The organism is Virgibacillus siamensis, from assembly GCF_900162695.1.
GTDB classification, from domain to species: domain Bacteria; phylum Bacillota; class Bacilli; order Bacillales; family Amphibacillaceae; genus Lentibacillus; species Lentibacillus siamensis_A.
On record NZ_FUIH01000007.1, the window covers coordinates 2,935,032 to 2,992,702 of the forward strand.

Annotated in this window: 57 protein-coding genes and 1 riboswitch (2 of these 58 cut by a window edge); of the genes, 19 read left to right on the forward strand and 38 right to left on the reverse strand. The window is 42.4% G+C overall.

Features of this window, described 5'->3' with window-relative positions:
- Window positions 1-124, reverse strand: the start of a protein-coding gene (locus B1K71_RS17895) for an aminopeptidase (protein WP_077329420.1). The gene continues 1,121 nt to the left of window position 1, outside the view; 124 of the gene's 1,245 nt are visible here — the first part of the coding sequence; its start codon is at window positions 122-124; its stop codon lies beyond the left edge, outside the window.
- A gap of 204 nt (window positions 125-328) precedes the next feature.
- Here B1K71_RS17895 and B1K71_RS17900 point away from each other — a divergent pair, with 204 nt between their 5' ends.
- A complete protein-coding gene (locus B1K71_RS17900) occupies window positions 329-658 on the forward strand; it encodes a winged helix-turn-helix transcriptional regulator (RefSeq protein ID WP_139343396.1) in 330 nt (109 codons plus the stop codon).
- A gap of 88 nt (window positions 659-746) precedes the next feature.
- On the opposite strand, the gene hutI is transcribed toward B1K71_RS17900, so the two are convergent.
- From hutI to megL, 7 genes are all read right to left on the reverse strand, one after another.
- On the reverse strand, window positions 747-2,000 hold the full coding sequence (gene hutI / locus B1K71_RS17905; RefSeq protein WP_077329422.1) for an imidazolonepropionase: 1,254 nt from the start codon (window positions 1,998-2,000) through the stop codon (window positions 747-749).
- A 262-nt stretch (window positions 2,001-2,262) separates the two neighbouring features.
- On the reverse strand, window positions 2,263-3,909 hold the full coding sequence (hutU, locus tag B1K71_RS17910) for a urocanate hydratase (protein ID WP_077329423.1): 1,647 nt from the start codon (window positions 3,907-3,909) through the stop codon (window positions 2,263-2,265).
- Window positions 3,902-5,422, reverse strand: coding sequence for a histidine ammonia-lyase (gene hutH / locus B1K71_RS17915; RefSeq protein ID WP_077329424.1), 1,521 nt, complete (start codon window positions 5,420-5,422; stop codon window positions 3,902-3,904). The genes hutU and hutH overlap by 8 nt, the downstream gene beginning before the upstream one ends.
- Window positions 5,423-5,771: 349 nt before the next feature.
- Window positions 5,772-7,193 carry an alanine/glycine:cation symporter family protein gene (locus B1K71_RS17920; protein ID WP_077329425.1) on the reverse strand — a complete coding sequence of 474 codons (1,422 nt, stop codon included), beginning with the start codon at window positions 7,191-7,193 and terminating at the stop codon, window positions 5,772-5,774.
- Window positions 7,194-7,342: 149 nt separating this feature from the next.
- Window positions 7,343-7,864, reverse strand: a complete 522-nt coding sequence (locus B1K71_RS17925) for an acyl-CoA thioesterase (RefSeq protein WP_077329426.1) — start codon at window positions 7,862-7,864, stop codon at window positions 7,343-7,345.
- 27 nt (window positions 7,865-7,891) lie between these two features.
- On the reverse strand, window positions 7,892-9,334 hold the full coding sequence (cls, locus tag B1K71_RS17930) for a cardiolipin synthase (protein WP_077329427.1): 1,443 nt from the start codon (window positions 9,332-9,334) through the stop codon (window positions 7,892-7,894).
- 339 nt (window positions 9,335-9,673) lie between these two features.
- Entirely contained in the window at window positions 9,674-10,858 is a 1,185-nt protein-coding gene (gene megL, locus B1K71_RS17935; protein ID WP_077329428.1) for a methionine gamma-lyase, read from the reverse strand.
- A gap of 218 nt (window positions 10,859-11,076) precedes the next feature.
- On the opposite strand from megL, the gene rarD reads away from it, so the two are divergent.
- From rarD to B1K71_RS17960, 6 genes are all read left to right on the forward strand, one after another.
- Window positions 11,077-11,979 carry an EamA family transporter RarD gene (rarD, locus tag B1K71_RS17940; RefSeq protein ID WP_077329429.1) on the forward strand — a complete coding sequence of 301 codons (903 nt, stop codon included), beginning with the start codon at window positions 11,077-11,079 and terminating at the stop codon, window positions 11,977-11,979.
- A gap of 80 nt (window positions 11,980-12,059) precedes the next feature.
- A riboswitch (SAM riboswitch) is annotated at window positions 12,060-12,173 on the forward strand.
- An 89-nt stretch (window positions 12,174-12,262) separates the two neighbouring features.
- Complete coding sequence (locus B1K71_RS17945) at window positions 12,263-13,975, forward strand: PLP-dependent aspartate aminotransferase family protein (RefSeq protein ID WP_077329430.1); 1,713 nt, start codon at window positions 12,263-12,265, stop codon at window positions 13,973-13,975.
- Between the two features lie 28 nt (window positions 13,976-14,003).
- Entirely contained in the window at window positions 14,004-14,168 is a 165-nt protein-coding gene (locus B1K71_RS20030; protein WP_175631961.1) for a hypothetical protein, read from the forward strand.
- A 25-nt stretch (window positions 14,169-14,193) separates the two neighbouring features.
- Complete coding sequence (locus B1K71_RS17950) at window positions 14,194-15,180, forward strand: homoserine dehydrogenase (protein WP_077329431.1); 987 nt, start codon at window positions 14,194-14,196, stop codon at window positions 15,178-15,180.
- Between the two features lie 212 nt (window positions 15,181-15,392).
- Window positions 15,393-16,304, forward strand: a complete 912-nt coding sequence (locus tag B1K71_RS17955; protein ID WP_077329432.1) for an SGNH/GDSL hydrolase family protein — start codon at window positions 15,393-15,395, stop codon at window positions 16,302-16,304.
- Window positions 16,305-16,314: 10 nt separating this feature from the next.
- Entirely contained in the window at window positions 16,315-16,941 is a 627-nt protein-coding gene (locus tag B1K71_RS17960; protein WP_077329433.1) for a YpmS family protein, read from the forward strand.
- Between the two features lie 71 nt (window positions 16,942-17,012).
- Here B1K71_RS17960 and B1K71_RS17965 read toward each other — a convergent pair whose 3' ends face one another.
- Both B1K71_RS17965 and B1K71_RS17970 read right to left on the reverse strand, forming a co-directional pair.
- On the reverse strand, window positions 17,013-17,996 hold the full coding sequence (locus B1K71_RS17965; RefSeq protein WP_077329434.1) for a helix-turn-helix transcriptional regulator: 984 nt from the start codon (window positions 17,994-17,996) through the stop codon (window positions 17,013-17,015).
- A gap of 54 nt (window positions 17,997-18,050) precedes the next feature.
- Window positions 18,051-18,683, reverse strand: coding sequence for a hypothetical protein (locus tag B1K71_RS17970; RefSeq protein ID WP_077329436.1), 633 nt, complete (start codon window positions 18,681-18,683; stop codon window positions 18,051-18,053).
- A gap of 245 nt (window positions 18,684-18,928) precedes the next feature.
- Between B1K71_RS17970 and B1K71_RS17975 the strand changes: the two genes are divergently transcribed.
- Complete coding sequence (locus B1K71_RS17975) at window positions 18,929-20,551, forward strand: ABC-F family ATP-binding cassette domain-containing protein (RefSeq protein ID WP_077329437.1); 1,623 nt, start codon at window positions 18,929-18,931, stop codon at window positions 20,549-20,551.
- Between the two features lie 61 nt (window positions 20,552-20,612).
- Here B1K71_RS17975 and B1K71_RS17980 read toward each other — a convergent pair whose 3' ends face one another.
- The 5 genes from B1K71_RS17980 to B1K71_RS18000 form a co-directional block, all read right to left on the reverse strand.
- Window positions 20,613-21,632: an ABC transporter ATP-binding protein gene (locus tag B1K71_RS17980; protein ID WP_077329438.1), complete on the reverse strand. Its 1,020-nt coding sequence runs from the start codon at window positions 21,630-21,632 to the stop codon at window positions 20,613-20,615.
- 93 nt (window positions 21,633-21,725) lie between these two features.
- Window positions 21,726-22,745 (reverse strand): ABC transporter ATP-binding protein, encoded by a 1,020-nt coding sequence (locus tag B1K71_RS17985; protein WP_077330366.1) that lies wholly within the window; start codon window positions 22,743-22,745, stop codon window positions 21,726-21,728.
- Between the two features lie 13 nt (window positions 22,746-22,758).
- Window positions 22,759-23,778, reverse strand: a complete 1,020-nt coding sequence (gene opp3C / locus B1K71_RS17990; protein WP_077329439.1) for an oligopeptide ABC transporter permease — start codon at window positions 23,776-23,778, stop codon at window positions 22,759-22,761.
- Window positions 23,778-24,707 (reverse strand): ABC transporter permease, encoded by a 930-nt coding sequence (locus B1K71_RS17995; protein ID WP_139343358.1) that lies wholly within the window; start codon window positions 24,705-24,707, stop codon window positions 23,778-23,780. Before B1K71_RS17995 ends, opp3C begins: the two co-directional genes overlap by 1 nt.
- 308 nt (window positions 24,708-25,015) lie before the next feature.
- Entirely contained in the window at window positions 25,016-26,734 is a 1,719-nt protein-coding gene (locus B1K71_RS18000; RefSeq protein WP_077329440.1) for a peptide ABC transporter substrate-binding protein, read from the reverse strand.
- Window positions 26,735-27,039: 305 nt separating this feature from the next.
- Between B1K71_RS18000 and B1K71_RS18005 the strand changes: the two genes are divergently transcribed.
- Window positions 27,040-27,411, forward strand: a complete 372-nt coding sequence (locus tag B1K71_RS18005) for a DUF3899 domain-containing protein (protein WP_077329441.1) — start codon at window positions 27,040-27,042, stop codon at window positions 27,409-27,411.
- Between the two features lie 119 nt (window positions 27,412-27,530).
- Here the strand turns inward: B1K71_RS18005 and B1K71_RS18010 are convergent, their stop codons facing one another.
- The gene (locus tag B1K71_RS18010) at window positions 27,531-28,535 is read right to left on the reverse strand and encodes an ABC transporter permease (RefSeq protein ID WP_077329442.1); all 1,005 of its coding nucleotides are present in this window, start codon (window positions 28,533-28,535) and stop codon (window positions 27,531-27,533) included.
- Window positions 28,535-29,398: an ABC transporter permease subunit gene (locus B1K71_RS18015; protein ID WP_077329443.1), complete on the reverse strand. Its 864-nt coding sequence runs from the start codon at window positions 29,396-29,398 to the stop codon at window positions 28,535-28,537. The genes B1K71_RS18010 and B1K71_RS18015 overlap by 1 nt, the downstream gene beginning before the upstream one ends.
- A 172-nt stretch (window positions 29,399-29,570) precedes the next feature.
- Here B1K71_RS18015 and B1K71_RS18020 point away from each other — a divergent pair, with 172 nt between their 5' ends.
- Window positions 29,571-30,074 carry a hypothetical protein gene (locus tag B1K71_RS18020; RefSeq protein ID WP_077329444.1) on the forward strand — a complete coding sequence of 168 codons (504 nt, stop codon included), beginning with the start codon at window positions 29,571-29,573 and terminating at the stop codon, window positions 30,072-30,074.
- 74 nt (window positions 30,075-30,148) lie between these two features.
- Here B1K71_RS18020 and B1K71_RS18025 read toward each other — a convergent pair whose 3' ends face one another.
- A complete protein-coding gene (locus B1K71_RS18025) occupies window positions 30,149-31,081 on the reverse strand; it encodes an NAD-dependent epimerase/dehydratase family protein (protein ID WP_077329445.1) in 933 nt (310 codons plus the stop codon).
- 42 nt (window positions 31,082-31,123) lie between these two features.
- The gene (locus tag B1K71_RS18030; protein WP_077329446.1) at window positions 31,124-32,314 is read right to left on the reverse strand and encodes a glycine C-acetyltransferase; all 1,191 of its coding nucleotides are present in this window, start codon (window positions 32,312-32,314) and stop codon (window positions 31,124-31,126) included.
- 208 nt (window positions 32,315-32,522) lie between these two features.
- Between B1K71_RS18030 and B1K71_RS20035 the strand changes: the two genes are divergently transcribed.
- Window positions 32,523-32,663, forward strand: coding sequence for a hypothetical protein (locus tag B1K71_RS20035; protein ID WP_175631962.1), 141 nt, complete (start codon window positions 32,523-32,525; stop codon window positions 32,661-32,663).
- Window positions 32,664-32,734: 71 nt separating this feature from the next.
- On the opposite strand, the gene B1K71_RS18035 is transcribed toward B1K71_RS20035, so the two are convergent.
- The 3 genes from B1K71_RS18035 to B1K71_RS18045 all read right to left on the reverse strand — a co-directional run bounded on the left by B1K71_RS18035 (window position 32,735) and on the right by B1K71_RS18045 (window position 36,235).
- Window positions 32,735-33,535, reverse strand: coding sequence for a LysM peptidoglycan-binding and 3D domain-containing protein (locus B1K71_RS18035; RefSeq protein ID WP_077329447.1), 801 nt, complete (start codon window positions 33,533-33,535; stop codon window positions 32,735-32,737).
- A gap of 202 nt (window positions 33,536-33,737) precedes the next feature.
- Window positions 33,738-35,252 (reverse strand): MFS transporter, encoded by a 1,515-nt coding sequence (locus tag B1K71_RS18040; RefSeq protein WP_077329448.1) that lies wholly within the window; start codon window positions 35,250-35,252, stop codon window positions 33,738-33,740.
- A gap of 68 nt (window positions 35,253-35,320) precedes the next feature.
- On the reverse strand, window positions 35,321-36,235 hold the full coding sequence (locus B1K71_RS18045; RefSeq protein WP_077329449.1) for a DUF1002 domain-containing protein: 915 nt from the start codon (window positions 36,233-36,235) through the stop codon (window positions 35,321-35,323).
- A 233-nt stretch (window positions 36,236-36,468) separates the two neighbouring features.
- Between B1K71_RS18045 and B1K71_RS18050 the strand changes: the two genes are divergently transcribed.
- Entirely contained in the window at window positions 36,469-37,680 is a 1,212-nt protein-coding gene (locus tag B1K71_RS18050) for an MFS transporter (protein WP_077329450.1), read from the forward strand.
- 88 nt (window positions 37,681-37,768) lie between these two features.
- Complete coding sequence (locus tag B1K71_RS18055) at window positions 37,769-38,014, forward strand: YuzB family protein (protein WP_077329451.1); 246 nt, start codon at window positions 37,769-37,771, stop codon at window positions 38,012-38,014.
- Window positions 38,015-38,111: 97 nt separating this feature from the next.
- Here B1K71_RS18055 and B1K71_RS18060 read toward each other — a convergent pair whose 3' ends face one another.
- The 3 genes from B1K71_RS18060 to B1K71_RS18070 are packed head-to-tail and all read right to left on the reverse strand — an operon-like array spanning window position 38,112 to window position 40,314.
- Window positions 38,112-39,281 carry an iron-containing alcohol dehydrogenase gene (locus B1K71_RS18060; protein ID WP_077329452.1) on the reverse strand — a complete coding sequence of 390 codons (1,170 nt, stop codon included), beginning with the start codon at window positions 39,279-39,281 and terminating at the stop codon, window positions 38,112-38,114.
- A 21-nt stretch (window positions 39,282-39,302) separates the two neighbouring features.
- Window positions 39,303-39,680 carry a RidA family protein gene (locus B1K71_RS18065; RefSeq protein ID WP_077329453.1) on the reverse strand — a complete coding sequence of 126 codons (378 nt, stop codon included), beginning with the start codon at window positions 39,678-39,680 and terminating at the stop codon, window positions 39,303-39,305.
- 13 nt (window positions 39,681-39,693) lie between these two features.
- Entirely contained in the window at window positions 39,694-40,314 is a 621-nt protein-coding gene (locus B1K71_RS18070) for a lysozyme family protein (protein WP_077329454.1), read from the reverse strand.
- Window positions 40,315-40,495: 181 nt separating this feature from the next.
- On the opposite strand from B1K71_RS18070, the gene B1K71_RS18075 reads away from it, so the two are divergent.
- Window positions 40,496-42,115 (forward strand): long-chain fatty acid--CoA ligase, encoded by a 1,620-nt coding sequence (locus B1K71_RS18075; protein ID WP_077329455.1) that lies wholly within the window; start codon window positions 40,496-40,498, stop codon window positions 42,113-42,115.
- A 205-nt stretch (window positions 42,116-42,320) separates the two neighbouring features.
- On the opposite strand, the gene B1K71_RS18080 is transcribed toward B1K71_RS18075, so the two are convergent.
- Window positions 42,321-43,379 (reverse strand): NAD(P)H-dependent flavin oxidoreductase, encoded by a 1,059-nt coding sequence (locus B1K71_RS18080; protein WP_077329457.1) that lies wholly within the window; start codon window positions 43,377-43,379, stop codon window positions 42,321-42,323.
- A gap of 172 nt (window positions 43,380-43,551) precedes the next feature.
- On the opposite strand from B1K71_RS18080, the gene B1K71_RS18085 reads away from it, so the two are divergent.
- Window positions 43,552-44,355 (forward strand): serine hydrolase, encoded by an 804-nt coding sequence (locus B1K71_RS18085; RefSeq protein WP_175631963.1) that lies wholly within the window; start codon window positions 43,552-43,554, stop codon window positions 44,353-44,355.
- A 16-nt stretch (window positions 44,356-44,371) separates the two neighbouring features.
- Window positions 44,372-45,661 carry a hypothetical protein gene (locus B1K71_RS18090; protein ID WP_077329460.1) on the forward strand — a complete coding sequence of 430 codons (1,290 nt, stop codon included), beginning with the start codon at window positions 44,372-44,374 and terminating at the stop codon, window positions 45,659-45,661.
- A 79-nt stretch (window positions 45,662-45,740) separates the two neighbouring features.
- Here the strand turns inward: B1K71_RS18090 and B1K71_RS20040 are convergent, their stop codons facing one another.
- The 6 genes from B1K71_RS20040 to B1K71_RS18115 form a co-directional block, all read right to left on the reverse strand.
- Window positions 45,741-45,890 (reverse strand): hypothetical protein, encoded by a 150-nt coding sequence (locus B1K71_RS20040; protein WP_175631964.1) that lies wholly within the window; start codon window positions 45,888-45,890, stop codon window positions 45,741-45,743.
- A gap of 91 nt (window positions 45,891-45,981) precedes the next feature.
- Window positions 45,982-49,143 carry a DEAD/DEAH box helicase gene (locus tag B1K71_RS18095; protein WP_077329462.1) on the reverse strand — a complete coding sequence of 1,054 codons (3,162 nt, stop codon included), beginning with the start codon at window positions 49,141-49,143 and terminating at the stop codon, window positions 45,982-45,984.
- Between the two features lie 239 nt (window positions 49,144-49,382).
- Window positions 49,383-49,517 carry a YvrJ family protein gene (locus B1K71_RS18100; protein ID WP_077329464.1) on the reverse strand — a complete coding sequence of 45 codons (135 nt, stop codon included), beginning with the start codon at window positions 49,515-49,517 and terminating at the stop codon, window positions 49,383-49,385.
- A gap of 171 nt (window positions 49,518-49,688) precedes the next feature.
- On the reverse strand, window positions 49,689-49,904 hold the full coding sequence (locus tag B1K71_RS18105) for a DUF2922 domain-containing protein (protein ID WP_077329466.1): 216 nt from the start codon (window positions 49,902-49,904) through the stop codon (window positions 49,689-49,691).
- 33 nt (window positions 49,905-49,937) lie between these two features.
- Window positions 49,938-50,162, reverse strand: coding sequence for a DUF1659 domain-containing protein (locus tag B1K71_RS18110; protein WP_077329468.1), 225 nt, complete (start codon window positions 50,160-50,162; stop codon window positions 49,938-49,940).
- 267 nt (window positions 50,163-50,429) lie between these two features.
- The gene (locus tag B1K71_RS18115) at window positions 50,430-51,146 is read right to left on the reverse strand and encodes a sulfite exporter TauE/SafE family protein (RefSeq protein WP_077329470.1); all 717 of its coding nucleotides are present in this window, start codon (window positions 51,144-51,146) and stop codon (window positions 50,430-50,432) included.
- A gap of 140 nt (window positions 51,147-51,286) precedes the next feature.
- On the opposite strand from B1K71_RS18115, the gene B1K71_RS18120 reads away from it, so the two are divergent.
- Window positions 51,287-51,484 (forward strand): PspC domain-containing protein, encoded by a 198-nt coding sequence (locus B1K71_RS18120; protein ID WP_077329471.1) that lies wholly within the window; start codon window positions 51,287-51,289, stop codon window positions 51,482-51,484.
- A 50-nt stretch (window positions 51,485-51,534) separates the two neighbouring features.
- On the opposite strand, the gene B1K71_RS18125 is transcribed toward B1K71_RS18120, so the two are convergent.
- The gene (locus B1K71_RS18125; protein ID WP_077329473.1) at window positions 51,535-52,770 is read right to left on the reverse strand and encodes an ABC transporter permease; all 1,236 of its coding nucleotides are present in this window, start codon (window positions 52,768-52,770) and stop codon (window positions 51,535-51,537) included.
- Entirely contained in the window at window positions 52,763-53,689 is a 927-nt protein-coding gene (locus tag B1K71_RS18130; protein WP_077329475.1) for an ABC transporter ATP-binding protein, read from the reverse strand. The genes B1K71_RS18125 and B1K71_RS18130 overlap by 8 nt, the downstream gene beginning before the upstream one ends.
- 231 nt (window positions 53,690-53,920) lie before the next feature.
- Between B1K71_RS18130 and B1K71_RS18135 the strand changes: the two genes are divergently transcribed.
- Together B1K71_RS18135 and B1K71_RS18140 are read left to right on the forward strand one after the other, a co-directional pair.
- Window positions 53,921-54,142 (forward strand): hypothetical protein, encoded by a 222-nt coding sequence (locus B1K71_RS18135; protein WP_077329477.1) that lies wholly within the window; start codon window positions 53,921-53,923, stop codon window positions 54,140-54,142.
- A gap of 305 nt (window positions 54,143-54,447) precedes the next feature.
- Window positions 54,448-55,005: a superoxide dismutase family protein gene (locus B1K71_RS18140; RefSeq protein ID WP_077329478.1), complete on the forward strand. Its 558-nt coding sequence runs from the start codon at window positions 54,448-54,450 to the stop codon at window positions 55,003-55,005.
- Window positions 55,006-55,120: 115 nt separating this feature from the next.
- Here the strand turns inward: B1K71_RS18140 and B1K71_RS18145 are convergent, their stop codons facing one another.
- The 4 genes from B1K71_RS18145 to B1K71_RS18160 form a co-directional block, all read right to left on the reverse strand.
- Window positions 55,121-55,564: a GNAT family N-acetyltransferase gene (locus B1K71_RS18145; protein WP_077329480.1), complete on the reverse strand. Its 444-nt coding sequence runs from the start codon at window positions 55,562-55,564 to the stop codon at window positions 55,121-55,123.
- A 19-nt stretch (window positions 55,565-55,583) separates the two neighbouring features.
- Window positions 55,584-56,003, reverse strand: coding sequence for a DUF1801 domain-containing protein (locus B1K71_RS18150; RefSeq protein WP_077329482.1), 420 nt, complete (start codon window positions 56,001-56,003; stop codon window positions 55,584-55,586).
- Window positions 55,996-57,096: an ethanolamine utilization protein EutH gene (eutH, locus tag B1K71_RS18155; RefSeq protein WP_077329484.1), complete on the reverse strand. Its 1,101-nt coding sequence runs from the start codon at window positions 57,094-57,096 to the stop codon at window positions 55,996-55,998. Before eutH ends, B1K71_RS18150 begins: the two co-directional genes overlap by 8 nt.
- Before the next feature lie 125 nt (window positions 57,097-57,221).
- Window positions 57,222-57,671: the 3' portion of a DinB family protein gene (locus tag B1K71_RS18160; protein ID WP_077329486.1), read on the reverse strand. 45 nt of this gene lie beyond the right edge of the window; 450 of the gene's 495 nt are visible here — the last part of the coding sequence; its start codon lies off the right edge, out of view; the stop codon is at window positions 57,222-57,224.

Genomic DNA, 57,671 nt, shown 5'->3' on the forward strand with positions numbered 1-57,671 from the left:
CTGTCTTTGTAAATTCCGCCCCTTCAATTGGCGCATTAATCATAAGCGCCTGGTTTTTCTGTAAATTGACCCCTGTTTTTAAAGCTAATTCTGCATACTTTTCCTTCACTTTTTGATTTACCATACTCTTACCTCCAAAAAAATTAAAAGTTGATGACAAATACATATCAATATTATTTCATATGATTGAGAAAATACCAAACAATAAGTCGGGTATAAAACGTCTATTTCAAGCCGAAAATAATTTACGCATGCAGCATATTGTGTTATGATAATAATAGGTTACTTTTTGTAAGTTAATTATACTGTCAGAGGGGTGAGAAAGATGATGGAAAATTTATGTCCGCGTTTTGAAAATGCAATGGAAATTATCAGCAAACGCTGGGTTGGCCTTATTTTGTTTGAACTGTTGAATGGTGCAAGGCGTTTTTCCGAAATGGAAGCTGATTTGCCCATCAGCGGAAGACTTCTCTCTGATCGATTAAAAATGCTTGAAAAAGAAAACATTGTTGAACGTACCATATACTCCGAGTTCCCTGTTCGAATTGAATATTCGCTAACGGAAAAAGGCAAGTCGCTAAGACCGGTTATTGAAGAAATTCAAAATTGGGCTGATCATTGGGTATCTCCTAAAGACGTAGAAAAAAGCAAGGCATAAGAAGGACCCTAAGTGATTCTGGGCCCTTTTTTTATGTCTTTCGATCATCCGCCCTATACCTTACCAAGTAGCTTGACAGGGTGGAATGTCATCGGATTTCCCCTCTTTCATACAATACATTCCCATTTTTTATTACCGTATTCACATGATTGACCCCATAATGATACGGAATATACATATAATTCGGGGCATCCCAGATGACGATATCTGCCGTGCGGTCCGCGGCAATGGTTCCTGCTTGCCCGCCGCGTCCAATCGCATGTGCGGCATTAACAGTTACCGCATGCCAAATCTCTGCTGGTGAAAGTTTTAACTTAAGCGCAGCAATGGACATAATCAATTGCAGATTTTCCGTCACCGAACTGCCTGGATTAAAATCCGTTGATATGGAAATTGCCGCTCCTGCGTCAATCATTTTACGGGCTGGTCCATACGAATCTTTTCCAAGATAAAAACTCGTTCCGGGCAAAATCACCCCGATTGTATCAGATGCTGCCAGCTGCCGGATTCCTTCATCTGATGCAACAGCCAAGTGGTCACCACTGATTGCCCCTGCTTCAACAGCCAGTTCTGTTCCGCCCAATGGATCAATTTCATCTGCATGAATTTTGACCCCGAAGCCTTTTTCTTTCGCCTTCAGCAAGTAACGGCGGGACTGTTCCACCGAAAAGACACCGGTTTCGGTAAAAATATCAACAAATTCAGCCAAGTCCTGTTCTTTAATGTCATCAAACAAATCAGCCATTATATCTAAAAATGCTTCCGGGTCTGCTTTGTATTCCGGCGGGATCGCATGGGCACCAAGAAATGTTGAAACGAGATCAAGCGGGTGCTTCTCCCCTGCTTCTTTGGCGACTTTCAGCTGTTTCAGTTCGGTTTCTTTATCAAGGCCATAGCCGCTTTTTGCTTCCACCGTCGTAATGCCGTGGCGCGCCATCCGGTCAAGATGGAACAACGCTTTTTCCAGCAGGTCGTCATAGGACGCTTCCCTGGTTGCATTCACAGTGGACAAAATGCCCCCGCCCTCCTTAAGAATATCCAAATATGGCACGCCCTGCTGCTTCAGTGCCATTTCATGTTCACGGGATCCGCCGAACACAAGATGAGTGTGCGGTTCCACCAACCCCGGTGTAACGAGTTTACCACCTGCGTTTATGGTTTTTTTCGCTTGGATTGAAGCCGCCTCATCATCCGGTCCAATCCAGTCAATTTTTCCATTGTTCACCGCTACCGCCACATTCTCCAATGGCTGTAAGTCGTTCATGTCACTGCCTTTAACAGGTCCCTGTTTATCCATCGTCAAAAGCTGTCCGATATTTTTAATCAGTAAATCTGCCTGCATGTTTAGTAGCTCCTTTTTTGGTTCTTCTCGTTGTTACCTCATATAAATTATGCTAATGTGCCGTCGCTCCGGAAATACACTTCGCTTTCCGCGGGCTCGCGATGAGCCTCCTTGTGAGAAAACCACTCACTGCGGGGTCTCATCGTCTTCGCTTTCCGGCAGGAGTCTCCGTGTATTTCCTGCGCTGGTGGTGAGACCCTACAGTGCGACGAGCATTACTTCTCCGAGTATGCTTCGAGTTGCAAAGACATATTTCCAACAACTACTTTTTAGTCGGTATGGTAATGTTATTTTCTGCTGCGAATTGTTCGGCTTTTTCATAGCCTGCATCCGCATGCCGGACAATGCCCATTCCAGGATCAGTCGTCAAGACACGCTCCAGCCGTTCATGCGCAAGGTCGGTACCGTCTGCCACTGCTACCATTCCCGCGTGCAAAGAATACCCCATGCCGACACCGCCGCCATGGTGGAAGGAAATCCATGAGCCGCCTGCTGCTGTATTTACCAATGCATTAAGTACAGCCCAGTCCGCTACTGCATCACTGCCATCCTTCATGCCTTCTGTTTCACGGTTTGGCGACGCAACGGATCCGCAGTCAAGATGATCGCGTCCGATAACGATTGGTGCTTTCAGTTCACCTTTTCGTACCAAGTCATTGATTGCAAGTCCCATTTTCACACGTTCCCCATAGCCGAGCCAGCAAATCCGTGACGGCAGCCCTTGAAAAGCAACCTGATCCTGAGCCATATCAATCCAGCGAATCAGTTCTTTATTTTCCGGAAAAAGTTCTTTAATCAGCTGATCGGTCCGGTAGATATCTTCCGGATCACCTGAAAGTGCAGCCCAGCGAAATGGTCCTTTTCCCTCACAAAATAATGGGCGGATATATGCCGGTACAAATCCCGGAAAATCAAACGCATTCGCCACACCTTCATCTTTGGCCACTTGACGGATGTTGTTGCCGTAATCAAACACAATCGAACCATTTTGCTGATACGCAAGCATTGCTTCCACGTGTTTCGCCATACTCTGTGATGACAGCTCCGTATACCGCTGCGGGTTTTCTTTTCTAAGTGCTGCTGCTTCATCCAAGCTGTAACCGACAGGCACATAGCCGTTAAGCGGATCGTGTGCCGATGTTTGATCAGTTACAATATCAATCTGAATATCTTTTTCCATTAATTCATGGTGGACTTCTGCTGCATTCCCGAGCAGCCCGATTGATCGTGCTTCACCTTTTTGCTTGGCTTCATTGGCCATACGCACAGCTTCATCTAGATTATCTGTCATAACGTCACAATATTTTGTGTGGATTCGCTTGTCAATCCGCTCCCGATCAACTTCCACTGCAATTACAACACCTTGATTCATTGTCACAGCAAGCGGCTGTGCACCCCCCATGCCGCCAAGCCCGGCAGTCAGCGTGATTGTATGTTTCAGTGTTCCGTTAAAATGTTTTTTGGCAAGCGCAGCGAACGTTTCATACGTTCCTTGCAAAATCCCCTGTGTTCCGATATAAATCCAGCTGCCCGCCGTCATTTGCCCGTACATGATTAGACCTTTCTGATCGAGCTCATGGAAGTGATCCCAGTTCGCCCATTTCGGTACAAGTACAGAATTGGATAACAACACGCGTGGTGCATGTTTATGTGTTTTAAAAACACCGACAGGCTTCCCTGACTGCACAAGCATTGTTTCATCATTTTCCAGGCTGCGGAGTGTTTTTACAATCGCGTCGAATGCCTCCCAATTCCGTGCAGCCTTGCCGATACCGCCATATACAACGAGTTCATCCGGATTTTCCGCTACTTCCGGATCCAGATTGTTATACAGCATCCGCAGTGCTGCTTCCTGCTCCCAGCCTTTACATTCCAGTTCAGTTCCCTTTTTTGCCATTACCTTATTCATGTAAAACTCCCCCTTTTCGATATACATTGCTCTCCTCTGAATCTTTCAGCCAGTTTGCCAGTTTTTCAATATCATTGGAAAATATCCGGTCTTTGGTGATTTCCGGTACTATTTTTCGGGCATTTTCATAAAATTCACGTGTTGCAGAGGCCATTTGCTCAACTCCGCGAAACGCTGCCGCCTGCATCGCACAAATCAGTTCAATCGCAACGACATTCCTCGTATTCTGCAGCATCTGCAGCGCATGCCTTGCTGCTATTGTTCCCATGCTGACATGGTCTTCCTGATTAGCTGATGACGGAATCGAATCGACGCTGGCCGGATGTGCCAATGTTTTATTTTCAGAAACAAGTGATGCCGCACTGTACTGCATAATCATCGCACCGGATTCCAGCCCTGGATTGGGACTAAGAAATGGCGGCAGGTCGTTCAGCTGCGGATTGACGAGCCGCTCAATCCGGCGTTCCGCGACATTGGCCACTTCCGCAATTCCAAGTTTCAAAAAGTCCATTGCAAATGCAATCGGCTCACCATGGAAATTCCCGCCGGATATCACTTTGTTTTCCTCGGAAAAAATAAGCGGATTATCTGTGACGGCATTGATTTCCGTTTCCAGTTTTTCTTTGGCATAATGAACGGTTTGCCAGGCTGCCCCCAATACCTGTGGAATGCATCGCAGCGAATAGGCATCCTGCACACGCAGTTCCCCTTGCCGCGTTGTCAGCCCGCTGTCACGTAATGTTTCGCGGAATCGCTCTGCAACATCCATCTGCTCCTGATGACCGCGAACCCGGTGCAAATCTGCATCAAAGGCATCAATAATGCCGTGCAGCCCTTCAAGTGTCATCGCCGCAACCTGCTCGCTTTGGTAGAGCATTTTTTCCATTTCCAAATAGGTAATAACACCAACTGCTGTCATCGCCTGTGTTCCGTTAATCAGTGCCAGCCCTTCTTTTGCCTTTAACGTAATCGGCGATAATCCTGCACTGTTCAGCGCCTCCTCTGTGGTTGTCCGCTCACTGTTGTAAAAAACTTCACCTTCCCCAAGCAGTGCCAGCGCCAGATGTGATAACGGCGCCAGATCTCCGCTTGCTCCAAGTGACCCTTGCTGCGGAATAACCGGGTGGATTCCTTCATTTAAAAAGTCCAGAAACTGCTCAATCAGCTCCGGTCTTACCCCGGAATATCCTTGGATAAGCGCATTGGCCCGCAGCAATAGCATCGCTCTGCTGATTTTTTCCGAAAATGGTTCCCCCACACCACACGCATGGGAATGAATTAAATTCAGCTGCAACGCATCCAAATCGTCATCCCCAATGACAACATCGCTGAACTTCCCAAAACCCGTATTAATGCCATACATGGTCTGTTTTTCCACCAGCATCTGTTCAACCGTCTGCCTGCTTGTCATGATTTTTTCCCGTGATGACCCTGCCAGGGAAACCAATTCGTGGTCAAAAACAACACGGCGAACCTCTTCCATTGTTAATGTCTCTCCTGTTAAAATAACCATGCTCCACCTCCATACTATTGCTTTACTATAATAAAGCGGACAAAGTAAAAGGAGGCTATGGTTGTTAAACCATGCCTCCTGAATGTCCATTAATTGTGGCAATATGCTTTTTATTTCGATGTATGCACATACCAGCACCTCAATAATATAAATTTTCTTACTTTACAGTGTAAGCGTTTTCCGTGCTGAATGCAAGAGTGGGATTTAAATTGGGGGATTTTTCGGAATTATAATTGTGAACTTTATCATTTCAGCTGTCAACTATAGCGAAAACGCCTGCCGCTTTATCATTTCGGTGCAGTCCGCAAAAAAACTGCCTGCTCCCAGCCGGAAACAGGCAGTCACCGTTTTATTCTTTTTCAGAGACCTGATCACGGCCCCAATATTCAATGCCGGTTTGATCATCCAGGACATCCCGGTAAAAAACCGGATCTTTCCCTTCCTTCCGCTGTTTCCGGTAATCCTTCAGTACCCGGTTAGCGACTTTGGACAGTCGGAAGATCGCATACAGGTTAATGAGCGCCATGATACCCATCGTTAAGTCGGCAAGTGCCCATACAAGGTCAAACGTGGCAACTGCACCAAACACAACCATCGCCAGAACTGCAAGACGATAGATGAAGAGACCAATTTTACTGTCTTTAATGTAGCCGATATTATTTTCACCATAATAATAATTACCTAAAATAGAGCTGTAGGCGAAGAAGAAGATTGCCACAGCAATAAAGATGGCTGCTGCACCACCCAAATGCTCTTCAAATGCATTCTGGGTCAATTGAATCCCATCTGCTTCGCTGCCTTCAAAACCGCCTGCCGCGATGATGATAAATGCAGTCGCGCTACAAATCAGAATCGTATCAAAAAATACACCAAGAGACTGGATCAGCCCCTGTTTGGCCGGGTGGGACACTTCTGCGGTAGCCGCTGCGTTTGGCGCACTACCCATACCAGCTTCATTGGAGAACAATCCGCGTTTGGTTCCCATCAGAATGGCTGCTCCAAATCCGCCGCCTGCCACTTCACGGAAACCGAATGCATTGCTGAAAATATACCCAATCATATCTGGTATTTGCGCAATATTCATAACCAGTACAAAAATTGCAAGTATGATATACAAAATTGCCATGACCGGAACAATGACCTGTGACACATTCGCAATGCTTTTCAGTCCACCGAAAATAACGATTGCAGTCAAGACGACAAGCACAATCGCCATTATATTTTTGCCTATATCAAATTCGCCATTAAACGCCAAACTGATTGTATTGGATTGAACTGAGTTAAACACAAGACCATATGTAAATGTAATGGTAACGGCAAACACAATCCCAAGCCAGCGCATATTCAGTCCTTTTTCAATATAATATGCCGGTCCGCCCCGATACTGGTTCTCCTCTGGAACCTTATAAACCTGTGCAAGCGTGCTTTCCACAAAAGCTGTTGCAGAACCGAGCAGCGCAATGACCCACATCCAGAACACCGCTCCTGGTCCACCAACCGCTACAGCTGATGCAACACCGGCAAGGTTACCTGTTCCAACACGTGAGGCCGCACTGATGGCGAAAGCCTGAAATGCGGACGTTCCTTTTTTACCGGAAGCGCTCACGGTCCGCTTATCGAACAAGACACGGAACATTTCCGGGAACATTTGAAATTGCACAAATTTGGTTTTGAAGGAAAACCATAGCCCAAGGCCGATTAGCACAGCAATCAACACATAGGTCCACATGACCTCATTTGCTGCCCCGACAACTTTTTCTAAAATATCCATCGTTTTCGTTCTCCTTTCAAACTGGTCAAACATCTTTATAGAGTGCTTCTAGAAAGACATACCCTGAATTTCAGCCATAAAAACAAAAGAAGCCGACAATGGCCTCTTTTATCATTATACCTAATTATTCAGCTTTTCGGCAATGGTAATTATACCCCTCTGTTCCATGGAAAATCCGTGCCGAATGTTGCGGCAAGTTCTTTAGACTCCTGTCTTCTCTCATTACGCAGTTTTGCGCGCTTTGGTGCTGATTCATGCAGTTTTTTTTCATCGTCTGTCACCGGGTAAACCGGTGGAACTTCAGATGGACGCCCATCACTGTCAACTGCCACAAACGTCGTAAAAGCCGTCGTACATACCTTCCTTTTCCCTGACCGGATATTTTCAGTTACCGCCTTCACAAAAACTTCCATTGATGTATTATGTGTCCATGTCACGAATGCCTCGACACATACAGCATCTCCCTCTTTTACAGGCGCCAAAAAGTCAACCGAATCTGTTGATGCTGTAACGACTGGTTTTCGGGCGTGGCGGCCGGCGGCAATGGCTGCCACATCATCAATGTGTGCCATCAATTTTCCACCGAATAATGTTCCGTGTGCATTTGTGTCCGGCGGAAGAACATGTGATGTCTTTACTGCTAGTGATTGATTACAAGGTTTACCTTCCATAATGAAATCCTCCTTCGATGTTGTATATTACAAAATTGGTGAGATTAATCTGGATATGGACTCTTTAAAGCGAATCCCAATGGACCTTTTCTGGTATAATTTTTTGGTCATGACCGTCGAAAGCTGCATATCCTGTTTGTATGCTTCGACCAGCCGGGATGCGAGTCCCTTGTCATATAAAAAAGCATTAACTTCAAAATTCAGGCGAAAACTGCGCACATCAATATTTGCTGTCCCGACAGAGGCAATTTTACCATCCACCACGATCGTCTTGGCATGCAGGAAGCCATTTTGATAAATATACACTTCAGCACCTGCGTTAAGCAAATCCCCTATATAGGACAATGTTGCCCAATAAACGAATGGATGATCCGGCTTGTTCGGGATCATGAGCCGCACATGCACCCCTGACAGTGCTGCAATCCGAAGTGCATCCTTTAAGCTTTCATCCGGGATAAAATACGGTGTCTGGATATAAATATACTCCTTGGCCGACATAATCATTTTTATATACCCGTTTTTAATCTGCTCCCAATCTGAATCCGGTCCGCTCGAAACAATCTGAATACCAACGTCTCCGCTGACCTGCCCTTTGTAGAACCTGTCCGCATATCCGATGTGATTCCGGGATGCCTGATTCCAGTCAAGAACAAACCGGGTCTGCATATTATTAACGGCATCTCCGCTGATGCGCAAATGTGTATCGCGCCAATAGCCGAATTTACGGTTTTTCCCGAGATACTCATCACCAATATTGAAACCGCCGATATAGCCGATCTTTCCATCAATAATGGCCAGTTTCCGATGGTTCCGGTAATTGATTTTAAAGTTTACTTTGGGAATCTTCGGTGGAAAAAAGGACTCAACCTTTGCCCCTGATTTTCGCAGCCGGTTGATAAACTTTCTGCTGATTCCCCGTGAACCCATATCATCATAAAGCACCCGCACTTCTACACCCTGATTCGCCTTTTTAATCAGGACATTGGCTATTTTCTGGCCGAGTTCATCATGGCGCAATATGTAATAGAGCAAGTGAATATGGTCCTTCGCGTTTTCAAGATCCTGCAGCAGAGCATCGAATTTCTTTTTCCCGTCCGTAAAAATTTCCACACTGTTATCCTGCGTAAAAATCGCATCATCATTACGTAAATGCAGGTAAAAAAGATCCTTGAATTCGATTAGCTCTTTATGCTTAAAGAAGAAGCGGTTCTCCTCTATCGCCCTGAGCTGATGCTGGACTGCTTTCTTCACCCCTAGCTTACTCTTTGTGTCCCATGTAAAAATACGCTGGGAGCTGATTTTTTTTCCAAAAATTAAATATAAAAAGAATCCTGCAATCGGAATAAAAAGCAATACCATCAGCCAAGCCCATGTTGAACTGGGATCTTTTCGCTCCAAAAAGATAATTGTCATTGCGAGCACAAAGTTCGAAATGAGTATTAACCCTAATAAAATCGATGTAATGCTCATACGCAGTTCTCCTCTCGCCCCGCAGTCACAGTAACCATAATATAGCATAAATTATGGATTTACGTTAGTGCCCTATTCTTTCTATTCCCGGACAGCGCATTTATCATTCCAACAATTTTAACGTTTTGACTGATAACCTTGCAAAAGTGGCTGATAAACAAGACAATGTGACTGATAAACTAAGCAAGGTGACCGATAAAAGCCCCAATCTGACTGATAACATTTTACGGCCGGTGTTCGATCACACATCCCGCCAAAAAATATTAATCCGGGTCCAAGCCAATCCCCTTTTTTTCCAAAAAGAAAACACGTCCGCTTGTACAGACGTGTATAGCACCTTTATAGCTGGTTGAGTGCTTGTTCTAAATCAGTCCAGATATCTTCCCAGTTTTCCAAGCCGACGGAAAGGCGAATCAATTGATCGGTGATGCCCATATTAAGACGTGCATCTTCCGGCACTACCGCATGTGTCATTGTTGCCGGATGCTGGATCAATGTCTCCGTATCACCCAGACTTACCGCCAGTTTTAAAAATGTAAGATGGTTTAGAAACTGCTGTGCATCTTTTTTTGTTCCTTTTACTTCAAAGGAAATTAATCCGCCGCCGCGTTTCATCTGTTTTTTACAGATGGCGTTGTCCGGATTGCTTTCATCACCTGGATAATAAATATGATCGACGTTCGGATGGTTACGCAGTTTGTCAAAAATTTTCTCTGCATTGTCACAGTGACGATCAAGGCGGAGCGGCAATGTTTTTAACCCGCGGAGCAGCAGCCAGGCATCCATTGGTGCCATTATGCCGCCAATATCTTTTTGTGTGGTCATCGCCACCTCATCGAGGAAATCTTTTTTACCGACAGCAAGGCCTGCCACAACATCCCCGTGCCCGCCGATATATTTCGTTGCACTGTGCAGCACAACATCACAGCCCAATTCCAGCGGGCGCTGCAAATACGGTGATGAAAATGTATTGTCAACAACAACAGGGATTTCGTGCTCCTTGGCAACTTCTGCCACCATCTGCAGATCAATCAGCTTCATCGTTGGATTAATTGGCGTTTCCACGTAAATACATGCTGTTTCCGGTTTAATAAGTGAACGAATTTCATCCTTTGTGCGCATATCGGAAAAATCATGCGTAATATTGTACTTGTCCTGCATCATGGATAAAAGACCATACGTACATCCGTACAGCCCGGATGAACAAAGCACATGATCATTCGCCTTCGTTAACGCAATCAGAATCGCAGAAACCGCGGCCATCCCCGATCCAAAAGCAAGGCCTCGTTCTCCGTTTTCCAGCGCCGCAATCCGCTCCTCCAGTACACTTACGGTTGGATTGCCAAGACGGGAGTACACATAACCGCCTTCTTCCCCGGCAAAACGGCGCTCCCCCTGTTCAGCAGAATCGAATGTATATGTCGACGTTTGAAAAAGCGGTGTCGCCAGGCTTCCAAGCATTTCCTTTGAATCATACCCTTCATGGATTACAGTCGTCTCAAAATGTTTATTTTCATGTGTCATGCAAAGTCCCCCCACTATTAAAATCTACTAAACCCATATACTACTATCATATTCGATTCAGCAACATTTCGAAAGCGTTTACCCTGATTTTTTCAAGTCGCCCCAATTGCTTTTACCGAAAAAAGAAACTAAACTTAGCTTATTTAGAAATTCGACAAGCGTCTGGCACCACTCGAAATTTGTCGAATACGGAAAATTTTTGACAGGGGGGTTGTGAGATGGATCAGGAAAATAAATTGGGGATTATATATGCTGCGGTTGCTTACACGCTTTGGGGGTTTCTGCCGATTTACTGGAAACTGGTCCAGGATGTTCCCGCTGACGAAATATTGGCACACCGCATTTTATGGTCATTTATTTTTATGGTTATCATCGTACTGGCATCGGGAAAGCTTAAGCCATTTTTGAAGGAATGCAGCATCATTTTCCATGATAAAAAGAAGCTTATTGGTATTTCAGCAGCTTCGGTCATTATCAGCATCAACTGGCTGACGTTTATCTGGGCAGTGAACAGTGACCATGTTGTCCAGGCAAGCCTCGGTTATTACATAAACCCGCTGGTCAGTATTTTGCTTGGTATGCTTGTACTGAAAGAGTCGCTTAGCAGGCGGCAATTAATCTCATTCATTCTTGCAGCAATCGGGGTCATCAATCTAACGATCAGTTTCGGTGTTTTCCCATGGGTCTCACTTGTACTGGCCTTCAGTTTTGGCCTGTACGGACTGTTGAAAAAAATGGTCGATGTCAGCGCCATGTTCGGGTTGACAATCGAAACGATGCTCGTAACACCAATTGCACTGCTGTATTTAATATTCATTCCGGACAGTACGCTGTCACCGGCGACAATGTTTTCCGGAAGCGGTGCCCTGTTGTTCGGTGCGGGTGTCGCCACTGCCATCCCGCTTCTGCTGTTTGCTGCCGGTGCTAAACGGATCCCGCTTTCCATGGTCGGGTTTTTGCAATACATCGCACCAACGCTAATGCTAATTCTTGGCGTCTTCCTGTATCATGAAACATTTACACAGGCACATCTGATTTCATTTGTATTTATCTGGGTGGCGCTGATCATTTACATGGCATCATCCCGGCATAAAAAAACGGTTCGCCAGAAAGAATTATAAAATTTTTTTAAAAATATGTTGACGTACCGAACGAATCATGTATATAATGTTCATTAAATTAATTGAATTTACAATTTCATCTCTTATCAAGAGCGGCGGAGGGAATAGGCCCTGTGAAGCCCGGCAACCTAAAAGCATGCGTGCTTAGTAAGGTGCTAAATCCTACAGGTCAATTACGATCTGGAAGATAAGAGGAGGTCCGTTACATACACGCCCTCTTCTTAGGAAGAGGGCTTTTTATTTACCCTCTTTCTCCAGATAAAATTCAAAGGAGGAATTATTCATGTCAAATTATCAACTTTTCAACCAGGAAACAAATCTGCTTCACGGTGGACAGGAGCCTGATCCGACAACAGGATCCCGTGCAGTTCCAATCTATCAAACTACTTCCTATGTATTTCGCGATACAGAGCACGCACAAAATCTGTTTGGTCTGCAGGAACCCGGTAATATCTATAGCAGGATTATGAACCCGACCGTTGATGCATTCGAGCAGCGGATTGCATTACTGGAAGACGGGTCAGCCGCAGTTGCCACTTCATCCGGTATGGCTGCGATTACCCTTTCCATTTTAAATATCGCCGGCAGCGGTGATGAAATCATTGCCGACAGCAATTTATACGGCGGAACGTATAATTTATTCGCCAATACACTGCCACGATACGGGATTGACGTAAAATTTGTCGATGGAACAGATTTGGATCAGATCCGCAATGCAATAACACCGAAAACAAAAGCCATCTTCGGTGAAATAATTACGAATCCAAGTCTGAACGTTCTGGAGGTCGAAAAAATTGCAGAAATTGCGCATGCCAATGATATTCCACTGATTATTGACAACACGTTTGCTACACCATATGTTACAAAACCACTGGCATGGGGTGCAGATATTGTAGTCCACTCGGCAACAAAATGGATTGGCGGTCATGGTACAGCTATCGGCGGCGTCGCAATTGACGGTGGCAGGTTTGACTGGACTAAAGGAAAATTCCCTGGTTTCACAGAACCGGATGAAAGTTATAATGGCATAAAATTCGCTGATCTTGGACCGGTTGCTTTTGCCACCAAACTGCGTGTACAACTGCTTCGCGATATCGGCGCATGTATCAGTCCGCAGAATGCATTCCTTTTATTGCAAGGACTTGAAACACTGCACCTGAGAGTTGAACGTCATAATCAAAATGCCGAGGAAGTTGCGGCATTCCTGCAAAACCACCCAGCTGTTGAATGGGTAAATTACCCGGGATTGAAAGATCATCCATCCCATCAGGCTGCACAGAAATATTTGCAAAATGGGTATGGATCCGTTATTACATTTGGCATTAAAGGCGGACGCGATGCCGGAAGAAAAGCAATTGACGGTACGACAATCTGGTCACACGTTGCCAATGTCGGTGATGCTAAATCACTGATCATTCATCCGGCATCAACAACGCACCAGCAACTGGGAGCAGAAGATCTGAAGCAAAGCGGTGTTACAGAAGAATTGATTCGCCTGTCAATCGGCCTTGAATCAACAAAAGATATTTTGGCAGATCTCGACCAGGCCATTTCAAATGCCGCCGGTGTTGAAAAGGCCATTCAGCCAACAGAAGCGGATGCAGTCAAATGGCTCCTGTCATCTCCATTTAACCGGGAAAACGGACTTCGTAAAAAAGTTATTGCCGTTTATGGCGCAAGTTCATTTGATAAGCTTGATCAATTAGGCTTCCAAGTGGTAACTGTCGGTGAGCAAGGTGACTATCCGACATTAGTGGATATTCCATTTGAAGTGGATGCTGCAGCAACCAATGATCAGGCACTGCCACCTGAGTCAATTGAACAATTTATTAATAAAGAAGGTAAAATTCTCTGGGTGGAAAACCCGAACGGAAGTGACGCGACATTGGAAAATGCAAGAGCTGCAGGTATCACGGTTATATCCGGAAAAGATGCCTATCAGGAAGCTCTTAAACTGCGCGGCGGCAAAACGGAGGACGTTTTTGCAAATGCATAAGCAGCGTTAGCGAACAGGATGTCTATTCATGGTTGGTCGTTTTCGGCTAAAGGTCGATATTTCTTCCTGTATGGTTGATACTGCGGCCCGTTCGGTTGATTTCCCATCCGGAATGGTTTATATACACGCATTACGGTTGATATGCTGCTGCAGCGGTTGGATTTTTTCAAAGGCTGCGGCATATCACCGTTGATCTTAGACGAAGGGAGACTTGATTGATGAAACCGATTCATGTGGCGTTAATCGGACTGGGAACTGTCGGATGCGGGGTCTACCAAACCCTCCACATCCATAAAAAGCGGCTGGAAATGCAGCTCGGTGCACCGATACACCTGTCAACGGTTGTAATCGAAAATCCGGAAAAACATCAAAAGATCGGAGCAAAGACCCCCATTTCAACGGATATTTCCGATATTCTATATAACCCGGAAATTGATGTTGTATTTGAGGCAATCAACGGAAAAGAGCCTGCTTTTACCTATCTCAAGCAATGCATTGAAGCAGGAAAACATGTGATTACGGCCAATAAAGAAATGTTTGCCGCACATGGTAATGAGCTGAAAGCACTCGCTAAACTTCACGATGTACAGATTGGATATGATGCAACGACAGCAGGTGGAATTCCAATCATCCAGTCAATTCGTCAACTGTTCAAAGCCAACCAGATTAAGGAGGTACAGGCAATTTTGAACGGAACGACGAACTATATTCTGACTGAAATGCGGGAAAATGGGCTCCCCTTCTCCACTGCATTGAAGCAGGCACAAAAGTGGGGATATGCAGAGGCAGATCCAACGAATGACATCGAAGGATATGATGCCTTTTTCAAACTGATGATTCTCAGTGATCTTATTTTTAATAAGCAGCCTGATCCGGAGCACATTAAACGAACCGGTATTACCGATGTAACGGCCGAAGCTATTCAGCAGGCAAAACATGAAGGTAAACGGATCAAACATATCGCATCAATCAAGTACGACCAGACCGGAAATCTAACCGCCGAAGTTGAACTTGCAGCTGTCCCGGAAAGACACCCGCTGTACGCTGTCGAAGGTGTGGATAATGCGATTCACCTGAAAGCCGACATCGTTGGTGATATTACCCTAACTGGTCCCGGTGCCGGTGCATTCCCAACCGCCAGCGCAATGCTGGAGGATTTTTGCATGATTGTAAGTCAAAAGCCGGCCCCCCTTCCTATTAGTTAATCTGAAAATCGTCTTCCCAAGGGAGACGATTTTTTCATTCCGTTTACAAAAAATCACCCCCTCCCTCACAAATGCGTTTACACTTTTGCCTATCCTGCATAAAATGTTAATAAATCGAAACATGATTTTGCTATACTTGCCTGTATAATCGGGTACATATATAGTATTGTAATGAATACATACAGGAAGAATCCAGCATAGGTGTGAGTGATTTGAAAAAAAGATACATTTTCACTATATTGGTTATACTGCTTATAGGCTTCGGATTTTTAATAGTTATGAATCTGCCCGATCAGGACTTAAACAATAAAGTGGATCATCCACTGCAAAATCAGGAGAAACTGGAAAAAAAATCAGATCAGAAAAAAACCCCGGATAAGAAGGAAGAAAAAAAGAACCAGTCAGGAGAAAAAGATGAAAATCCGGTTACCCGGTCTGTAAAAATCATTCTGAGTGAAGCACTCGAACGTACAGTTGACTTATTTACCAACAAAGAATCACATATTGTAGCAATCGGTGATTCGTTGACGCAAGGAGTTGGGGATAATGTTGTTGACGGCGGTTATGTGGGGATTCTGGAAGGCATCATGAACGAAGAAGATTCAGAGCAAGTCACATTTGATAACTATGGTGTCCGCGGTAATACAACAAGTCAAATGTATTCCCGGATGAACAATCCCGGTGTGAAGCAATCTCTGAAAGATGCCGATGTCATATTAATTACAATTGGTGCCAACGATATAATGGAAGTTGTTAAGCATAATATTACCGATTTGACCCTCAAAGACTTTCAACAAGAACGAATTGCGTATAAGGAAAGACTTAAAAATATTTTTGATACGATGCGGAAATACAATCCTGATGCAGAAATCTACCTGATCGGCTTTTACAACCCATTTGAAAAATTCTTCCCGAAACTGGAGGAACTTGGTGTCATTGTGGAAAACTGGAATTCGACAAGCAAAAACATAACGCAGCAGTATGATGACATAACATTCATTCCTACAGTTGACTTATTCGCCGATAAGAATGCTGATTTTTTCTACAAGGATCATTTCCACCCGAGTCACCAGGGCTATCAATTAATCGCCAAACGGGTCCTGGAATATATAACAGATAAGTGAGGTGGACAGAATGGCGGAACGGAGAAAGCGGAAAAACAATTGGAAACGACTATTTTTTATGCTCTTCGGCCTGAACCTGATTATTTTTATTGCTATCATCGCATTAATTTTCTGGCCGGTATCTGAAACAGAAAATCCGAATCAGGAAAACGAAATCACTCAGCAGAGTTCAGAATTTATTGTACGAACCACCAAGCAGAATTTGAATAAACTGGTCAATGCGTACATTGATAAATTACTGGAAGGATCAAATCATCATTATAAGGTGACATTGAAAGATGATGTTCATCTACAGGGAGAGCTGCCTGTCTTTTCCACATCAGTCCCCCTCTCCATGCACCTGGAGCCATTTGTCCAGGAAAATGGTGATGTTATTCTAAAACAGAAATCCATCTCAATCGGACTGCTGCAGCTTCCAAACCAAAAAATCATGGAGTATATGAAAAAATATTTACCTGTGCCGAAATGGGTTGCAATCAATCCGGAAGATGAAGAAATCTATGTGGCAGTCACTGATATGAAAATCAAAAGTAACTTCCAGGTTGGAGTCGAACATATCGATTTAGGAGCTAACAATCTAGCATTCAAAATAAAAATTCCGTACCAGACATTGGGGATTGAACCGAAAGAAGAATAAAACGAAAACCGCCCGCCTGGCATTGACAGACGGGCATTACCTTTTTACAGACTACTTTAGACTGCTTTTACTTATTCCATATAAACATCATACATTTGCTGAACTTTTTCCCGCATTCGGTCAACAAGATGATCCGGAGACAATACTTTTGCTTTATGTCCCCATGTCAGTATCCAATTGACCAGACCATCAGACAGTTTCACTTTGGAGGAAAGCACAAAATGGTCGTCATCCAGTTCCCTGATATCTGCATCTTGTCCAAACCTGTCCAGAACAACGTTTACAAGGTCATTATGGAAACGGATCTTCATCCACATTTCTTCACCTGCGAACATATGAAAGCTTTGATCAACATATTCCTGCAGGTTAAAATTCTTTTTCCTGAATGACTGATCGCTCATCTCAATATCCCGAATCCGGTCAAGCCGGTAATGGCGCAGTTCACCGGTCTCCTGGAACAAACCAATCAAATAATAATAGTCGTTCTGCCAGATTAATGCATACGGCTCGACATGGTACCACTCCGCATTGCGATGAAATTCAAACTGCTTCTTTACATTGAATTTGCCGTATTTATATGTAAGAACTTTACTTTCCGAAATTGCCCTGTGCACACAGTCAATATTCAATTTCACCAATTCGTAATCCATGTTTGCCGACTGACTGAACAAAATTGGTTCCGGCAATGTCTTGGCAATATGCCTGCTTGTCAGTTTTTTAACCTTTTGAATCAGCTTTTCCTTCTCATTTGTCGTAATGAATTTGGCCGACAAAATTGCATCAATGATCAATCTAAGCTGATACGTCTCGAACAGCCTGGTCTGATGGCTGAAGTATATCTTTCCATATCTTCCTGTGTTGCGGACGATTTCAAAATCTGTTTCATCCAATATCTCCAGATCGCGTTTAATGGTTCGATTATCGAAAAATGCATCACCAGTATAAGCTTTAAGTTTTGCACTTAATTCCTCAATGCCAAGTTCATGCAGATCATCCGTTTCATCAAATAAGATATCCCGTAATTTTAATAATCGATAATTGCTCCCCCGCTCCATTTAAATCCTCCTCCATAAAAAAGAACCTGTACGTTTAAATTTGTAAGGTTCTTCTCATCTGATGACAAAATTTTTTACTTTTTGGGACAAACCGAAGATGAATGACTGTTTTGGTACTGTATTTTCCACCGTCAGTAATTGTACGTTTCGTTCTTCCTGTATAACGGAATGGTAGGTTCCAAGTGTTCCCGTATACACAAGCTGCATTCCCCGGTGGCTGCGGATATCTGCCGGTGTTGTAAAACAAATCGGTTTTTTAAATTTCAGTGCCTCCACATCATTCAGCACCGTCGCCACAAATTGTGAACAGAATAATGCATTGCTGCGGTTAATTTCAATTTGCAATAGTACACCAATCAATCCAATGAAATTATATTTATAATTGCCTTTCTTCAGTTCAATCTCGGCAATCCGCTCTTTTATCAGTTTAACATCTTTTTCCGTAACGTTAAATGCGTATATGGCACATGCAGCATTCCGTAAGAAATTACTTCGTATATCCTCTTTTACAAACCCGCCGATAAATGGATTGTGCGGATTCTTTCTCCCGAAGCTGTACACCTGCTGCAATTCAGGGTCAAAGGCAAGTGAAACGTGATTCAATGATTGTTTTGTAACGTAATTGATCACCTTTGACAAATATGTCCCTGTGTCTGTAAAGAGAAAGTATATCGTTCTTTCTTCCATTGACTCCCCCTCCGTCAAAAGCCATTCCAAATTGTCATGGCAGCCTTTTAACGATATATCCCGTTACTTTATTGTTACATATTTTTCCTGAAAAATATAGTCCTTTTTACCGATTCGACAAAATCCGGGCGGCGCCTGTCATCTGTCGAATTTTCTGCGGGTGCTTTTAAACGTCATGATTGACGAAATGCTGCAAATCCCGTAATCTAACGGTGATGACTATTTAATGGAGGTTCACGTTACCCATGATTACTGTTAATAATGTAAGTTTACGTTATGGAGATAAAAAGTTATTTGAAGATGTTAATCTGAAGTTCACTCCAGGGAACTGTTATGGATTGATTGGTGCAAATGGTGCAGGCAAATCAACATTTTTAAAAATACTTTCCGGAGAAGTCGAAGCCCAATCCGGGAATGTTTCCTTGTCCACCGGTGAGCGAATGGCAGTCCTGAAACAGGATCACTTCGCCTATGAGGAATATGAGGTACTGGAAACTGTTCTGATGGGACATGAACGGTTATATGAAGTGAAGCAGGAAAAAGACGCAATCTACATGAAGGCTGACTTTTCCGAGGAAGATGGCATGCGTGCTGCGGAACTGGAAGGCGAATTCGCGGAAATGAACGGCTGGGAAGCAGAATCAGATGCAGCTGTCCTTTTGAAAGGACTTGGCATTGATGAGTCCCTGCATTCCAAGAAAATGGCTGAAATTACCGGTGATCAAAAGGTAAAAGTTCTTTTGGCACAAGCGCTGTTCGGCAATCCGGACATTCTGCTGCTGGACGAACCGACAAACGGCTTGGACATCCATGCCATTCAGTGGCTGGAAGAATTTCTGATAAACTTTGAAAACACGGTTATTGTCGTCTCACACGATCGCCATTTCTTGAACAAAGTGTGCACACACATTGCAGATGTGGATTACGGTAAAATCCAAATCTATATCGGCAATTATGACTTCTGGTATGAATCCAGTCAGCTGGCAACAAAAATGGCCCAGGAAGCGAACAAGAAAAAAGAAGAGAAAATCAAAGAACTGCAAGCTTTTATTGCCAGGTTCAGCGCAAATGCATCAAAGTCCAAACAGGCAACATCACGTAAGAAACTATTGGACAGCATTACACTGGATGACATTAAACCATCTTCACGGCGCTATCCATACATTTCCTTTACACCGGATCGTGAAATCGGAAATGATCTGCTGCGTGTTGAAGGATTAACGAAAACAATTGGCGGGGAAAAAGTTTTGGATAATGTCAGTTTTACGATGAATAAAGACGATAAAATTGCCTTCATCGGAAAAAACGAAATTGCCAAGACAACACTTTTCAAAATTATTATGGGAGAAATGGAACCTGATGCAGGAACCTATAAATGGGGTGTTACAACATCACAGTCCTATTTCCCTAAAGATAATGCCGCATATTTTGAAGGCAGCGAACCTACTTTGGTTGAGTGGCTGCGTCAATATTCGCCGGAAGATGAAACCGAGACATTCTTGCGCGGATTCCTTGGGCGCATGCTTTTCTCCGGTGAAGAGGCACTAAAAAAGCCAAGTGTCCTTTCCGGTGGGGAAAAAGTTCGCTGTATGCTGAGCAAAATGATGCTTTCAGGTTCGAATGTACTGATTTTGGATGAACCGACAAACCATCTGGATTTGGAGTCCATTACAGCATTAAATAATGGACTGGTTAAATTTAAAGGATCCATCCTCTTCACATCACATGACCATCAATTCATTCAAAGTATCGCAAACCGCCTGATTGAATTGACCCCGAACGGCGTGATTGATAAGGAAATGAGTTATGACGAATATATTGCCGATAATGATTTACAAAAGAAAGTAGAAGCAATGTACGCGGTCTAAACATTCCATTTCCATAGAGAAGCCCCCAGCTGATTACCAGCTGGGGGCTTCTTTTACAGTCTTAATTCTGTGTCTGCAATTGTCTTTCTTTATATTCTTCATTGTACTTATCATTATAAAGATGACATGCAACAAAATGATCCTTCTTATATTCCTGCCACTCCGGCTCCACTTTGGAACAAATATCCATCGCATGCGGACACCGTGTCCGGAATCGGCAACCGCTTGGAGGTGCAATCGGACTCGGCACATCCCCCTCGATTACAATTCGTTCACGGGAACGTTCCACTTGCGGATCAGGCAGCGGAATCGCTGAGAGCAATGCCTGTGTATACGGGTGAAGCGGTTCATCGTAAATATCATCACTGCTTGCCACTTCCGCCATATTACCAAGGTACATAACACCGACACGATCACTAATATGTTTAACCATCGACAAATCGTGGGCAATAAATAAATAAGTCAGTCCGCGTTCCTTCTGCAGCTTTTGCATCAAGTTTACAACCTGTGCCTGGATGGATACGTCAAGTGCAGAAATTGGCTCATCCGCGATAATGAAATCCGGATCCACCGCCAATGCGCGGGCAACCCCGATACGCTGACGCTGTCCACCACTAAATTCATGTGGATAACGGTTTGCGTGTTCCTGGTTTAACCCAACTGTTTCCAGCAGTTCATAAACCCTTTTTTGGCGTTCCTGTTTATTTTTTGCCAGATTATGAATATCAATACCTTCTGCAATAATTTCCATAACCGTCATACGCGGGTTTAGCGATGCATACGGATCCTGGAAAATCATCTGCATTTTACGGTTAAAAGCTTTTAAGTCTTTTTTGGATTTTTTTCCGTGAACATTGACACCTTCAAAGTTCACTTCACCTTCTGTTGCATTATACAATCTTAGAATCGTCCGTCCCGCGGTTGATTTACCACAGCCGGATTCGCCAACAAGTCCAAATGTTTCACCTTTATATATATCAAAACTTATGCCATCGACAGCCTTCAAAATTTCTTTTCTGCCGACTTTAAAGTGTTTTTTCAAATTTTTAATTTCCAGCAGTTTTTCATTTGAATGTGACAATTTTCAACCCCCTCATATTTTTGGACGTAATCCAAATTATTTATTTGATTATACGGTTTTGTCAGTCAAATAGTTCAATATGAAAGTTGCAATCTACTTAACGCTTGCAGCTTTAACAGCTTCCGGCGGTTCTACATCCGGTGCGCGTTCATCAAGCAGCCAGCATGCAGCCGTCTGTGTTTCACTTACTTTTGTATGTTCCGGCATATGCTCGGTACATACCTTCATCGCATGCGGGCAACGTGCTGCAAACGGACAGCCTTTTGGCGGATCTGACAAGTCCGGTGGTGTACCGGCAATTGTCATCAGATCATCCCGTTTCTCATGCAGACGTGGCATGGACGATAACAATCCCCATGAATACGGATGTTTAGGATTATAAAACAATTCATCAACTGTTCCAACTTCAACTACCTTGCCGCCATACATAACGGCAACACGCTGTGCCATGTTGGCTACAACGCCAAGATCGTGTGTAATCAGAATAATCGACGTATCCCCTTCAGCCTGTAAATTCTTCATCAAATCAAGAATCTGTGCCTGAATCGTAACATCAAGTGCTGTTGTCGGTTCATCGGCAATCAGAACTTTAGGGTTACAGGCAAGGGCAATCGCAATGACCACCCGCTGTCGCATACCGCCGGAAAATTGGTGCGGATATTGTTTCACACGTGTTTCCGGGTTCGGAATACCTACCAGATTCAACAATTCAATCGCACGTTGTTTCGCTTCAGGTTTACTCATATTCTGGTGTTTAATTAAACCTTCCATAATCTGCTTTCCGACAGTCATTGTCGGGTTCAGCGATGTCATTGGATCCTGAAAGATCATGGAAATCTCTTTACCTCGTATATTTTGCATCTGTTTATCTGTTAATTTAGTAAGGTCTTTCCCATCAAATAGAATTTCTCCGGATTTAATCCGTCCTGGCGGGCTTGGATTCAATTGCATAATTGTTTTAGAGGTAACCGATTTACCCGAACCGGACTCACCCACAATCGCAAGTGCCTCACCTTTCTTTAATTTCAAATCTACCCCCCGGACAGCCTGTACCTCTCCGGAAAATGTATCAAAGGATACATGCAAATCATTTATCTCTAATATATTTTCCAACACTGTCTGCCTCCTATCTTCTCATTTTTGGATCGAGTGCGTCGCGCAGACCATCGCCAAATACATTAAATGCAAGCAATAGTAAACTGATTAGCACACCAGGGAACAATGCCTGGTATGGATGGAACTGTATTTGGTGAAACCCTTCATTAATTAATGATCCGAGTGATGCATTTGGTGCTGGCACACCAAGTCCAATAAAGCTTAGAAATGCTTCCGAAAATATCGCATTTGGAATACTGAACATCATCGTAATTATTATCATCCCGACAGTATTCGGAATTATATGCTTACGGATAATCCGACCATGCTTCGCACCCAGTGCCCGTGCAGCCAGTGTAAATTCCTGCGTCTTTAATTGAAGGGTTTGCCCCCTTACGATCCTGGCTTGACTAATCCAGCCCGTAAACATTATTGCAAAAATAATCGGAACAATGCCCGGTTCTAACACAACAATAAGCAAAATCATTAGCACTAGTTGTGGTATCCCAATCAGAATTTCAATAATTCTTTCCATAAATTCGTCGACTCTGCCGCCGAAATAACCTGAAATACCACCATAGATGACACCGATTATAATGTCACCGACACCGGCAACAAGTCCAATCAGCAAGGATACTTTTGTCCCTTCCCAAACACGAATCCATAAATCACGACCGAGTTTATCGGCACCAAACCAATAATTTTCTTCAACACTACGTGCTTCGTACATATCTATATCATCCTGATTAATGCCATCAAATGGCAGCCAGGACACACCTGAAAGCCAGGAGACTTTCGGAGGCAGATTCGAGCGGAGCAAATTTTGATCGTCAATCGTTTCCGCCGGACTAAAATACGGTCCAATAAATGCCATAGCAACAATTGCAAGGATAACTAATAACCCCGCCATCGGCGCTTTTTGTTTTCGAAGACGTCGAAAAGCATCCTGCGAAAAGCTAACACTCTCGGTGGCGATTTCCTCTTCTTTACCCGCTTCAATTTCAGCCGGTTCAAACATATCTTGGGTGATTTCATCTTTTGATAATGCCATTATGAATCGCCTCCTGCCAGTCGAATTCTAGGATCAATAATTCCATATACCAAATCAGTTAAAAAGATTGCGATAACGAAAAACAGCGCAAATAGGATTGTTGTCCCCATAATAACCGGGTAATCGTTTGTAAATATAGCATTTACAAATGCATCACCAATTCCCGGAATTGCGAAAATTTGTTCAATAACAAGTGATCCGGTCACAATGCTGGCAGTCGCTGGTCCAACAATCGTAACAATTGGAATCAACGCGTTACGGATGGAATGTTTTGTAATTACCGTCGACCTTTTTAGGCCTTTTGCCTTAGCCGTAACGATATAGTCAGACCCCATAACTTCTACCAATTCTGTCCTCATGTAGCGGGCAATAATCGCAACAAAACCTACCGCCAGTGAAATGACAGGCAGAACATGGTTCTGCCAACTCGTCCAATATGCGAGTGGAAGAATGTTTAACTTTAATGCAAAAACATACTGCAGCAGCATTGCAAATATAAAGGATGGTACGGAGATCCCCAAAACTGCAAACAGTGTGGTTCCATAGTCAAGGGCACCACCTTTTCTAAGCGCAGCAATTGCACCCAAAATAATACCGAACAATGTACCTACTATAACTGCTTCCAGTCCAAGCTGAGCCGAAACCGGTAATTTATTTCCAATAATTGTCCCCACAGAACGTCCATCATATTGGAAAGATATTCCAAATTGCCCTGTCAGCACATTTCCTAAATAACGCACGTATTGTACAGGCATCGGGTCATTCAGCCCATATTGTTCGTTTAATGCTTCAATTTGGGCTTCTGTTAATTTCGCGGCATTCTGGTATGGAGTACCGGGCAATAATTTAACAATCCCAAATGTTAGAGTTATGATGACTAGCATCGTAAGGCACATATATGCCACACGTTTTAAGATATATCCTACCAAATTCTCACACCTCCATAGTTTGTAGTTATATTTTCTAATTATTAGGACCAAAAGTCAATATAAAATTCTGCCATTTTTAAATATGAGCATTTTACTGCAAAAGAAAAACTTCGGCGCAAATCACCTTCACAAAAGGATTTTGAATAGGTATTCAATCTATTAAATTGTGTGATATTTTTCATGTTTATTTTTTAAGCGCTTTCATATTTTTGCGTTGTTCAAAATTTTCAGAGCAGAAAAAATAGAGGTGCGCACCTTGAAATACGCACCTCCCTTTCAATCCTTCGTAAAGCCGATTGACTTAACGTTTAATGTTTGTAAACTTTAGCCTCTCTAAAGTAGTATTCAATACCGAAACTTTGAGGTACTATACCTTCCACATAAGGCTTAATTACAATCGCTGCACCCGCCTGATACGTTGGGATAGTGTAAGCTTTTTCAATCAGAAGTTTTTCTGCTTCTTTCAGTGCTGCCCAACGTTCTTCCGGTTTTTGTTGTTTAGCAAGTTCGCGTGCCTTTTCAACCAGCTTATCATACTTTGGTCTTTCAAGGCCTACACCATCTGTATTCGGGTTACCTGAATACCAGTAGCCTAAGAATGTCATTGGATCCTTGTAGTCAGGGCACCAACCGGAACCTGCACCAATTTCCTGCTTATCATTTTGAGTATACTCAAGGTATGCGTTCCAAGGCAATTTCTTGATGGTAACTTTCAAACCTTTCAGCTGTTCAAGCTGGTTCGCCATGTATTCACCCATTTGTGCGGATGTATCACCATCTGTAGTTGCATATTCAACTTCAAGTGTGTCTATTCCCAGTTCTTTCTTCGCTTCTTTCCAAAGTCCTTTTGCTTCCTCTACTCCGCCAGGGAGATAATCTTCTACACCTTCACGGAAGTCTTTTCCATCCGGCCCAGTTGCAAGACCTTTAGGTACGATGTATTGAGCTGGAATAGAACCATTGTTCAGCAATACATTTGTTAAACCTTTTCGGTCAATAACCATGGACATGGCCTTACGAAGTTTTTCATTTTTAAATTCAGGTACATTATTCGCATTCAAAGTCCAGTAGAATACACAGTTTTTAGGTACCTGCTGGAAATCAGGTTTATCTTTCCAGGCATTTACCTGCTCTGCAGACAGTCCATCCATTTGAATTTCATCTGATTTGTAAAGACTCAACTGAGTATTCTTTTCCTTTACCACTTTAAATGTTGCTTTTGTAATATTAACTTCATCTGCTGCATAGTAATCTTTATATTTTTCCAGTGTCCAACCAACACCGTGATCCCATTTTGTAAGTTTATATGGTCCAACGGTTAGCAAGTTTTCAGGTTCTTTCGCAAACTTGTCACCTTGCTTTTTAACGAAGTCTTCATTTAACGGACCAAACTTATTAAATGACAATAAACTTGTAAAGAACGGGATTGGTGATTCCAATTGTACCTGCAATGTATGTTTATCAACTGCTTTAACGCCCAGCTTTTCTACCTTGCCGTAAATATCACTATCCTCATTCATGATCTTGTCGGCGTTTTTAACATTTGCAACGCCCATAATGTAAGCATATTCAGATTTTGTGTCAGGATCAATCAACCGTTGCCAAGCATATACAAAGTCACTTGCAGTCAATGGATCTCCGTTAGACCATTTAAGGTTTTCACGTAATTTAAACGTGTATGTTAAACCGTCTTTACTAACCTCAGGCATATCTTTCGCCATTTCAGGCACCATTTCTTTATTCTTAAATGTTATTAGACCTGGGTGAGTCCTTTGAATAACCTCCGCAGAAGTTGTATCAGTTGCGACAGAAATATCAACTGATGGTAAATCAGACCCACGGACAAAATGCAATACTTGTTCTCCCGCCAATTCTTTGCTTGCGGATGACTTTTCACCATCATCGCCGCCGGAAGAACTGTCAGATCCACTCTCGCCGGAATCACCGCCGCTACATGCTGCAAGCACCATACCGAGCGCTAACAACAAAGCAGCAACAAATGACCACTTAAATTTCCCCTTGCTCATAAATTTGACCCTCCTCAAAATATTATGTGTCTCGCAGACAATCCTCTTCTAATATTCATCTTTGTTTGAAAATTGTCTACATAAGCATTATACAAGTATTCACACTTTTTTGCATTAGTTTTTTTTGATAATTTTAAAAAATGCCTATCAGGTTACGTTTCCGCAACAAAAAATAGGTCTTTTTACCCATGTATTTTATAGTGACTTCAGCAAGCTTTTTAATACTTTCTATCAGAACCAATGGAAAATTGTAGTGATTTTTTTTAACCGATTTGATAAGATATTAGAAGAATTGAGGTGATTTTTTGGGTAATAAACTTTTTACAGGCACTTTTATAACGGGGGTTGTTTTAAGCCTTGCACTCTCCTATTTTATATACAAATCCTTTACATTACTTGCGCTTATTAATGCAACTTTTATAGTCAGTTTGTTCTATTTAATCTTTGGTTCTGCATTATTTTTAGTTCAAACCGGGTTTTTTAATGGTATTACGTACAGCTTCAAGCGCTTTTTCCGGCGAACCAAAAAAATTGATGAAATGATTTATGAAGTAAATCCACAGTTGGAAGAGGATAGCTACCTGCCTAAAGATCATTATTTTCCAATTTGTTATCCGATCCTGATTGCCGGTGGTGTATTCTTTATCATAAGTCTCATTGCCGCGTTTATGATTTAGGTTTTCTTATCTGCTGAATTCACCATACAAAAAGCGGAATTGCACGTTATATACAAGATTCCGCTTTAGCAATGTTTATTTAAATTATTCTGAGCAGTGATCCATAACGCACACCTTTTTTATGACACTTTCTCAAAATCCGCTTTTGTCAATTCCGGCGTTGCTTTCCTCTCAATCAAAATTGCATCTTTTCGTAATTTACGAACGCGTGTATCTTTGATTAATGCCTGTTTCATGCCCTCGATCATATAATTCATTGCCAGAATGGTTATAGCAAATGCTCCAAGTGGTACCAGCGGCAGCCATGGCTGGATATCAAGATATGCGTAAGAATAACCAATCAGTCCGGACCATTCTGCTGTTAATGATTCAAACCCATTATCCATCAGATGATGTTTCAATGTTCCGCCCAGAAATAGTTTCAATAAGCCAAGATGCACAAGCAATACAAGCACCTGAATCACCTGTTGGCCGAAATTAATCCAAAGTTTCGGGGCTAAGTGCGGCATGACGTGCTTTTTCAGAGTATGCCAGCGTCCGGCACCAATCACACGTGCCCCTGTAATAAACTCACGCTCCAGAATCATTTTCGTTTCATTTCCAATCAGAACAGAGATTGTCGGCAGTGCAATAATGACAAAAATGAGCAGTTCAAAGACCATCCGTTCCCAGAACCCTTCCGTAAATGTCCGGGTAAATTCATCCTGGATCAATACAGGCTTCAATATGACATAAGCAAGCAAGGCTGTCGGCAAATATTGAAATGCCTCCGTCAATCCGGTAATAAATTTGTTGGCCCGCTTTAGAAAAAACGCATAAAACAGGCCAATTCCGGTTGAAAAAATCATTCGTAAAACCGCGGCAACAAAGGCAAATCCGATTGTCATCTTTGCTCCTTTTAACAACAAATATAAATAATCCTTGCCAAAACGATCCGATCCCAAAGGTGGAAGTTCGGATGGGCTATGCGGTGCAGCCCCGGTAAGTTTATGATCTTCATAGAGCAGATCATATTCCGGTACCGGAGCACCATAAAACCAATGGATCATACTGGCGAGAAACAATAATGCAATATAGGAAAATCCGATAACAAACAGCGGCTTCTTAAACAGTTCCTTTATCATTACAACACCACCTTTTGTACAGCAACTTTTTCAATGATGAATTGCCCGATAGACATGATGATAAAAATTGGCACAAAAAGAAGGATGATTCCAATTGTAAAAATTTGCGGAGTCGGTAATGAGATCATAAATTGGATTAAACCGCTGATAGCAAAAATATATTCCACCACCAGCAGATTGGACAACATAATCCAAAGAATGAATTTGGAATGCAGAAAAATACCCATAATCGCATTGCGCAAAATATGCTTCAGCAAAACCGCATAGTGCTTCAACCCTTTCGCTTTGGCGAGTTCCACGTACGGCTGTTCCGACTCTTCTTCCAAATCCAGTATAAAGATACGATACATGAAAATGGTCGGCAATATACTTAACGCGATAATCGGCAATGTATATGGCTGATGGTCGCCATATTCAGCAATATAGAACATTAAAATCCCCGTTTTCTGGTACATCCAAATAACTGCTATCTGAAAAATTGCTATGACGAGGACATCCGGCAGTGACTCCAGGGAGAATAATATAAATTTAGTCCCATCAATCAATTTTCTTGGAAGCAGCAGCGTAACATAGGCAAAAACAATCGCTGCAAGAAAAGCGATAAAAAAAGAACCAAACAACAATGTCATGGAATATGCCCATGGGTCAAGTATTTTCGGAAATAATGACCGGGAGATTCCCTCAATGGTATACGTCCACTCCCACGGACGGACAATGTCTGGTATTATAGCTGTCAATTGGCTGAAATAGGAACCAAAGTCAAGATGAACCCCATTAAAAAGTGCTGGTAAAGACCCTATCAAAAAAATCCCTATTAAACTTAAAATAAATTTCACACCTGTCCGATATGTAAAACTTCCCATTTTTTAACCCCCCTGCAAACTCTACCATTTCTTTATACCTACATACTAACATAATTCGGATGAATTTTTTAAATATTAGTTCAATAGATATTGTTGAAATTTTTATTGTCATTATTCTAAAATATAGTACAATTGATTTTATAAGCTGGCACAGAAAAGGGGGAATACTGCAATGAAAAACATCTTATTTGCAGCTGCGTTAGTTGCGGTTCTGGCTTTGGCTGCCTGCTCTTCGGACAACCAGACTGCAAGTGACGAAGGAACAAACAGCGACAGCCAGTCTGAAACATCACAAAATGAACAACAGGATAAAAATGCGAAACAAGATAAGCAGGAAGAAGATAAAAAAAATGAAAATACTACAGATTCAAAAGAGGCACCTGCCCAGTATCAGGTTTTCATTGAAAAAACGAAATTCAAATTTAAACAGCAAAAAAAGGAGGATGTACACTTTAAAGTATCCAAGAATGGCGAGCCATTTAGTGGTGGTGAATTGGGATTACTCATAAAACTGCCTATTGGCGATTTGCCCTATCAAGTGGAGAAATTAAAAAATGGAAAATTTGTTAGTAAAGTTCAAGTCCCGGAATCAGGCGTGTATGACGCCAAAGTCTTCAAAATGGAAGACAATGAAAGGAAGATTCTTGGTCAGTTTCGATTGTCATTTGAAAAGTAATGTAAATGGATTTATCCAAGCCTTTTGTAACTTAAAAAGCCCGTAACGGTACCGACCGTCACGGGCTTTTTAAGTTATTTCGTCTTCAATTTTTCCAGCATGTCCTTTGTCATACCTTCTAAATTATACACCGGGGCAAATCCCCACTCTTTCGAAGCTACTGTTGAATCGATACTGTCCGGCCAGCTATCGGCAATTTCCTGCCGTACCGGGTCCACGTTGTAGGATATTTCAAAATCTGGTATATGCTTTTTGATTTCCCTCGCAAAATCATCCGGAGCAGCAGAAATAGAGGAAATATTGAACGCATTACGGTGTTCCAGTTGATCCGAATCTGCTTCCATCAATTTCATAATTGCATTCAATGCATCCGGCATGTACATCATGTCCATATATGTATTTTCAGCAATATAAGAAGTGTATGATTTATTTTTGAGAGCTTCATAATAAATTTCCACTGCATAGTCAGTCGTACCGCCGCCTGGTGGAGCGACATAGGAAATCAGACCAGGAAAACGGACGCCGCGAGTATCTACACCAAAACGACTGTAATAGTAATCACAAAGCAGTTCTCCTGCCACTTTGTTGACCCCATACATCGTTGTGGGACGTTGAATTGTATCCTGAGGTGTATTTTTCTTTGGTGTTGCCGGACCGAACGCGCCTATAGAACTTGGTGTGAAAATTTGCAGGTTAAGTTCCCGGGCAACTTCCAAAGCATTCATCAGCCCGCCCATATTTAAATCCCATGCTTTCTGCGGAATAGCCTCCGCTCTTGCTGACAAAAGTGCTGCCAGATGCATAATTGTATCCACTTCATATTTTTTGGCAACCGAAAATAAATCTTCGGCGTTCGTTACATCAACTATCTCGAATGGACCATCTTCATTCATATTTTCTTTAATATCTGTGGCAACTATATTAGAAGTACCATAGTTTTCTCTTAATGTTGTAACAAGCTCCGAGCCGATTTGACCCTGTGCGCCTGTAACCAAAATCTTTTTCATAAGCTGTTTTACCTCCACCATCAAATCAAAGTCTCATCCGGATTAGATGAGACCCATTTCTTTTCCAACTTTTTCATATACAGCGATTGCTTCATCGAGCATTTCCTTCGTATGTGCAGCGGTCGGCATGTTGCGGACGCGCCCTGTACCTCTTGGCACAGTCGGGAAAACAATCGATTTTGCGTAAACACCCTCTTCATACAACCGTTTACTGAACTTTTGCGCATTCTTTTCGTCGCCGATAATGCATGGTGTAATTGGTGTTTCGCTGTTTCCAATATCAAAACCGAGTTTCTCCAGACCAGCCTTCAAATAATCACCGTTCTCCCATAGCTTTTCATTGAGATCGGTTGATTCAAGCAGCAATTCAACTGCTTTCGTACTTGCGGCTGCGTCCGCCGGTGTTACTGCCGTTGAGAACAAAAATGGACGTGAACGAACTTTCAGCCAGTCAATCAATTCCGCTTTTCCAGCGACATATCCACCGATGACACCAATTGCTTTTGACAATGTTCCCATTTGAAAATCCACTTTATCCTGCAGATTAAAATGCTTAACAGTTCCGGCTCCATTACCAAGCACTCCTGAACCATGGGCATCATCAACATACGTAATCAAATCAAATTCCTCGGCAATTTCTACAACTTCCGGCAATTTGGCAATGTCACCGTCCATGGAAAAGACACCATCGGTTATGACCATTATTTTATTGTATTGTCCGGATTCAACGGCATTTTTCGCCTTTTGCCGCAGATCGTCCATATTAGAATGTTCGAATGGAATAATCTTCGCCTTGGATAGTCTGCATCCGTCAATAATCGACGCATGGTTCAATGCATCGGAAAGAATCGCATCGTTTTTATCCATAACCGCTGAAATTGCGGCCATATTACAGTTAAAACCGGACTGGAACGAAATAACCGCCTCCGTTCCCTTAAATTCCGCAAGCTTCTTTTCCAATTCTATATGTAAATCCAGTGTGCCATTAATCGTGCGGACAGCACCTGCACCTACCCCGTGCGAATCAACTGCTTCCTTGGCAACTTCCTTCAAACGTTCGTCCGTTGCGAGTCCAAGATAGTTATTGGAAGAAAGGTTAATCAGTTTTTTCCCGTCAAGCGTAATGACCGGACCATTTGCCCCTTGCACTGGATCGATTTCATTGTAGAGACCGCGTTGTTTTAAATCATCAATATTTTCCTCGAGAAATGTATGCAGTACTTTACTTGTCATTCAAAATTTCCTCCCTTATTTTAACTAGACATACACCGTTAATAGTTTAACATATCAAGTGTAGTATGTAATAATCCTATCCGAATCATGCAAATTTCTGCATGCGCTTTCAAAAAATTCCACAGAAAATGTTGCAAAAAATGATGGAAGAATCGTTTTAATTTTAATATACTAATGATAGATATACAAATTGGGGGAAAATTGCAGGATGAAGAAATTATTGATTGCCATCTTTCTGACGATGATTATCAGCTTTGGTATTATTGGTTACTCACAGTCTACTGATGATGCAAATGATATTGTGGAGCCGAAGCAGGATGCGGATCACAACACAATTGTGGTTAATTAATAGAGGAAGAAAGCAGAATTGGGAAAGCACCAAAAAGGTGCTTTCCTTTTTAAATTGCTGACTGTATTCTATTATTCTACGATTGTTACATCAACTGTACGTCTGCCCCAGTCATATGCTTCACTTTTTGTTGGGACATAAACATCTATTTTGTTGCCTTGGATTGCACCGCCGGTATCAGCAGCAGTAGCATAACCATAGCCTTCTACATATACTTTAGTACCTAAAGGAATAACATTAGGGTCAACTGCAATCACTTTTGCATTTGGATTAGCATTCAGATCCACACCTGTTGCAGTTACACCAGAGCATCCCGCGCAATCAGCAGTATAAGCTGTTGAAGATACTGTAATTGTTTTACCTTGTGGCTGCTCATTATTCTGTTGTGTAGTTTCGGCTGCTTCTGCAGTATTTTCTTCAGTTGTTGATTCACTTGCACTACTGTTATCTGCAGCCTTCTCATCAGCTGCCTCAGAGCTTTGTTCTTTATCCTCTGCAGGTGCGGATGCATCTTGTGCCTGGTTTTCACCACTTAGCTCGAGTGTCTGTCCAGGTACAATTACATATGATTCAAGGCCGTTCCAAGCCATTAAATCATCAACAGATACATTGTTTTCTTTTCCAATGCCGTAAAGTGTGTCGCCTTTCTTAACTTTGTACAATTCATTTATCATTAATTTTTGTTTTGGATGTATAACAGTTGATTTTAGGTCATTTGCTTCTTTTAATTCGTCGACAGTTGTGTCATACTCCTGAGCAATTTGCCAAAGAGTATCTCCTTTTTCTACTTTATACTCTGCTGCCGATGCAGTAGTTACAGTTGCGCCAGCAATAATGATACTAGTAGCAATTGCGGCTACCATTTTCTTCATGGGTGTTCCCTCCTTAAATTTCTGACAATGCTTATCCTATCACACAGGGATGGGCAATGCAGTTACAGGAAATTTAAGAGTCTGTTACAAGAGTTACCAATCTGGCAAAAGAATATTACAATTATAATAGAATTGTAACGAAAGGAACCTTTATTACAAAAAGACAGGCATTTTTGTAACAGGGATTTATTTGTAAATGCTGCTATGAGCGCGTTTTGTAAAAAGATTTGCCTTTTGTAACCAAAAACATTCCAGTAGCAAAAACGAGTATTGACAAAGCACCTGCCGTTAAAAATAAACGATCAAATCCGGCTTGAATTGCATTCGAAAGCATTTCTGACAGTTTATGCTGTATGTCGGGATCCGCAATCCGCGTTATTTTTTCGGCAAGGTCATTGTAATTGCTGCCAGTAAGATCTGCTGACACTTTATCGCCGTATGTATTTTGGATTAATGTTTCCGCTTTGGAAAACCCTCCTGCTATGAATGCCGCGTATAACGCAGGAAACAAGGTAAGTCCGATTTGTCGTGTCAGTGACAATGTCCCAAGTGCGGAACCTTGTTCATTTTCCCGCGCACTTTCGCCCGCAAGTACGTTCAGCGGTGCGCCAAGCAAAATACCCAATCCAACACCTGCTAATACACTTGCAATCGAAAAGGTCCAAAATCCTGTTACAAAAAACGGAAACATTACGAAACCGATACAGCCAATAACCCCGGAAAGGATGATCGTTTTGTCCGCACCTTGTTTGTCAGTCATGACCCCGCCCAAACCGGCACCGATTCCGGACGCAACAGCCATTGGTGTCAGCCAGTAACCGGCATTTGCAACCGGTACCTGCAACACCTGCTGAACATAAGACGGGATAAAGATAATCCCTGCCAGGAAACCGCCTGACAGTAAACCCAAAATAAGTGTAACCTGGAACAAACGGGTGCGAAGTAATGAATAGGCTAGAATCGGGTCTCCGCCGCGCTGCTCTAATTGATGTTCGTGGAACAGTAAACCGGCAAACAACAATATCCCAACAACAATAAATAAAAGAATGAAGATGCTGGATTCGTTGTTCATTCCCGTAATGCCATACATCATTGCTAATATCGCGAAACTGAGCAGGAGAATCCCCTTGTAGTCAAGTGCATTTGCCGTAGCCGATTTTGATTCCGGTATTGTGATGACCCCTGCAACAATCAGGAAAATAGCAATTGGAATATTAATCATAAACATCCACTGCCATGTTCCGGTAACATTCAAAATGATCGCACCGAGATTCGGGCCTATAATCGCCGATAGCCCGTGCATTCCTCCAAGCATCCCAAGTGCTTTTCCCTGCTTATCCTTTGGCATTGTCGCCAGTATGTGTGAACTTCCAATGATAAATATACCACCGCCGCCAATAGCCTGAATAAAACGGGACAGAAGCAGAATAGGGAATGACGGACTGATGGCAACCAGTAATGAGCCCACTCCAAAGAGGGCTATTTCGGTAACAAACAGCCGTTTTCTTCCATATTTATCAGATAGCTTGCCCACAATTGGTACACTGATGGCGATGCCAAGTGTATATATGGTGATACTCCATGCACCCCATGAAGCGGATACATTAAATGCATCGTTTATGGTTGTTAGTGCTGTACTGATTATTCCATTATCAAGCCCAGCCATAAAGACTCCAATTGTAAACAAGGTCAATGACCACTTATGTGATGAATTCATTTTTACATCTCCAGTACATATGTAAGCGGGCCATCCATAACGTGACCCGCAGTTATTACGTTATTATTCTACTTAAAAATACTTTCAAAGAAGTTCCGGATAGCGTTAAAGATGTCTTTAAAAAATGTCTCCACTTTGTTCCAGAACCCTTCATCATTAACGATTTCGTTGAATTTGTCTTTTACGCTGGATGCAATATCATCCAGCTGTGATGCAACTTTGTCAAAATTAATGTCAAGGTTGCGCATTTTTTCAAACAAGTCCACCAGCATTTGCCGGTCAGCATCACTCAATGAAATCTCAAGCTTATTCAACTGTTCTTTTACAATTTGTTCTATTTCTTCTTTGGTAGCAGGATCTTGTTTGGCTATTTCTTTTTTGATTTCTGTTAACAATTCACTGACCTTTTCCTGACTCAATCCTTCATTGTTGGCAAGGTCTGTTGCAACACCAAGTTCTTCGTCTGCCACCTGCATACGGTCTTTATCAAGTTGTACGCCTTGTGCATCATATGCCTTATAGATTCCTGTCAATGCTGAGTGCCCGCTGACCTTTATCGGTGATGCAACATCAACCGTTGCATTTTCCACGCCGGCAGTCAATAGTGCATTCGCGTACATTTCCGGTGTTACCTGCGTAATATTGTCCGGTGTCACAATATTGATATCAAGTCCGTGACCTTCTTCCTCACGGGTGATTTTAGCAGAAGAATACATATTGGAATTTGGATTTCCATTAATGTATTTTGCAATATCCTCACCTGTAACGGTATATTCCTCCACATTTGCTGCATCCTGGACATCAAGCAATTCTCTGACTTCCTGTTCTTGGGAGTCTGATAATGTTTCGCCATATACTACAATCGGAACACCAAGTTTTTCATTAATTCCGTCCCCTGTTGCAAAAACAGATCCGGTAAATCCTGCTGCCAGAACGATTGCCATCATCCATATAAAACTTACTCTTACCAAGTTTTTATTCATGTCCATACTCCTTTAGTTTTTCAAATTACTACCTACATTATAAAGCTTTCAATCAAATATGAATAGATTTTTCCGGAATTGTTTTAATCCCTGCCGTACGGGAATCAGCTAATGAGCATTTTTGTTTCATTTCGTATATTACTGCTATATATTTAGGGTAACGAAATAAATTTGGAAAGAAGGGATTTGTTATTCCAGAACAAAATCCTAACATTAAACGCAATTTAATCATTATGTGGTTTGCGAATTTTTTTGTTGCCGGGAGCATTACGATGGTACTTCCATTTATCTCCCTCTACATTGAAGAATTCGGGGTATTCCCGGATTCGTACGTACAGTCCTGGTCCGGGTGGATTTTTGGGATTACCTTTGTGACAGCTTTCATTTTTTCACCAATCTGGGGGCGTATCGGTGATAAATACGGCCGAAAAAACATCCTGATCCTTTCAGCAGCCGGATTAGGAGTCTCTGTTCTGCTGATGGGATTCGCCAATTCCGTCTGGGAACTTTTTTTATTGCGGTTGTTCATGGGGGTTTTCACCGGTTTCATCCCAATGTCACAAGCGATGATTTCTACCCAGACACCGAAAAAGATTGCCGGGCAAGTACTTGGAACCTTGCAAACAGGCAGTATTACAGGGGCTCTGATGGGACCGATGCTTGGCGGAGCACTTGCCGATGTATTTGGGTATGCTTCCACGTTTAGATGGACTTCCATCACCATTATCGCTTCCGGATTGATTGTATTTTTCGGCGTCAAAGAATTGCTTGTCCAAAAAGATGATACGGAAAAAGAATATAAATCTTACACATCCAAAGAAGTTATGCTGCATGTGATCAGGAACCCGGTATTGCTGATTGCCATGCTTATCTCAGCCCTTGTACAGATTGCCCACTTCAGTATTCAGCCAATTTTATCATTATATGTAGCTGAAATTCATGGCCCGGCTAATATTGCATTCTTTTCAGGGGTTGCCTTTTCTGCTGCGGGTCTTGGCAATCTGCTGATGGCAAAACGGTGGGGAAAACTTGGAGACCGGATTGGCTACACAAAAATTATGATCTTTTTATTATTTATGGCCGGAATCGTATATTTCCCGGGAGCATTTGTCACCAACATCTGGGAACTTGTAGTTTTACGATTTTTACTTGGCATCTCAATTGGCGGACTTGTTCCGGTTCGGATTGCATATATCAGGCAGGAGGCACCATTATCCATGCAGGGTGAAGTGCTTGGGTATAATACGAGCCTGCGTTTCCTCGGAAATATTATCGGTCCCGCACTTGGCGGTATCGTTTCCGGGTTTTATGGTTTTACAGGAGTCTTTTTTGTCACAAGCGCTCTGCTGATTCTTGGTGGCATCATTATGCTGCTTGCATGGTACCGGCATGAATATGAGAGAAAACAACCCCGCCATTTGTCATCGACTCGGGGACAGACGTAAAACTTCGTCCAAAATGATTGATTATTGCTATCGAATATGCTAAAACTAACAGAGTCAATATTTTTTAAGCAGAAAGAAAGTGATAGCAATGGGTATAGTCGTTGTTGAGATTTGTGACGGAAATGCAATCACTGCTTTAGATATAGAAGGAATCATTGAAAAGGAATTTCCCGAAGTTGCAGTTTTGATGAATGAATGCTTATCATATTGCGGTCTTTGCAGGGTGAAACCTTATGCACTGGTCAATAATAAACGCGTTTTCGGCAACACACCCGAAGAATGCCTGGACAAAATTCGCACAGCAATCAAAGAAGAACTGGCTGTTTATCAATAATCAGCCAGTTCTTTATTTTTGTCGAAAGTCCTGTGTTCGATGATTTTCAACATTTCCCGTCAATATATTTCCCGGGAAATATGTCGAATGAATTTCCTTACAAACTTGCTTTTAAAATTTGAAACGAATCATGTCGTGTAAGTTTTTTAAATTTACCGTATGCCGGTTTCGCTTCCACACTTTTATCTGCAATAGCTTCTATTTCTTCTTCTGTCAGGTTATATTCCGACAAGTTTTGCGGTGCACCAAGAAGATTCCAGAAATTGCGCAGTGCCTCAATCCCTTCCAATGCGACATCATGATTGCTTTTGCCTTCCGGGCTGACAGAAAATACGTTAACGGCAAGTTGTTTGAAACGGGCTTCGTTTTGCTCATCCAATACATGCTTCATCCAATTTGGAAAAAGAATCGAAATTCCCCCGGCATGTGGAATATCGTGGATTGCCGACACCGCATGTTCCAGATCATGTGTCGCCCAATCCCCTTTGCTGCCCATATTAAGCATACCGTTTCGTGCCAGCACCGCATTCAGCATCACCGTTTCCCGTAACGCATAACTGTCCGGATTTTCAAGCAAACGCGGTCCGGTTTCTAGTAAATCCTTTAAAATAGTTTCACAAAGACCGTCCTGTACCGGTGTATTCAGTGAATGGTGAAAATAGTTTTCCAAAACATGTGCCATAATATCAACAATGCCAAATGTTGTTTGTTCAGGTGGAACCGAATATGTAAACGTCGGATCCAGGATGGAAAACTTCGAATACGTAAACGGGGAACTCCACCCTTTTTTCTCTTTCGTTTCCCAATTTGTAATGACAGAGCTCGCATTCATTTCCGAACCCGCTGAAGCCAGCGTTACAACTGTTCCGAATGGAAGTGCTCCACTAGGGCGTTCTTTCTTTGTAATCAAATCCCATACATCGGCATCATTTTGTGCACCTATCGCAACTGCCTTGGCAGCATCAATAACACTCCCGCCGCCGACTGCCAGGATGAAGTCAATGTTTTCAGACTTACAAACATCCACCGCCCGCTTTATTGTCGATAGCTTTGGATTGGGCTCGACACCGGAAAGTTCAATGGTTTCTAAGTTATCCCCCGCTAAACTTTCCATTATCCGGTCATAAACGCCATTTTTCTTTATACTTCCCCCGCCATACAATAACAGTATTTTATTTCCATATTTGGATATTTCATTGGGAAGTGCACCAAGCTGATCTTTTCCAAAAATCAGCTTGACCGGATTTTGAAATGTAAAATTCTCCAACTCTACTCCCCCCCTTACAACTTATAATTTGTATGCAACGACGTCCATCTCAACCAATACGTCTTTAGGGAGTTTGCTTACTTCCACCGTTGCCCTTGCAGGAAATGGATCTGTCAAATAACCACCGTAAATTTCATTAACCGTAGCGAAATCATCCATTGACTTCAAATAAATTGTAAATTTTACCACTTGGGCAAATTCCACATCTGCTTCATGCAGAATTGCCTTTAAATTTCTCAACACCTGTTCTGTCTGATTTTCAATACCTTCGACAACTTCTCCTGTTTCAGGATTAATTGGAATTTGTCCGGAAACATAAACAAAATCACCTGCCTGAATCGCCTGTGAATACGGGCCAATTGCCTCTGGAGCATTTTTTGTAAAAATAGATCGTACCATTATGAATTCCTCCTTATTTTTCAGCAGTCATTTTCTGCTTGTATTGCATCACATCACGAACATAATAAATATCTCCGTAACATGCATTATATTGTTTTGCTTCTTCCCTTAAACATGAGTAGATTGACTGATTTTCAGCTGACCTGTACATCTTTTGGGAAAAATCAATAGCAACTTCTATGGAATACGTTCCCGATTTTTGATGGACGTAATCTATGAAACCTCTGCCAAAATTATACGATTGAACGGCAAGTTTTAAATCTCCATCTGCTTCATTGATTGCTTCCGAAAAATAATAAACACCTTGCTCGATGGATCGTTCCGGATTGTCAATGCATCCTCTGTGACCGCAATAACTTTCGGATGACTGCATCGGGTCATTACCCCTGCCGCCCGATTCCTGCATCATCATTGCCAGCAGCACATCAACATATTCTGTTACTCCGTATTGTTTTGCATACTTCTCAACTACCGGTTTGTAGTTCCACACCTTTTCATTAATAAGCGGGCGGGATATCTCAAACTCCTGCTCCGCCAGCCGGAAGGTAAGAATAGAAACCAAAATAAACACACCGACCAGCATTCCTGTTATGACAACTGTTTTTTGAATGGCTTTCTTTGTTGAGCGTTTCATTCCATCCCCCGATAACTCTTCTCTTTATAGTAATTGTTTGGTTGCAGGATTCCGTTCCCAAACCATATCCATTGTAGCATTTATTTCTGTTTCTGTTTACTGCAATATTTTTTATAATAATTCCAATTGTATGATATTATTGAGATGCGCTTGTACACTACTAAAAAGGGGATGGTTTGCCATGATGCAAGTACCATTAACGGTAGGTCCTTTGCTGGAACGTGCCGAAAAGTTTTTTGCAAAGAAGGAAGTTATTTCACAGACACACGATAAACTCCATCGACTGACATATGCTGAGATAGGAGGGCGGACTCGAAGGCTGATGAGTGCACTGGAGGCACTTGGCATCCAAAAAGGTGATCGTGTCGGAACACTGGCCTGGAATCATCACCGTCATTTGGAAATCTACTTTGCTGCTCCCGGAATGGGTGCCGTACTGCATACCATCAATATCCGCCTGTCACCCGAACACATTATCTACATTATCAACCACGCCGAAGACAAAATCTTGTTTATTGACGAAGATGTTTTGCCCCTTATCGAAGCAGTCCAGGATAAACTGACAACCGTTAAAGTGTTTGTCGTCATGACCGACAAAGAAGAACTTCCTGATTCCGTACTCACGCCATTATTTTCATATGAAGAATTGCTCCGCACCGGTAATCCGAAATATGAATTTGATAAAAGCCTTGATGAAAATGACCCGGCAGGAATGTGCTATACTTCTGCAACTACCGGCAAGCCAAAGGGTGTTGTCTATTCCCATCGCGGAATTGTTCTGCACAGCCTGGCACTTGGTCTGGCGGATTCAGCCGCTATTTCAGAATCGGATGTTTCCATGGCAGTTGTTCCACAATTCCATGTCAATGCCTGGGGCACACCATTCGCGTGCACATGGTTTGGAACGACACAAGTAATGCCTGGACCACGCTTTACCCCGAAACGGCTGGCTGCATTTATTGAAAAATTTAATGTAACGGTTACAGCAGGTGTCCCTACCATTTGGCTTGGATTGTTACGTGAACTGGAACAGGGCGATTATGATACATCAAGCCTTCGTGCCGTTCTATGTGGTGGTTCCGCTGCACCAAAAGGATTAATTAAAGCATTCGAGGAAAAATACAACATTCCATTTATTCATGCATATGGTGCAACAGAAACAACCCCACTTGTTACATTGTCACGTTTAAAAAGCTATCAGCAGGATCTGGATACTGGGGAAAAACTGGATCAGCGGTCCAAACAGGGAATTCCTGTCCCCGGTGTGGAAATGAAAGTAGTGGGAAATGCCGGCGAGGTGAAATGGAATGGTGAGGAAATGGGAGAACTATTGCTCCGCGGACCATGGATTGCAAATGAATATTACCTCGATGAACGAACGGAACAAGCATTTCAGGATGGCTGGTTTCATACCGGCGATGTCGTTACGGTTGATGAAGAAGGATCCATTAAAATCGTTGATCGCACTAAAGACTTAATAAAGAGCGGCGGCGAGTGGATTTCCTCCGTTGACCTTGAAAATGCATTAATGGCCCATGAGGCAGTTTTTGAAGCAAGCGTTGTATCGATACCCGATCCGGAATGGCAGGAGCGGCCGGTTGCCTGTGTCGTACTGCATGATGGATATGTCGAAAAGGTAGGCAAAGATGATTTGCTTGAATTCCTTCGTCCGCAATTTGCAAAGTGGTGGCTGCCTGACGATGTACTATTTTTTGATGAAATCCCGAAAACATCTGTTGGAAAGTTTCTGAAACGGGAGTTAAGGAAACAAGTTAAGGAACATTATAATTTACAAGGCTGATTGCATAGAAAAGCCGTATCACTTCACATCGTGATACGGCTTTTCCGTGACATCTAATGAGCAAATGATATATATCTGGGCATTCGTGCTGAATTTCGTCGCTTCACATCAGAATACGGGCTCTCTTCCCCGAATTCGGGCCTTCGCATCAAAATACGAGCCTTCATCCTAGAATTCAGTCCTACATTCTAAAAAAACTGATTGATCACGCTTCCGTTATGTTTACATTACCCGTAAGTGACTCGACAATTTCAACTGCGGTCTCTTCCTCTTGAATTGCACCGACACCCTGACCGGCCCAGAGTGATTGCATATCAGCAATTGCAAATTCTTTTCCGGCACCGCGAATATCTTTTGTCATCTGGTTTTGAATTGGAAACGGCAGCGGGGTTAGACCGCTTCCTTCCACTTCCTTAACAAACTTATTTCGGATAGCACGTGCCGGACGCCCGGAAAACACCTTTGTAATTTTGGTTGAGTTGGTGTCCGCTTTCAAAAGCGCTCTGCGATAGGCGGCATTGGTTCCTGCTTCCTTTGCAATTAAAAAACGTGTACCTATCTGAACGGCTTCGGCACCCATTGCAAGCAGTGCGTCCACCTGCTTTTTATGATGTATCCCGCCTGCAGCGACAACCGGAATTTCCAGATGATCCAAAAATTCCTCCAACAGCACATGCAGACCGATATTACTTCCGTTTGGGTATTTTCCCACATCAAACGTTCCACGGTGTCCGCCTGCCTCATAGCCTTGGGCAACTACTGCATCATATCCCGATTCCTCCAGTTCACGGGCTTCATCCAGATTGGTCGCCATTCCAATCAGCAGAACATCATTTTCTTTCAGCCGCTCAACCAGTGAAGCGGGAAGCACACCAAACGCAGTACTGACTACGCGAATATTTTCTTCCAAAATGACATGGATTTTCTCCTGTAGATAATCATTCACTTTCACGAAATCAGCACCAGCATCAATTCCCAAGTTGTTACGGAACCGGTTCAGAAATCGCTGCATGTTCCCGATTTCATTTGAATATGATTCAAGATTGACAGCGAATAAGTTAACCGCAAACGGCTTGTCTGTCAGCTGTTTCACCTTATGTATATCTTCCTTCAGCTGTGATGCCCCCATATAGCCGGCACCAAGTGTCCCAAGCGCTCCGGTGTTTGCGATTGCAGAAACCAGTTCCGGGGTTGTGATGCCGCCGGCCATGCCCGCTTGTATGATTGGTTTTTCAATCGAAAGTCTATCATGTAAAAAACTCACTTCTGCTCCTCCTTCCGTTTTTTATTTCCTAAAAATAAGAATACCATATAAATTTTTGTCAAGGAATTTTAAACATTTCAATATTATTTCTTGACAATATTATGAAAATTCCGTACTATAATAATCAATTAACGAATTTTGTCGCTAATTGATTCGTTAAACATGTATGAAGGTGGGGTCAATCATTCGTTTTTCCTGTTTACAGACAAAGATAAGAGAACTGCTGAACGGATTGGAAAGCCAATTCTCACTTTATATCTCAACAAAAGATGGGGATATCAAGATTTCGGAAAATGTTCAGAGACCGGCAGCCAGCCTTGCAAAGATTCCAATTTTAATTGAAGCATTACGGCAAATAGACGACGGCCGACTGCGGGAAGATTGCTCTGTTCCCATCAAAAAATCAATGCTTGCAGGTGGTGCCGGCATTATTGCGAAATTGACAAATGCAGACCGATTTACATACCGGGATCTATTGGAACTGATGATTATAATATCGGATAATACTGCGGCAAACGTAGTATTGGAAGCCGTTGGAGCGGAACAGGTGAACAGGTTTTGCAGCGTATGCGGCTGTAATAATACGATCCTGCAGCGAAAATTCATGGATGAAGCCGCACAAATGACCGGCAGGGACAATTACACCAGTGCAGAAGATATGATGAGGATGTTACATCTGATTTGCAGCCCAAACAAATTTATTTCCCGGAAAAATAGGAATAAAATTATCGGAATATTATCAAATCAACAATTAAAAGACAAACTTGCCTATTATCTTCCCGAAGATTCCAATGTACATATGTTTCATAAATCAGGTGAATTGGCGGGGGTTGAACATGAGGCAGCCATTTTGGAATATAACGGAAATCAATTGCAGGCAGTCGTGCTTTCAGAGGGGTGGGAGAACAATGGTGACGGAAAACTTTTTATTGCTGAAATAGGCCGGCTGTTAATCAGATACATACAATCAACTTAATTTGGAGGGGTCATTTATGAAAGTGAAGATAGCTGTATTTGGCTGTGCGGAAATAACCGGGAGAATCAGCCGGTATGTTGAAAATCTGGATGATGTAGAGGTTGTTCCTTTCGTATTTTCGGAATCAAGCGAGACTGTGGAGTTAGTAGAAAAAGCGGTCATGTGTGATATATATCTGTTTGCGGGTGCATTGCCATATTTATATGCGAAAGAAAAAATAGATAAAAAAAGGCTTCCGGCTGTGCAAATTGCTTTTGACGAGTACATGATTCTAACCTCATTCTATCGGGTCCGAAATTATCACAACCAGGACTTGAACCGGTTGTCTATCGACGTACTGGACAGCCATCATGTTGATGAGGTTTTATCCGAATTAAAAAAAGATGCCAGTGAAATTTATACGTACAGTTTTGGTGACGATGTCATGGATATTGACCGAATCACAGCATTCCATGAAAAAAAGTGGAAAGACGGGAAGGCTGATTTTGCGCTGACATCCATCCATGAAGTAGAGCAAAAGCTGAGGGAAAAAGGCATTCCAACAAACTGCATGGAAATTCCCATGCTGAATATTGAGCGTGCCATTGAACAGGCAAAGTCAATAGCCACACTGAATCAGTCTAAAAACGCGCAAATAGTTGCCGGTTATATTAACATTAAAAACTTTGATGCAGTCAAACGTGAAAAAGGCGATTTACACGCACAGGAATTATTATTAAAACTGCACCATGTTTTGCTGAAATATGCCCAAAAAACGTACTCATCCGTTTTGACAAACAGCAATAACCAATTTGTTCTCTTCGGTACACAGGGAATCCTGAACCATATTACAAACCATTACCGTGACTTTCCGCTGCTGCAGGAAATGGAGCATGCGCTTAGTACGCCGGTTGATATTGGATTCGGGCTTGGGCTGACAGCCAAACAAGCAGAAGACAATGCCAAATCAGCACTTGAGGCATGTGCACACTCCGGTGAAAGCACGTGTTACATTGTAAATGAGCGGAATGATACGATTGGCCCGCTCGGTGTTGAAAAAGAATTTAATACATCCGAATTATACCAAGCCTTAATCCATCGGGCCCGGCTGAATAATGAACTTTCCTATAACTTTATTGATTTCATTGAAATTCGGAATAATGAACCATTCTCGGCAAATGACATCGCAGGGTACTATCAGGTAACAAAGCGCAGTGCTGAACGCACCGTCAAAAAACTTCTGGCTGGTGAGGTGATTAAAGTTGTCGGTGAAGAAAAACCATATGTAAAAGGAAGGCCGCGTAAATTATTTCAGATCAACCAATAATACTTAAACTTATTGAAATAAAAAAACTTGGCTTAATGCCAAGGTCAAAACCAGATAAACCTGCTATCTGGTTTTTTCTTCAGGATTTGTTATTAAACAGGTAATTCATGATATCCTCAAAGAATGTTACACTATCGGTAATAAGAAAAACAGGCAGCAAAATAATTACAAGCACAACTGTTAAATTGGATACAAAAAATTTTAGAATACCTTTCAGAACAGTAACCAATTTAATCATCCCCCTTCATATAATCCTTCCAGATATTTAATACCCTATTAAAACAAATCCTAAACGTGAATGGCCGGAAATATCCGGCCACTTATATGTTCAGCAATTCACGCACATCCTCCTCACTGAGACTGGAAAGCATTGTCTCACCAGGCTGGATGACCTGATCAATCAGTTCACGTTTTTTCTGCTGTAATTCATAAATTTTTTCTTCAATCGTTCCTTCTGTAATCAGCCGAATCACCTGCACCACATTTTTTTGGCCAAAACGGTGTGCGCGTCCTGTTGCCTGATCTTCGACTGCCGGATTCCACCACAAATCATAAAGGATCACGGTGTCAGCGCCTGTCAGGTTCAATCCGGTACCACCGGCTTTCAGTGATATAAGAAAAACATTTTTCTCGCCATTGTTGAACCGCTCGCTCATATGCACCCGTTCCTGTGAAGGGGTTTGACCGTGTAAATAAAAGAAATCAATACCTTCCGCTTTCAGTTTTTCAATTATAATCTCGTGCATACTGGTAAACTGCGAGAATATGAGCATGCGTTTGCCGTTGGCGATAGCATTGCGGATGGTATCCATCAATTGATTCAATTTACCGGACTCACCTTCATAATTATCAGCAAAAACAGACGGATGACAGCATATTTGACGCAGTCTGGTCAGGCCGGCAAGGATTTTCATACGGTTTTTGTTAAAACCGGTTTCTTCCATGGATTTCGCCGCCTCCTGCTGCAGCTCTCTCCAGTATCCGACATAAAGATTTTTTTGCTCTTTGGTCAATTCGGAAACATGAACAGTTTCAATCTTTTCGGGCAGTTCTTTTAAAACATCCTGCTTCAAACGTCTCAGGATGAACGGTTTTGTCAGCGATGCAATTTTTTCAGGCGACATTTGCTTAAATGTCCGCTGATTTGGCATCAATCCCGGCAATATCACCTGAAAAATAGCCCAAAGTTCATCAATCGAGTTTTCAATCGGTGTTCCACTCAGCGCAAAACGCCTGCTTGCATCAATCTCCCGGATGGCGCGGGACGTTTTTGTTGCATAATTTTTGATATATTGTGCCTCATCCAAAATCAGCGTCTGAAACGCTTTTTCCCGATAGAGCGCAATATCTTGCCTCAATGTTGCGTAGGAAGTAATCCATACGTCCATGTAGGAAAACTCATTGATCATCTTCTCCCGTTCTTTTGGTGTTCCAGTCAATATAGCTGTTTTCAAAGTGGGAGCAAATTTCTCACATTCATTTTTCCAATTATATAAAACGGACGATGGTGCAACAATCAGATGCGGCTGATCACTTGGTTCAGACAGAATATAGGCGATGCTTTGAATTGTTTTTCCAAGTCCCATGTCATCTGCCAAAATCCCGCCCAGGTAATAGGCACTAAGTGATTTAAACCATTGATAACCGGTCATCTGATAACTTCTTAAGGTTGCCTGCAAATTTTCCGGCAATGGAAAAACCTGCTCCTCCGGTGAACGCAGTTGATGCAGCAGCTTACGAAATGCCGGATCATACGCCTTCTTCGTGTGGATCAAATCATCCACCTGTGTACCCCGGAAAACCGGCATCTGTACATTTCCATCCTGCATATCTTCTTTCTGAATATCCAGATCTTCCATGAGCTGCTTCATCGACGAAAATTCTTCACCCTCCAGCGATAGAAGGGCACCATTCTGCATCCGATAATACCGTTTTCTTTCCATAATTGCATCCAGCACCTGGTCCACTTCGGAATCATTGATACCTTCAATGTTAAAACCAATATCAAGCAGATTGGAGGAAGACTCCAGGTTTACACTCGTAGTCGGGGATGGCTGCTGATCCACAATCATATTCCGCAGATCAGATGTCAGAAACAGATCCACATATTTATCCAACAATGGAAGCATATGATACAGAAAGTCGTATAATTCATCCTCATCCGGTGAAATATATAATTTCTCACCATTGTAATGAAAATTCGCATGTTCAATCAGGTGCATAACCTGCTTTTCTTTTTCAACATCCCGAATTACGATGACATCTTCCTGATCACGTCCATTGAACGGATCAATCTGAAGATCCCCATAGTGATACTCCAGCCTGCCAATAATGGCATCATCCTTCATTTCCAAATAAAGTTTTGCTGTAAGCGGATGCTGAATGATTTCGGATGAAACACTGTCAGCTATTTGAACATCTCCAATTCGTTTCAAGGAAGGAATCACTTCCGAAATAAATGCATCTGCCTGTTTCTTCGCGATTGGCAGGTTTTTGTAAGCAGGCGGCATTGCAGTGACCTTCTCCACGATTGGAACCTGTTCCTTTGAAGGAAAATAAAAACTCCCTTCTTTAAATATAAGTTCATACAGCTTTAAATATGTCATTCGCTCCAATTCCTCAATCTTCAGCATCAGTTCACCTTCATGATCTTTCGTCAGATCAAACTGAAAAGGAAGTTCGTCCTCTACAATACGGATATCACGATACGTTTTTCTTTCACCTGTTTCGACAGTAAAATCGCGTTCCACAAGCAAGTACAGCAGCTGTTTTGCGAGCAGCGGCGGGATAACAATCGCACGCTCCGGGGAATCACGATAATGAAAAACCCGTCCGGCATAAATTTTTTCATTCCGGATGCTTTCATGCAGAAGCCCAAAAATTTCCCTGTCCGGTGCATCAATTACATGTACAGATGGATCATAGGTGAAACTTTTTGTAAAATAATGTTCCCTGCCCTCATGAACATCCTCCAGAAATTCGGCCGCGTTTTTAACAATCAAACTTCGGGAGTCGCCTGCTTTCATTTCCAGCATCAGGTGGTGATCGTACGTCCATTTGCAATAATATTCCACATGCACTTGTTTTTTGCGATACGTCAGATCATTGCCTGCCTGGTAATCATTTAAGGATGCAATGGACTGCATAAAATTGTCGGATGCAGTATAGTTACGGGAGACGTACTGTTTACCGCCTGTCTGCCTGTCTGCAATTGACAGCATGACAGCAGCGATATGCTTGCATGGACCAAATGTGCTATATGCCGGGCAGTCGCAATAAGTATTTATGGATCCCTTATCGAATTCAGATGTGTCAATTTCCACGAAGTAATCTTCTGTTCCAGCTACGGAGGCAGTCCATACATTGTAATTTATATCGTATAAAAGATTGTTTACAAGGCCATTCTGAAAATATTCCAATCCCCTTCTGTACACGACGGAAGGAAACAATTTTTGTATGTTTACATCGCTAAAATTAGTCAAAATACTAGCAACCTACCTTCTGAAATCTCTTTATCTCTTTATTTTAAAATACCTTTTGGTTTTCAGTAAACATTTATAATTGTAAACGAGGTCAGGCCTTTTTAAAACTAAATACTATTAACAGGATTGGTGCCATAATAAAATTATATACCCGGTGATGCGTTTTAAGTGTTGTTTTTTAAAACAGGAAATATCCAATAACACCAATAACTCCGGCACGGGCCGAAGTTATTGGCTTATTATTTCATTTTTTCCGGCAGTGCATGGATGGAACTGATCAGGTCATTTAGCTTTCCTTCGATGCGGTGCAGCAAATAAAATGTCACCACTATTGGAAAGCCAACCTCCGTCACAAATGATATCCAGGCTTCCACTGGTATCCCTCCTTTCTGCTATAGATTGATATTCTTTCCGGGATTAATCAGCGCAGCCGTTAGCTGTCTTAGTCAGGCGGAGCGCTTGCACGATTTTCCTATGAAAAGGAAGACCAGGGGCTTGTGTGCCGCTGGTCTGAGTGAACAGGTAATCGCATTTCCTCCATGTGTTTATGCTAATTCAATGTCTGTAACGTTACGTTCGACAATCCGTGCACTTTTTATGGACAGCAGATCACCGCCGGATGAAGCAAAAGCGTTTTGGGCAATAATTTCATCCATGGCACTTTTTACAGCCGTCGGATCAACAGGTTCAACCGGCTTGTCCAATGAATAGGTCACTGTTTTCCCTTCAGCGTTAACAAATTTCAATTCAAGCTTTTTCATCACGGTACCTCCTTCCCTTTATTATTTGTTCCGTTATGCCTGTGTAATGTCGGAGCTGTCATCCCGTTCAATGTTATAGAGCGGGCGCTGCTGAAGCCCTGCGACAGCCGTTGCGATTGCGAACAACTGGTCCGCTGTTGCCGAAATTTTAACATTGTTGAAGCTTTTGGACTTGTAGATTGTTTTGCCTGTCAGGATGTCATCTCCGTCGTCCAATACAAGTGTTAAACGGCTTGCAGTCATTTCTGCTACTGCCATGTTCTCCACCTCCCTTCACCCTATAATCGAAAGGAACAGTGAAAAGGTGGCATTCAAAAAATGCAATCGCCTGATTTTACCGGCGGTGCTGAATAATTCACGTTTCCCGCCGAACATTCGCTCGTAACCGCCGAACAATTCTCGCTACCCGCTGAACATTTGGCATTAGCCGCTGAACAATTCGCGTTTGCCGCCGAACCTATTTCGCAGCCCCCCATCAAAAATCGCCACCCTTTCCTGTCAGGTGACGATAGTTTTATTACAGTATTAAAATTGCTGTATAAATAGATAAATGCCGGAGAAAAGCAGCAGAATGTAAGTCAATTTACGAAACAGATCCTGGCTGATCCATTTAAAGAGCATTTGTCCCAGCACAAGCCCAATTATAACGATCGGCAAAGCAGTCAGACTTGATTCCCATACGTCACGGGTTGTCCCGGCAACGATCACCTGAATGACCAGGCTTATGGCATAAATCCATAAATAAAATGCAAGTGTTGTTCCCCGTAACGTTTCCTTGGATGTAGCTGTACCGGAAAAATACAATAATATCGGTGGACCGGGGATACCAATGCTTGTTGTAAATGCTCCCGATACACCGCCAATTACCAAATCACGTCTGTCGCTCTGATGGATTCGAAATTTTAAAACCAGCAAGACCGTCAGCACAACAATCAGCAATCCAACCCCCAATTTCAACAGGGTCATATCCATTATTAAAAAGATGGAAATTCCAACCGGCAACCCGATAAGACTGCCTGTAATGAAACGCTTTAAAATCCTTTTATCAATGTCATGTTTAATTTTTAAAATAAGTGCGATGGAAATAATCAGAGATAGAATCAGATTAATCTGTATTGCTTCACGCGGGTCAAAAAGCACAAGCAAAAATGGCGTTGCCACTATGGAAAACCCAAATCCCGTGCTTGTTTGCAGAACGGATGCAAGTAATATAATGACTGAAAATAGAATAATTGTTTCCACATGAACACCTGCCAGTTTCGTATGTCTACCATATCCAGTTTACCAAATCGATTGTTTCACTGATATCAAAATATGAACTAAAAATATTCTCCTTTGAATATGGTAAACTTGGAACAGATATAGAACAAGGAGGATTCCGTATGAAAAAATTCTATAAATCCACCAGGGAAAAACAATTAGCCGGTGTTTTAGGTGGGCTGAGTGAAATTTATAACCTGGAAGTAAGTATACTGCGGATTATCACGGTAATATTGGCGTTTCTAACCAGCGGATTTTTTATTTTAATTTACATTATCGCAGCAATTGTATTGCCAACAGATAACGATTTGTATCAATGATCACAGCGCTTGGACGGCATCATCCAAGCGCTGCTTTTTAATGTACAGCATTATGCACGGATCCACTTCCAAATTTCAGCAGGTGTAGCATTTTTACCATACATAAGAATCCCTGTCTTAAATATTTTCCCGGCAATTTTCATGCAGATCCAAATGCTGACAAGAAGAATCACCAGTGAAATAATGATTTGAACAGTCGGGATGTCATCTAAAATAGCCAGTCTCAATAATAGTACCCCAGGTGCCGTGAACGGTATATATGAGCCAATTTGTGCAACCAGTCCTGCCGCATCGCTTATTACCGGTCCGATAAAAACAAATGGAAGAAACGGCAGCATCATCACCATGCCCTGGAAGTTCCCTGTTGCTGTCATATCTGCCATCGTAGCTCCGACACCGACAAATATCGCAGCAAACAGGAAATAGCCTAGGATAGCAATAAAGATATACAAAATTAATTCTGGTACTAACAAATACTCCAAAATTGGAACGTCAAGTTTCCAAACGCTGATTGGTACGGCAAAGGCAAGGAAGACAACTGCCTGGAACATTCCCAAAATAAAATAGCCAATAATTTTACCCTGCATTAGTTCCCCTGGTGTCAACGATGAGAGAATGATTTCCGCAATTTTATCTTTCTTTTCATTGGACGCGCTTTGGAAAATATACATACCTGAAAATACGATGGAAAGTAAAATAATGCCCGCAAACGCAACCGGCACCACCCGCTCCAGTGCATCTCCACTAAACGGACCGGACTGATCCGAATCCCCGCCTTCCTTTATGTCTTCTGCGGATGTTTCCTTGAAATGGATCCCTTTTGATACAGCGGCAAGTTGTTCATCTGATAATCCGCTTTGCTTTAACTGGGAAATACGAATCGGTCCTGTAAGAATTTGAACCTGCTGCATAAACGTGTTTTCCATATCGTCACTTGTGTAAACAGGGATTGTACCGCTGTTCAGCGTATCCCCGGTCAGAAAGATATATGCTGTATGTTCAGCATCAGCAAGTTCTTCCTCCAATTGGTCTTCCCCAATATCCGTTTTTTGGATATCCCAGTTGAGATCCTGCTGTTCAACTATTTTCTGTAATGTATTATATAAATTCAGTTCGTCATGAATAAACACGCTGGTTGTTTCCGGTTCCGAATCATCACTGAACAGACTTCCGAAAAACATGAATCCCAGGAATATGACCGGCGTTAAAAACAAACCAATCAGAAACGATTTGTTTTTCATATTCCGCTTAATCTCCCATTTAGCAACTTTCATGGCATTACGCATGGACCTCACCCGCTTCCTGAAGCAAATTTTTATCTGTCGCGATATCAATGAATATTTCGTGCAAGGAGATACGGTCAATGGACAATTCGTGAATCATCAGACTGTCCGGAAGATTTTTTAACCATACAGCTGCTTCTACATCTTTGGACAAATATAATGTGGAAGTTTCCTCAGTCTGTTCAACACGCTGAACATCAGGAAGATTTTCCAGAAGCTGTACATCATTTTTGCCGCGAATGGTGCATTTAAAATTGGCATACTCGGTTTTCACATCATCCATGTTTCCATAAATAACTTTTTGTCCGTCTGCCATCATGAATAGACGATCACACATTTCCTCCACCAGATTCATTTGATGAGAGGATAATAAAATTGCAGTTCCCTTTTCAGCCAGGTTACGAATTTCCTGTTTAAACAATTCCTGGCTGACCGGGTCCAACCCCGAGAAAGGTTCATCCAAAATCAATAGTTCCGGTTCATGAATAATCGAGGCAATGAATTGCACTTTTTGCCCCATTCCTTTTGACAATTCTTCTACAGAAACGTTGTCCTTTCCTTCCAAATCAAATTTCTTTAAGTAATCGAGCGCGCGTTCTTTCGCCTTTTTCAATGGATAATCCTTCAACTCAGCTAAATAAAGCAGAATATCCATCACCTTGACATTTTTATACAACCCCCGCTCCTCCGGTAAATAACCGATTTTATGGCGCGGTATTTTATCATAACCCTGGAAGGATATCATGCCGGCATCCGGATACATGATTCCCATGATATTACGGATAGTAGTTGACTTGCCTGCACCATTCGGACCGAGAATGGCCATAATCTCCCCTTTTCGTACGTCAAAGGAAATTTTCTTCAGTATTTGTTTTTCCTTAAACGATTTTTCCAGTGCATCCACTGTAAGGACTGTGTCCATAAAAATATTCCCCCTCTATTACAGATGATTAATATATTTGATTGCCTGAAACTGTCATTATTCTATACGTGTCACGCATAGAAATGGTTCCAATGTATTTGAATCTATTGTGCGAATTTGTAAAAATTGAAATCAAATTGTTTCCAAACTGTAAAGAAAATGTTACAATACAATTTGCTTACATAGATTCCTATTTTATTTTAATTGAAATGGACAGCAGGAAGGTGAACAATGATGGGATGGGGCCTGACAATGGTGGCAATGGCATCATTATTTTTGGCAGTTTATCTATTGAAAAAAAATCCGAATATAAGTCTGATAATCGCAGCGGTTGTCCCCTTTGTCTGCTTTTATTTCCTTGGCAGCCTGGGTTATGAGACAATATTCATCGTATTTGCAAGTATCATCGTGATATTTATGAATTTCCAAAATAGAGAAACGGGTGAAAGCTGATTGGACAATCCAATCAGCTTTTTTCATGCTTTGGGATTCTATCTTTTTGAATGGGTCCCTGTCTTGATGAGAATATGATTGTTTGCTGAATCGCTGCATTTCTTTGGGAAGGACTGTATTTTCCTGCGAAGGCTTGTATTTTTCGATGAAAGACTGTATTTCCCAGTGAACGCTCGTTTTATTCACTAACGGATCGTATTTCATCGTGAACGCCCGTATTTTTTGGAACAATCGTGATGATAATGTATATCCTTTCCAATTTGGCACAAGCTAGTGCTGAAAATGGACAAAGGAGAATCATAACAATGACGAAATGGTTAATTTTTTTACCGCTGGGGCTTTTTCTGATGCTTGGTGTATGGGCTGCGGATCAACAACCGCCTACAAGTGCCCATGAGATGGAGGAACCTGCCGAATCGGTGGACGTTACACTCTACAATAAAGACAAAGAAAAAGTCGGAACCGCGGTACTCAAGCAATTGCACGGCAAAGTCAGCATTTCACTGGCTGCGCACAACCTTCCACCAGGTGAACATGGATTCCATATTCATGAAACCGGGGTTTGTGAGCCGCCTGACTTTGAATCAGCTGGCGGGCATTTTAATCCGACCAATGCGGAACATGGTTTTAAAAATCCAAAAGGTCCTCATGCCGGCGATCTGCCGAATATTAAGGTGAATAAAAAAGGTGATGTTCAAGCAAAAGGAACCAATGACATGGTAACGTTGATTGAAGGGAAAAAGAATTCCCTGCTTGATGATGACGGTTCAGCACTTATCATTCATGCAAAACCGGACGATTATATTTCACAGCCATCCGGTAATGCCGGTGAGCGGATTGCCTGTGGTGTGATTGAAAAGTAAAGGAGAACACAAAAACGCTCCATTCGAGCGTTTTTGTGTTCCCCAGAATTCAAATTATTTCTCCGAATATAACGGGAGTGATACTGCCCTGTGATCGCATGTGATCCGTATTAGATTACTGTTCCGTTAGACTGTGCCTGAACACATAACTTACTTTAGCATAGTCCATTTTCTTCTCATAGAAGCGGTGAGCATCCTCCCGCTGCAAACCTGAGGAGAGTGCAACACTTTCATAGTTATGTTCTTCTGCCCATGTATGAACGAACGAAAGCAGTCTCTCACCGTGCCCATTTGAACGGACGCCGGCATCCGTTACCAGATCACAAACCCAGACGAATCTGCCGTAGTACAGGGTGATCATCGGTTTGAATCCCACAACAGCGGCAAGTTGGTTGTCCATATACAACGCAAACATCCGATAATGATCATTCGCCATTGCATCCTGCACCAAATCAAGATAAGTCGGTTCATCAAGATGTTTTCGCAATTGACGCATGACGGGAAATGCCGCCATAATCTCTTCGTCTGTTTGAAGTTCATTTATCTGTATGGTCTGCATAATCTTCGTCCTTTCGTTATTATTCCGGATAGGTTTCCTGTAAAAAACGGACGGATTGGCTGATCAATGCTCTTAATATTTCCACATCAATATCTGCGAGCTTATTAATATACACACATGCTTTCCCTGTCTTATGCTTGCCCAGTTGGCCGAGCAATTCTTCACGCCTGGTATCGCCTGTCGCAAGGTATAGACTGAACCTGGCTTTTCCCGGAGAAAAACCAACAAGCGGCGCATCACCTTCATGCCCTGACGCATATTTATAGTGATACCGTCCAAATCCAATAATTCTTGAGCCCCACATGGATGCCTCATAACCGGTTGTTTCGGCGAAAATATCCAGTAATCGAAAAGCATCATCACGCTTTCTTTCATGCTCGACTGTTTCAATGAATGCAATCACACTGTCATCATTTGGCTTTGTCTTTAATTCATACATTTACAGTATCACCCCTGTTATCCGATTTTGGTGTAGTCAGGATTGCCAGCAGAACCGCACTGATTCCGCCTGCAAGTTTTCCCACTATCAGAGCAAATACGATTTCTCTATTAATTCCTGCCACAAATCCTAAATGGCTGCCAAATACAAACGCCCCGCTGACTGCAAATGCAATATTAACCACTTTCCCGCGCGGCTCCATATCATTCACAAGTACAAGCATTGGAATAGTGTGGGCAAGTGAGGCTACCAGTCCAGTCGTTGAAGTATTGCTGATTCCCAATATGTCGCCAACCCTTCGCAATGGTCTTTGGAATACTTTTGAAATAAATGCAACCATAGGAAAAGCACCTGCCAGGAAAATCGCTATCATTCCGATGATCTGGATTCCTTCCTTGATTGGCAGCATATTTTCAATCAACGTGATACCGGTCAGCGTCTCGACAATAATGGCTGCCAGTCCGCCAATCGCGATAATTTCAATGAATTTGCCGAAAATAGAGAAACCATAAATCATCTGTTCCGTCTTTTTCCATAAACCGATGGCGATAAGGATTGAAAACAAAATTGTCGGAAGCAGGTTTTTCAACATCATAACTAAACCCATTCCACCGGCAAGACCGCCAATAAGGCAGCCGAACGGAACCGTCATCAGTCCTAGCAGGATTCCTTTAGCAAAATATGGATGATCCTCTTTTTTAATAATGCCAAGTGACACGGGAATTGTGAAGACAATGGTTGGTCCCATCATGGTGCCAAGGAATACCCATGAAAAAAGTTCAGATTCCGCACTGATGGACATTTCCTGTGCAAGAGAGTATCCGCCCATGTCGATTGCTAAGATTGTATTTGCAAATGCAGCAGGATCTGCTCCAATTAACCGGTATACTGGTGCAACAATCGGGGTCAGCAACCCGGCAATTACCGGGGAAAGCGAAATGATGCCAACCATCGCAAGGGTTAATGTTCCCATTGCCATAAATCCCTCGGTAAACCGCTCTCCTAAACCGAGTTTATTTCCGATACATTTATCAAGTGCACCAAGGCACATAAATCCAACTACAATAAAAATTATTATGTCGTTAATTCCCATGTCTGTCTCCATTCCTGATGTGTGAAGCTTTTATGCGCATCATCATATTGTTTCAGACACTTACAATATCATAATCGTAACCATATTGTCCCGGATCATCAATGCAAAGCTGCCTTTCTGCAAGTTTAATTATATAATGCTTCAATATCCTCAGGAGGAAGCAAGTCAGTATCTGCAGGAATATAGCGCATCTGACGGGCCATCGAAACAATTTGACCTTTATGGTGAAATTCGTGGGTAATTGTATGTGTGAACAGCCACAACGGGGACAATACAGCCTTATCTCCGTGCCATGTACGTTCCAAACCTTCACCATATCTCCCCTCATAGGTTTCCAAAAACCGGAGCATCAGCATATTTACCTGTTCGAATACCTCTCGCATTTCTTTGACATTCTGAACCATACCCGGTTCCACTGGGGTCAGATTTTCTTGCATACCGAATTTAGCAAGCCAATTTTGGTAACATTCCGCCACATGCACATGCAGATTCCGAACCGATCCCCAACCAAATCCCTCCACCTTTCTCGTATAATCTTTCGGATCCAATGTTTCACAAAACCGAAACAAAGACTC

Coding starts and splice junctions, on each gene's coding strand:
- opp3C (WP_077329439.1), bottom strand. CDS start 23,778: ATGGCATTATCAAAAGATGAAATCACCCAAGATATGTTTGAACCGGCT.
- B1K71_RS18010 (WP_077329442.1), bottom strand. CDS start 28,535: ATGATAAAGGAACTGTTTAAGAAGCCGCTGTTTGTTATCGGATTTTCC.
- B1K71_RS18000 (WP_077329440.1), bottom strand. CDS start 26,734: ATGAGCAAGGGGAAATTTAAGTGGTCATTTGTTGCTGCTTTGTTGTTA.
- B1K71_RS18040 (WP_077329448.1), bottom strand. CDS start 35,252: ATGAATTCATCACATAAGTGGTCATTGACCTTGTTTACAATTGGAGTC.
- B1K71_RS18035 (WP_077329447.1), bottom strand. CDS start 33,535: ATGAAGAAAATGGTAGCCGCAATTGCTACTAGTATCATTATTGCTGGC.
- B1K71_RS18065 (WP_077329453.1), bottom strand. CDS start 39,680: ATGGTACGATCTATTTTTACAAAAAATGCTCCAGAGGCAATTGGCCCG.
- hutH (WP_077329424.1), bottom strand. CDS start 5,422: ATGGTTATTTTAACAGGAGAGACATTAACAATGGAAGAGGTTCGCCGT.
- B1K71_RS18070 (WP_077329454.1), bottom strand. CDS start 40,314: ATGAAACGCTCAACAAAGAAAGCCATTCAAAAAACAGTTGTCATAACA.
- B1K71_RS20030 (WP_175631961.1), top strand. CDS start 14,004: ATGGTTGGTCGTTTTCGGCTAAAGGTCGATATTTCTTCCTGTATGGTT.
- B1K71_RS18125 (WP_077329473.1), bottom strand. CDS start 52,770: ATGCGTAATGCCATGAAAGTTGCTAAATGGGAGATTAAGCGGAATATG.
- hutI (WP_077329422.1), bottom strand. CDS start 2,000: ATGCAGGCAGATTTACTGATTAAAAATATCGGACAGCTTTTGACGATG.
- B1K71_RS18055 (WP_077329451.1), top strand. CDS start 37,769: ATGGGTATAGTCGTTGTTGAGATTTGTGACGGAAATGCAATCACTGCT.
- B1K71_RS17950 (WP_077329431.1), top strand. CDS start 14,194: ATGAAACCGATTCATGTGGCGTTAATCGGACTGGGAACTGTCGGATGC.
- B1K71_RS18150 (WP_077329482.1), bottom strand. CDS start 56,003: ATGTATGAATTAAAGACAAAGCCAAATGATGACAGTGTGATTGCATTC.
- megL (WP_077329428.1), bottom strand. CDS start 10,858: ATGACACATGAAAATAAACATTTTGAGACGACTGTAATCCATGAAGGG.
- B1K71_RS18025 (WP_077329445.1), bottom strand. CDS start 31,081: ATGAAAAAGATTTTGGTTACAGGCGCACAGGGTCAAATCGGCTCGGAG.
- B1K71_RS18120 (WP_077329471.1), top strand. CDS start 51,287: ATGAAAAAATTCTATAAATCCACCAGGGAAAAACAATTAGCCGGTGTT.
- eutH (WP_077329484.1), bottom strand. CDS start 57,096: ATGGGAATTAACGACATAATAATTTTTATTGTAGTTGGATTTATGTGC.
- B1K71_RS18045 (WP_077329449.1), bottom strand. CDS start 36,235: ATGAATAAAAACTTGGTAAGAGTAAGTTTTATATGGATGATGGCAATC.
- B1K71_RS18105 (WP_077329466.1), bottom strand. CDS start 49,904: ATGAAAAAGCTTGAATTGAAATTTGTTAACGCTGAAGGGAAAACAGTG.
- B1K71_RS17925 (WP_077329426.1), bottom strand. CDS start 7,864: ATGGAAGGTAAACCTTGTAATCAATCACTAGCAGTAAAGACATCACAT.
- B1K71_RS18140 (WP_077329478.1), top strand. CDS start 54,448: ATGACGAAATGGTTAATTTTTTTACCGCTGGGGCTTTTTCTGATGCTT.
- B1K71_RS18130 (WP_077329475.1), bottom strand. CDS start 53,689: ATGGACACAGTCCTTACAGTGGATGCACTGGAAAAATCGTTTAAGGAA.
- B1K71_RS18090 (WP_077329460.1), top strand. CDS start 44,372: ATGAAAGTGAAGATAGCTGTATTTGGCTGTGCGGAAATAACCGGGAGA.
- B1K71_RS20035 (WP_175631962.1), top strand. CDS start 32,523: ATGAAGAAATTATTGATTGCCATCTTTCTGACGATGATTATCAGCTTT.
- B1K71_RS18030 (WP_077329446.1), bottom strand. CDS start 32,314: ATGACAAGTAAAGTACTGCATACATTTCTCGAGGAAAATATTGATGAT.
- B1K71_RS18075 (WP_077329455.1), top strand. CDS start 40,496: ATGATGCAAGTACCATTAACGGTAGGTCCTTTGCTGGAACGTGCCGAA.
- rarD (WP_077329429.1), top strand. CDS start 11,077: ATGGATCAGGAAAATAAATTGGGGATTATATATGCTGCGGTTGCTTAC.
- B1K71_RS17970 (WP_077329436.1), bottom strand. CDS start 18,683: ATGGAAGAAAGAACGATATACTTTCTCTTTACAGACACAGGGACATAT.
- B1K71_RS17920 (WP_077329425.1), bottom strand. CDS start 7,193: ATGGATATTTTAGAAAAAGTTGTCGGGGCAGCAAATGAGGTCATGTGG.
- B1K71_RS18015 (WP_077329443.1), bottom strand. CDS start 29,398: ATGGGAAGTTTTACATATCGGACAGGTGTGAAATTTATTTTAAGTTTA.
- B1K71_RS18135 (WP_077329477.1), top strand. CDS start 53,921: ATGATGGGATGGGGCCTGACAATGGTGGCAATGGCATCATTATTTTTG.
- B1K71_RS17900 (WP_139343396.1), top strand. CDS start 329: ATGGAAAATTTATGTCCGCGTTTTGAAAATGCAATGGAAATTATCAGC.
- B1K71_RS18145 (WP_077329480.1), bottom strand. CDS start 55,564: ATGCAGACCATACAGATAAATGAACTTCAAACAGACGAAGAGATTATG.
- hutU (WP_077329423.1), bottom strand. CDS start 3,909: ATGAATAAGGTAATGGCAAAAAAGGGAACTGAACTGGAATGTAAAGGC.
- B1K71_RS17975 (WP_077329437.1), top strand. CDS start 18,929: ATGATTACTGTTAATAATGTAAGTTTACGTTATGGAGATAAAAAGTTA.
- B1K71_RS18020 (WP_077329444.1), top strand. CDS start 29,571: ATGAAAAACATCTTATTTGCAGCTGCGTTAGTTGCGGTTCTGGCTTTG.
- B1K71_RS18050 (WP_077329450.1), top strand. CDS start 36,469: ATGTGGTTTGCGAATTTTTTTGTTGCCGGGAGCATTACGATGGTACTT.
- B1K71_RS17960 (WP_077329433.1), top strand. CDS start 16,315: ATGGCGGAACGGAGAAAGCGGAAAAACAATTGGAAACGACTATTTTTT.
- B1K71_RS18110 (WP_077329468.1), bottom strand. CDS start 50,162: ATGGCAGTAGCAGAAATGACTGCAAGCCGTTTAACACTTGTATTGGAC.
- B1K71_RS17945 (WP_077329430.1), top strand. CDS start 12,263: ATGTCAAATTATCAACTTTTCAACCAGGAAACAAATCTGCTTCACGGT.
- B1K71_RS17965 (WP_077329434.1), bottom strand. CDS start 17,996: ATGGAGCGGGGGAGCAATTATCGATTATTAAAATTACGGGATATCTTA.
- cls (WP_077329427.1), bottom strand. CDS start 9,334: ATGAGCATTACATCGATTTTATTAGGGTTAATACTCATTTCGAACTTT.